Raw genomic sequence first — 57,671 nt, 5'->3', positions numbered from 1 at the left:
GAATAATCCGGCATTGTGGCCTCAGCAGAAGGAAAAGATCGCCGCGGTATTCCGGCAGAAGACACAGGCCCAGTGGTGTGAGCTGATGGAGGGAACCGATGTCTGTTTTGCCCCGGTGCTCAACCTGGTCGACGCCCCCGCGCACCCGGCCAACGTGGCACGCCAGACGTATATCGAAGTAGATGGTGTGACCCAGCCGGCGCCGGCGCCACGTTTCTCGCGCACGCCCTCGGCGGTGCGTAACGCCGGCTCCATCCCCGGCGAGGACACGCGCGCAGTGCTTCTGGAGATGGGTTTTGCGAGACAGGAGCTCGACGCCCTGAGCGAGGGGGGCGCCATTGCCAGTGGAGATAAAAATGACTGAGTACACGACGGTACAGCTGGAGCGCCACGGTGCGGTGGGCGTCATCACCATGGATCGTCCGCAGGCCATGAATGCGTTTGATGCGGCCCTGCGCCGGGACATGCTGCTGGCAGCGCGTGAACTGAATGCAGACGACGCCATTCGCGTTGTCGTGCTGACGGGAACCGGCCGTGGTTTCGGCGCCGGCGCGGACCTGACCGAGACCCCGATGTCGGATCCCACCTGGCGTGTGGATGACCAGCTCAACCTGGAATACAAACCGCTGATGCTGGAAATCTACCGTGCCCCCAAGCCCTGGATCAGTGCCGTGCACGGCCCCGCCGCGGGCGTATCCAGTGCCCTGGCGATGGTATGTGACCTGACCGTGATGGCGGAGAACGCCTATATCTACCAGGCTTTCACTGCCATTAGCCTGGTGCCGGATGGCGGTGCCACCTGGCACCTGGTGCAGACTATCGGTCGCAAGCGCGCCTATGAAATTATCGCCACCGGGGAAAAGCTGGCCGCACAGAAATGCCTCGACTGGGGGCTTTGCAACCGCGTGGTGGCCGACGATGCGCTGCTGCCGGAAACCCTGGCGTGGGCGGAAGAACTCGCCAACAGGGCGCCGCTGTCACTGCGCTATGCCAAGCAGGCGGTAGCCGAGGCCTGTGAGGCAGACCTGGGCCAGACCATCTCCGTTGAAGCCGACCTGCAGCGCATCTGTATTGCCAGTGAAGATGCGGGTGAAGGTGCCGCGGCTTTCCTGGAAAAGCGCGCGCCGGTGTGGAAGGGGCGCTGACAGGGCCTGAGGCCATGCTAACATCTGCGGCAGAACAGAATAACGAGAGATGTTATGCGACGTGCACTTGTACTGGCCGCGATGCTGGCCGCTTCACCTTCGGCGCTGGCCACAAAGCAACTGCTGTGGGGTGACACCCACCTGCACACCAACAACTCATTCGACGCGATTACGATTGGCAACGCGTCGATAGACCCGGCGGCGGCTTATCGTTATGCCAGGGGTCTGCCTGTTGTACATCCCTACCACGGCGCTCGCGTGCAGATCGGCACACCACTGGATTTCCTGGTGGTCTCTGACCATGCGGAATTCCTCGGTGTGATACGTCATGTCTACGAGGACTGGGTGCCTACCGAAGACCTCGGCATCGTGGATTCACTGTATGCCTGGTTTTCCGCGCTGGTCATCAAGGCCGGCGTCGGCTCCAGTTGGGGTCCGGTATTGTTCGGTTCGCGCCTGCCCACGGCGGAGGATCCGCGCGAGGCCGGCGAGCGCCTGCAGGATGAAGGCATCAAGATCGGTGGCATCCCGCCCCTGCCCGATGTGTCACGCGCGACCTGGGAACAGGCGGTAGCGGCGGCAGATGCCGCCAATGAACCGGGCAGCTTCAGTGCACTGATAGGCTGGGAGTGGAGCTCCAACAACGGCGGCGCCAACCTGCATCGTATTGTCATTACCGACTCCGGTGCCGAGCAGGCCCGGCAATACCTGCCCTTCAGTTTCCTTGATAGCTCCTTCCCCGAAGACCTCTGGGCCTGGCTGGATCGTACCAGCGCCGATACCGGGGCTGATTTCATTGCCATCCCGCACAATTCGAATATATCCAAGGGTTACATGTTTGACACCCAGACCCTGCGTGGCCAGCCCATCACCGCAGAGTATGCCGCCGCGCGCATGCGCTGGGAACAGGTGGTGGAAGTAACCCAGATCAAGGGCGACTCGGAAACGCATCCTGACCTGTCGCCGGATGATACCTTCGCCGATTTTGAAACTTTCCCGTTCTACATCCAGCGTGACCGCACACCCTACGTGGCATCGATATCGGACTATATTCGCCCTGCGCTGCGATTGGGGCTGGAAATTGAAGGTAATATCGGTATCAACCCCTACCAGTTCGGCATGATTGGCTCCAGTGATGCCCACTCCGGGCTGGCCGGTGCGGAGGAGGATAATTTTCACGGGAAATTTGCCGCTGACAGTATTCCCACCAACAAGGAAGGCCTGTTCAAGGTAGACGCGGAAGGTCGGCCGGTGGGCTGGAATATGTCTGCTTCCGGGCTGGCTGCGGTCTGGGCTGAGGACAATACGCGTGAAGCCATTGTTGCTGCACTCAAGCGGCGCGAGGTCTATGCCACCAGCGGCCCGCGTATCGCGGTGCGATTTTTTGCCGGGCGTGGCTACAGCGAGGCCATGCTCGACAGTGCCGGGCTCTACGCGCAGGCAATTGCCAGTGGTGTGCCCATGGGGGGGCAGTTGGCTGGCCCCTGGAGCACCTCACCGGAGTTCCTGGTGGTGGCAGAGAAAGAAGCGGATGGCGCCAACCTGGATCGTATCCAGATCATCAAGGGCTGGGTGGACAGTAACGGGCGCAGCCACGAGCGCGTCTTCGATGTGGCCTGGTCTGGTGCCAGGCAAGCCGATGATGGTGGTAAGGTGCCGCCTGTGGGTAATACCGTGGACGCGGACAACGCGCGCTACAGCAACACCATCGGTGCCGTCACCCTGGGCGCACGCTGGCAGGACCCGGAATTCGATCCCGCCGTCAGCGCTTTTTACTACGCGCGGGTGTTGCAGATACCCACACCACGGCACTCGCTTTACGACGCAGTCGCATTGCAGCGCGACATATCCGCCGGCTTTCCGGACAGTATCCAGGAACGGGCCTATACCTCGCCCATCTGGTACCAGCCCTGATCAGTCGGTGGTGCCGGCGGGCAGCTGCCGCACCTCCACCTGCAGCGGGGCGGCAGTGTCCAGGTGTACGTCGCGCTGCGGGAAGGAAATGCTGATGCCGGCGGCGTTAAACTTGTCATTGATGACGGTGCGCAGCTCGGTCCAGGCCCGCGGCCGGCTCTCGGAGACATAACAGCGCAGCCACAGCAGCAAGGCGTTGTCGCCAAAGTCCTCGAATGTCACCAGGGGTTCAGGGTCAGGCAGCACCAGTTCTACTTCGCCCGCGGCTTCGTACATCAGCGCCATGGCGTTGCGCACATCGGTGCCGTAGGCAACACCGACCGGGACAATGACCCGTACCGCGTTTTCACTCAGCGTCCAGTTGATGACCTGCCCGGTGATCAGTTCCTTGTTGGGGATCAGGTGCTCCTTGCGCTCAAATGTTTCGATGATGGTTGCCCTTGGGTTGATCTTTTTCACCACGCCCTCGGCGCCGCCGGCACTGATGACATCGCCCACGCGCACCGGCCGTTCAAACAGGATAATGATGCCGCTGATGAAGTTGGCCACGATTTCCTGCAGGCCGAATCCGATACCCACGCCGAGTGCCGCAACCAGCCACTGTACCTTGCTCCACTCCCAGCCGATGGTGCTGAGAAACAGCGCGCCGCCGATAGCGATTACCAGGTACTGCAGCAGTATGCTGGTGGCATAGCGCGCGCCCGCGCTCATGTTGAACCACTCACGCATGAATACCTCACTGATAGAGGGCAGGTTCCTGGTGACCAGTGCCGTGACGACCAGGATGACCACGCTCAGGGTGAGGTCGAACAGGGTGATGGCGCGCAGGCCTCCGGCGCCATCGCCCGCCTGCCACAAAGTCATTGAGTCGAGCAGCGTCAGCGCGGGGAGGCTGGGCGCCCAGATGACAAACAGCGCCACTGCCGCGGCCAGGAAGCGCACCATGGTAAGCAGCTTGGTATGTGCCTCCGAGAGGGATATGACGTCAATCATGGCCTCCTCGTCGTCGGGGGCCTCGCTGTCCTGCTCATGTGCGCGGTGCTCTTCCCGGGCCTGCTTCTGCAGACGGGCGCGCAGTATCAGCAGCCAGCGTTCGAGCACGTCCCCCGCCAGCTTGATGAGCCCCAGTGCGATAACCGAGCGCCCCAGTGCCATCAGATAGATATCGGCGGCGAAGAGCAGGCCGATAGCCTGCATCACTATCACGGCCGCGGCGGTGACCACGGTCAGGCGCAGGCCGAGCCGCGTGAGCGAGTCGTCGCAGAAAATCTCCCGGCGCAGCAGGCGCACACTGAAAGCGATAATGCTGCCAGCCACAATGGCAGTGGCAAGTGCCCCTAGCGGGCCGCCGCTGACCACCACGTCGAGATGAAATACGAACACGTCCAACAATACACCGAAGCAGATCGTGGGGCCCGCCCAGTTCAGCTCCTTGCGCAGCGCGTCGAGCATGCGGGCGTTCCACTTCAGGTAGCGGCGCCCCACACCGTGGCGGCTGGCGATCAACCGCGTCAGCAGCAACAGGTAGAGTATCCAGGCGGTGAACTTGAGTGCGGGTGCCAGGGCATCACCGAAATCCGAGGCCGGTATGCCTTCCTGCAGGAGCACGCCGGCACAGAAAAGCAGCAATGGCCACGGGGCGACCAGCAAGCAGGACAGGGCCAGCCCGGCGAGCATGTGCCACAGGGTCGCGCCGCTGATGAGTATGGGCTTGCTGAGCATCTGGTTATACACGGGACGCAGCTGACGGCGCAGCAGGATGGCGAGCAACAACAGGGCCAGCAGCGCACTTGACCATGGCAGCGCCTGGTAACCGGAGACCAACTGCGCAGGGAGCCGCGTCCAGCTTTCCGGGTTAAGCAGCACCGCGAGCTGGTGCTTCAGAGAAGCCAGTTCGAGATAGGAGAAATTGCGCACCCACAGCAGGTTGCCGAGGAGGAATTTGTGGAACTCGCTGGTGGTCGTGATCAGCGTGAACGTGGTTTCATTATTTTCCAGCAGCTGATGCAGTAGCAGGCCCATGCCCTGCAGGTTCCGCTCCAGCAGATCCCTGCGCTGGTCCACCAGGTCGTTAACCAACTGTTGCGAGGCGCTGTCCCAGTCCTGCAGGTCAGGCAACAGCGTACCGAGATAATCCTGGCGGTCATTGATGGCGCGGAATTCTTCTTCGACATCGATTTGCTCCATGGAAGTATCAGCGATCAATGCGTTGCGCTGGTTGATCTCCCGCCGCAGTTCCTCGGTTTCCGGCAGGCTGTTGAGGCGCGTGATCATGACCCTGCCGAGGACTTCCTTGCGGCCGGCCACTTCCAGGCGCCGCTGCATCAGCAGCGAATCCTGCTCAAGTCCTTCCAGCGTCGCCTTGAGCTGGTTGCCCTCCGTTCGCGCACTGTCGGTGGCGTGCGCAACTGACTGCAATTGTTCCGCCAGCGAGCGGTTTTCCTCGGCAAAGCGCTGCAGCACCGGGTCGTCTCGTTGCAGTTGCTGCTGCAGCTGCGCAGTGGTTTTCAGTTGCTCCTCGGTGGCGCTGCTGCGAGCCGCGTCCAGGGCCTGGTTCAGCGCCGCCAGCTTTGCTTCCGTCCGGTTGATAGCCGCGCCCAGCCAGGTGCGCTCCGCCGCATTCACGCGCGCGCTGGCAGGTTCGCTGAGAATTTCCACTTCCAGCGCCTGGCGCTCGGCTACCGCCGCCCGGTTTTCCGCAGCCGCTACGGCTGCTGCCACGCGCTGCTCGAGACTGGCATCGAGCGCGGTGGATACCGGCGTCCCGCCCTGGCTCTGCAGGGCAACGAGGCGTTGCTGTATCTCCGCCCGGCGCGCCGGAAGATTGTCTATTTCCTGCAACAGTTGCGTGCGCCGCTCACTCAGGGCCTGCCGCTCAGCGCCGACCAGCGTAATCTGGCTGCGCACCTGGTCAACCGTTGCGTCCGGCGGAAGCAGGTCCTCATTACTGGCCTTGTCAGTAGCTGATTTGACCTCTTGCAGGCGTTGGTTGAAAAGTTGCACCTGCTCGGAGGCGTTCTCCATAAGCTGCTGCAGCTGGTCGGCACGCGCCTTGAAGGCACGCGCGTTCTCCAGCTCAGCCTCGGCGCCGTCGAGCCGCTGCAGCAGTTCCTGTCGGCGCTCCTCGGCGAGCTCGCTGGTGTTATTGATCTCGTTGCGCAGGGCGTCCAGCGAGTCCGCGTCCAGTTCAGGCTGGGCCAGGCTGGCAAGGGAGAAGAATGCCAGGCACAACAGGGGCATCAGCGGCAGCAGTTTGAACAGGGATCGGCACGGCGAGGGAATCATTGCCGCGGCCGGTTCATTTCCAGGGGTGGCGTGGGTCATAATGGCTTGTCTTTAATCCGGGCTGCCGGGCAACTGATACAACGAGGAGGTTAACACATGAACCCGGCCGTTACGGAAGATGTAGGCTTTGGTATCACTCGCATTGATGCGAATTATATGGCTCCGGGCGTGGCCTGCTTTTACCTCGTCGAGGGCGACGGGGAGTGCGCCATCGTGGAAACCGGCACCCGCCACTCCGTGCCGGCACTGCAGGCGGCACTTGCCGAACGCGGGCTGTCAGCGCAACAGGTACGCTACGTCATACCCACGCATGTGCACCTTGATCACGCCGGCGGTGCGGGCGCCATGATGGCACTGTTTCCCGAGGCGGAACTGTTGGCGCATCCGCGCGGCGCGCGCCACCTGATCAATCCGCAAAAACTGATAGAGGGTTCGCGAGCGGTGTATGGCGATGAGGCATTCCGGGCCCTGTACGGCGAAATACTTCCGGTTGACGCGGCACGCGTGATTGAGGTGGCCGATGGCGATGTGGTCGAGTTTGGCGGGCGTGCACTGCGCATCCGGCATACCCCCGGGCATGCCGATCATCATTTCTGTGTCTGGGACGCGCGCAGCCGGGCCTGGTTCAGCGGTGATGTATTCGGTGTATGCTACAACTGGTTCCGTACCCCGGGTGGTAACTTTTCCATGATCTCAACGACACCGACGCAGTTCCGGCCAGAGGCGCTGAAAGCCTCATTGGCATTGTTGGCCGAGGCCGGGCCGGAGACGATCTACCTCACCCACTTTGGCCCGCTGCCTTACAGCGAGCAGACCCGGCAGGGCCTGTTGCAACAGGTAGACGAATACCTGGAGATCGCAGCACGCTGTGACGGAGACAGCAACGCCATGGCGGCAGAGATTATCGCCTGTTCGCAGCGACGCGTGCAGGCGATGAATGCGGGCGCAGAGATGAATGGCATGCGCGATCGCTTCATGCACGATGCGCAACTCAATGCCCAGGGCCTGGCAATATGGTGGCAGAGGGCGCAGCAGTGATACTCGAGCGATCTGATGGCCATCAGCTGGCCTATGAGCACACACCGGGATCAGGCCCGGGCATCCTCTTCCTCGGTGGCTTCAATTCCAATATGCAGGGAGAGAAAGCGCGCGCGCTGGAAGCCTGGTGTCAACAGAACGGCCGTCAATTTACCCGCTTTGACTACCTCGGGCATGGCCAGTCCAGCGGCGAGTTCCAGCAGGGGACCATCGGCCGCTGGATAGAGGACGCCCTGGCGGTAGTGGACGACGTTGCCGGCGGGCCGCTGCTGCTGGTGGGGTCGTCGATGGGTGGCTGGATCATGCTGCACGTCGCCCTGGCCCGTCCGCAGCGGGTGGCCGCGTTGGTTGGCATTGCCACGGCGACAGACTTCACCGAGAGCATGCGCGAGAGCGCCCTCTCGGCGGAGCACTTGTCCCGGTTGGAGCTGTCCGGCAGCTGCGCCATCGACAACTGCTACGACGACGGCGAGCCCTACATCATCACCAGGGAGCTGCTCGACGAAGGTCGCCGGCACTGTCTGTTGCAGCGCGAGACAGTGCCGCTGGAGCTGCCTGTGCGTTTGTTACATGGCCAGCGCGACGCGGACGTGCCCTGGCAGCACTCGCTGACCCTGGCAGAAAAGCTGCGCTCTGACGACGTGGAGGTTTGCCTGGTGAAGGACGGCGATCACCGTTTGTCCCGGCCTCAGGACCTGCTGCGACTTGAACGCTGTATCGCACAATTACTGGAGGACCTGGCGTGAGCGAAGCCGCCCCGTGGTACCTGCTTCACGACAGCTCCTTCGAGGCCGATCGCGCCGCAGACTGGGTCGAGGCATTTGCGCTGCGGGCGACGCCCTGGGTCGATCGCGAAGAGATTCCCGCGGACGCCACGGTGCTGCTGTGGCTGGGCGACGAACAGATCCGTGAACTGGCCGACCTGGCGCTGGACCGCAAGTGGGTGATTGCCCTGCTGGCACATCCCGAGGCGCGGCAGGCCTGCACCGCGCTGGGGGTAAAGGGCGACCCCAGGCAGCTCATCGAGCACTACCGGCAGGTTGACCCCATCGAGGGTGACGCCCTGACCTGTAACGGAGAGCTGGTGTTCTCCTCCGTGGTGGTGGGCTCAGTGCTGTCACTGCATCCCTATGACATCAATCGACCACAGTCCGACTGGAGCCTGTTGCGCAGCGCCCTCAGCGGGCTCGGTAAACTGACGCTCAATTCCTACAAGCTGACCACCGCCAAGGAACAGGTGATTAATATGGGGGTGCTGGGCCTGGTCGGCGTGGCCCCGACGCAGAGTTCCCTGGTTGGCCGTCGCTTCGATGAAAGCCTCAATATACCCGACGGGCGCGCAACCCTGCTGGTCATCGCCCCGCGCAGCGTGCTCGCCTATCTCTGGTTCCTGCTGCGCCTGCTGCTGCCCGGCAAGATCAGCCTGTCGCGACTACCCGAGTCGCTGGCGCTGATCCGCAGTGAAAGACTGTTGCTGGAGTCGCCGGAGGGCTTTGATTACCTGCTCGATGGCAGGCCGTCCCGGTCGAGCTCGGAACTGGCGCTTACGGTGCTGCCGGAGCGGTTCAGGCTGCTGCCGGGGCCGGCGCTGACGCCGCGGGAACGCGGCCATGGCAGTGGCGGCAAGGAGACCGTGCGCCTCAACCACGTGCCGCTCGATGGCACCGCTTCGGTGCTGAAAAACCAGCACCTGCCCATGTTCAACCACGCCTCTGAGGAGGAGTACCGGGACCTGTTCATCGCCCTGCGCGACAATGCCAGGCCATCCTCGTCGTTCCAGGTGCTGATGGTTCTCAGCGTCATGCTGGCACTGGCTGGGCTGTATGCCGATTCCGCGCCGGTGATCATTGGCGCCATGATTCTGGCCCCGCTGATGGCGCCGATCATGTCGTTTTCCATGGGCCTGACGCGCTCGGAAATCAATCTGCTGCGCGGCGCCGTGAAAACCCTGGCGGTGGGCATTGCCTGGGGCCTGGGATGCGCAGTCCTGCTGGCCTGGCTGATGCCCTTCGACCTGCCCACGGAGGAAATGCGGGCACGCATGTCGCCGACCCTGCTCGACCTCTTCATCGCGGTGATTTCCGGTGTGGCCGGTGCCTATGCGCACTCCAGGGAAGAGATCGCCAAGAGCCTGGCCGGCGTTGCCATCGCCGTGGCGCTGGTGCCACCGCTCAGCGTGGCCGGTATCGGCATTGGCTGGGGCGACTGGCAGATGGCCCGCGGCGCCCTGTTGTTATTGACCACCAACCTGGTGGGCATTTCCCTGGCTGCCAGCCTGTCTTTCCTGGTGCTGGGTTTTGCGCCGTTCTCGCGTGCGCGCAAGGGGCTGGCGGTATCGGTCGGGCTGGCGGCCATGATCAGCATTCCACTGTATGTTGCTTTTGACCACCTGGTAGAGCGAGCCCGGCTGGAAGAACGGGTGCCGGAAGGCGCGGTGCAGCTGCTGGATCAGGATGTTCATGTCAGCCATGTACGCGTGACCCTGGGCGAACCGCCTCTGGTGGCGGTGGTGGTCAGTTCCCCGGAGCGCCTGGAGAACGCGCATGTGGACGAACTCAAGCGGCTGATACGCGAACAGGTACAGCAGGACATCCAGTTGGAAGCGCAGCTGAATATTCGTCGCTAGCTTTGCTGTCATGCCGTGCTAACATGTTTGCGCGTGTTGCTGGACAGTTCTCATGCGTTGTAGCGTAGTATTCCTGCTGGTGTTGATTCTGACCGCGTGTGGCGGTTACGAGATCAAGAACCTGGCCAAATCCGACATCGACCTGGTCACGGACGAATTCATCGACGAGACGCGCCGGCTGGTGCGTGAGTTGACCATCAAGCTGTACAAGCGCAATCCCGGTGAACTGGCCAAGATCCCGGGCATGACCATTGAGATGCGCCAGGCGCAACTGCTGGCCAACCCCGGCAAGCTGGAGTTCGTGGAGCTCGCAGGGCGCCAGGAAACCGACGCCATGGAACTGGTGTTCAATCCCCATTACGAAGGTGACCGGGTGTTTGCCCTGGTGGTAGGGCTGGGCGGCATGTTGCGCCACGCCTACGGCTATGACGATGAACACTTCCTGTTTGATTCCCTGTCGCCGGAGCAGTTGTGGACCAGTGCCCATAACGTGGAGGTGCTGGCCTGGAGGCTGCGCAATAGTCGCCGCGACAACGGTGATCCATGGCTGGTTACCAGCGATTATCGCGGCGTCACTGACAACCTGAGCTTCGAGCGCCTGTTCGGCAAGCTGATTGTGCTGCAGGAGATGATGGCGCGTATCGCTGGCGATGCCGACAACCGGCGCGTTACCCGCGTGGTACATGCCGCCAGCAGCGTGTTTATCCCGCTGCCGATCTGAGCGCTGCGCGTCGCTTTGATGCGACTGTCGCGGTGTTTTGCTGATGCCTCAGGTGGTGATGATCAGCCGCAGCGCCTGCAACTGCAGGCTGGCGTGGCGTATGTGTACCGCGCATTCCTCGATGCGATGACGGAGGTGCTCCAGCTCGGCCTCGCGGATGGCGGGGTTGACCCGGCGCAAGGCCTCCAGGCGCTCGAGTTCAGCACCGAGGTCTGCGCGCATCTGCACTTCCGCGGACTCGAGCACGGTGCGCAACCTGGATTCCGCCTGGGCGTTGGCCAGGCGCATCTTGGCATCCACCTCCTCATGTACCTGCTTGATAATGGCCAGCGCAGTAGATTTCTTTACCCGCTCCACCAGCGTGTTCAGTCTCTCGTGCGGGACCAGTTCCGCCAGTTCCTTGCCGCGCGCATCGACCAGCAGGCGAATCGGCGATAACGGCAGGAAACGTTCCACCTGCAGATACTTCGGCGCCACGCAATTCACCGTGTAAATGGCTTCCAGCAACAGCGTGCCCGCCGGTACACCCTTGAGTTTGATGGTGCCCAGGGCAGCATTGCCCAGCTCGGTGGACAGCACCATATCCATCGACTCGATGATCATGGGGTGTTCCCAGGTCACGAAGTCAATGTCTTCGCGGGCCAGTCCCTTCTCGCGGCTGAAGGTCACGGTGGTGCCCTCATCCTTCACCCCGGGGAAATGGCCGGTCAGCATGTGTTCGGAGGGGCGTAGCACCAGGGTCTGCTCGGAGTGAAATTCCTGGTCCACGCCGAAAGCGTCGCAAAGCGTCTCCAGGTATCGCTCCAGGTCGTCGCCGGCCTCCAGTAGCGCGATCTCCTCGATCAGGCCCACGGCGATCTCGCGCTTGCAGGAATTGCGTTCCAGCAGGCGATCACGGCCCTCACGCAGTTCCTTGCGCGTGCGCAGTGTGAATTCCGCGGTATCGGTGAGTAGCTGCTCGAAGGCGGCGCTGCGCTGCGCCAACTCCGGCAGCAGGCGCTCCCGGAACGTCTGGAAAATCATATAGCCCGCGGAGCAGGCATCCCGGAACAGGTCCATGCCGCGATCGTACCAGTCCAGCAGTGTTTCCTGTGCGCTACCCTCCAGGTAGGGCACGTGAATCTCCACATCGTGTTGCTGGCCGATACGGTCAAGGCGGCCAATGCGCTGTTCCAGCAGGTCCGGGTTGAGCGGGAGGTCGAACAGGATCAGGTGATGGGCAAACTGGAAATTGCGTCCTTCACTGCCAATCTCCGAACACACCAGGGTTTGTGCACCACCGGCTTCATCGGCGAAGTAGGCGGCAGCGCGATCGCGTTCGAGTATGGACAGGCCTTCATAGAACGCCGCTGAGCGGATGCCGGCGCGCAGGTGCAGATGGTGCTCCAGCGCCACCGCCGTGCTGGCGTTGCCGCAAATTACCAGTACCTTTTGCGGGCGCAGGGCTTTCAGTGTTTTTTCCAGCCACGCCACCCGTGGATCGAAGTCGAGCCAGCTGTCGTCCTGGTAGGGCAGCTCCGGGTGCAGTGCATACTCCAGCTCCAACTGTGCGTGGGCATAGGCATCAGGCTGCTCCAGGGGGTAGCGGTGCAGGTGTCGCGCGGGAAAGCCCTCGACGGCGGCGCGGGTATTGCGGAACAGCACACGGCCGGTGCCGTGGCGGTCAAGCAGCTGCTCTATAAGCGTCTCGGCGTCCTGTGTCCTGTCCAGGTCGGCGGGCAGGTCCCCGGGGATGTCACCCTGCTCCAGCATATCGGCCATGGCGCTGAGCTGGCGGTACTGTTTTTCCTCTTCACGGAAGGCCTGCAGGTCGTGAAAGCGCGAGGGGTCAAGCAGGCGCAAGCGGGCGAAGTGACTGTCCTGGCCGATCTGTTCGGGGGTTGCGGTCAGCAGCAGCAGGCCCGCGCTGCGCGTGGACAGCTGTTCTACAAAGCGGTAGTCCTCCCCCGGAGACTGCTCGGACCAGTGCAGGTGGTGCGCCTCATCCACCACTACCAGGTCCCAGTCGGCGTCCAGCGCGCGCTGCTGCAGTGCAGGGTCGTCCGCAAACAGCTCAAGGCTGCACAGCACCAGTTGCTCTGCTTCGAAGGGGTTGCCAGCGGTGTCGTCCTCGGTGCCGGCTTCCGGATCGCCCTCGGCCATAGCCGCGATGCGATCGGCGTCAAACAGGGAGAAGTGCAGGTTGAAGCGGCGTAACATCTCCACCAGCCACTGGTGCAGAAGCGAAGGCGGCACCAGCACCAGTGCGCGGCTGGCGCGCCCGGTCATCAGCTGCTGGTGGATGATCATGCCGGCCTCGATGGTTTTGCCGAGGCCGACTTCGTCAGCGAGCAATACCCGCGGCGCGTGGCGTTGGCCCACTTCGTTGGCGATGTATAGCTGGTGCGGCAGCAGGCTGGTTCGCGAGCCCATCAGGCCGCGCGCAGGGCTGCGCTGCAGCCGATCGGTATGCTGCACAGTGGCCACACGCAGGGCGAAGTCCTCGTTGCGGTCAAAGTGGCCGTTGAGCAATCGCTGCTGCGGTGTGGTCAGCTGTACGAATGCGTCCAGCTCCAGTTCCGAAACGTGCTGTTCCTGTTCATGGTGATCAGTACCCGCGTACATGAGCAGTCCCTGGTGCTCGCTTACGCCAGTGACGATCAGTTCCAGGCCCTCCACCGTGCTGATATGGTCGCCTTCCTTGAAGCGCAGGCGCGTCAGCGGGGCATTGTCGATGGCGTAGGTACGCTCTTCACCGACCGCGGGAAAGCTCAGGGTAATGCGTCGCGGTTCCACGTCGACCACGACGCCAAGGCCCAGTTGCGCATCAGCATGACTCACCCAGCGCTGTCCAATAAGGTATTCCATTATGATTCAGTCCCGAAAAACAGTGTCTGGCTATTGCTATAGACCTGCCGGAGCAGTTCTTCCACATCCAGCTGCATGGTCGTTGCCACCTGCTCGGCTATGAACGGCAGGTAATAGGAGGCGTTGGGGCGGCCCCGGTAGGGTACGGGTGTGAGGTAGGGGGCGTCGGTTTCAAGCAGCGCCTGGCGCACCGGCGTGGCCGCGATTACCTCGCGCACGTTGTCGGCGCGGTTGAAGGTTGCGATGCCATTGAAGCCGAGCATGAATCCCTCCCCGAGGCAGAATTGCGCCAGGGCCATGCCGGAGGTGAAGCTGTGGATCACACCCTTGCGCGGTAGCAGCGAGGAGAAGTTGGCAAGAATTGCACGGGTGTCTTCATCGGCATCGCGCGTGTGAATCACCACTGGCAGTTGCGCGTCCACGGCAAGTTGCAGCTGCCGCTCGAACACCTCGCGTTGCACCGAGCGATCAGCGTGATCGTAGTAATAGTCCAGACCGATCTCGCCGACGGCGAGCATGCGGGGGTCCTGCAGGCCCTCGCGGACAAGCTGTTCCACATCCGGGGTGTAATGCGCAGCCTCGTGCGGGTGGATGCCCTGCGTACCCCATACCATCGCGTGCTGCTGCGCGAGGTGGCGCACGGTTGACAGGTTGTCCGGCGACACCGCGATGGTAATGATTTTCTCCACACCGACGTCGCGCGACTTGCCGAGGGTGTCTTCCAGTTCGTCCTCGCCCAGGTAATCCAGGTGGCAATGGGTTTCTATGATGGGAGTGCTGAAGCGCGGAATCTCGCGCCTTTTCTTCTTGCTCATCTGGCCGCCCGTAATCCTTGCCTATCTCCTCGCGGTGATGCGCTGGCGCAGCTTCTGCGGCTGGGCCGGGCGCAGGTCGCGGATGGTACAGGTGATCTGCTCCCATAGCCAGATATGCAGGGGCGAGTTTTCGGTGCGTTCATGGGCCACCAGCACATAGTCGAGGCTGGCGTTGTCTTCAGAGGGCAGGGGCAGGGCGGTGATACCCTGGCCCACGGCCTCATTCTGGATCAGGTAGGCGGGTGCCGGCATGTAGTAGTCGGTATTGCGCAGTACTTCCATCGCCGTCATCAGGTGGGAAATTTCCAGCGAGCCCTGCCCCGGCTGGCGCGACTGCTCAAAGAGCCCGGAAACGCTCTGGATTTCCAACTGCTCCCAGTCCGCGACGTAAAGCCGGATGACCGGGTAGTTGGCCAGGAGCGCCGGGTCTGTGGGTGCGCTGCACAGGGGGTGGCCCTCGCGCAGGAGTAGTGCGGGCGGGCTGCCGCCGAGCTCTTTTACCCGGAACTCACGGCCGTAGCGCGCCTGCTTGATATGTACAGCGAAGTCCAGCTTGCCCAGCGCGAGCTGCTCCAGCTGGTTTTCCACGCGGGTGATGATGCGCAGGTTGAGGTGCGGCGCCTGGGCCTGCAGGCGCCTGGCCAGCGCCGGCAGTAACGCCAGGCCGATATACTCAGACAGTGCAATGGTCACTTCGCCCTCTACAGCCGCCGGGTCGAATTCCCTGGCGGACACCAGCTGGCTGATGCCGCCCAGTACAGCGCTGAGACCCTGGGCCAGTTCCTGTGCCCGCGGTGTTGGCTGCATGCCGTGGCTGCAGCGTGTAAACAGCGGGTCGCCAAAGAGCTCGCGCAGGCGGGACAGGGTCTTGCTCATGGCTGGCTGGGTAATGTAGAGGCGTTCCGCTGCCCGGGAAACACTGTTTTCTTCCAGTAAAACCTGCAGCGATATCAACAGGTTAAGGTCGATTTTGGCCAGTTCGCGGGTGTCGGTCATCATGATATGAATTCAGTTCATGTTTTGCATAATATAAATACATTTCATGTATATCACAATCTGCCCTAGGATGGTCGCAACTCGAAACAAGAGCCCCTCATGCCGGGGCTGGCAGTTGGCCCATGGCCAATGTCGATGGCATCCCATCCAGGTCCAGCAGAGTTACTTTCAAACCCGCCCCATGGCGGGTTTTTTTATGTACAGGACGTACGGTATGTCGCGAGAGGCAGGAAGCCGGTAGCGACGCATGTACAGGACGTACGGTGTACTCGGTAAAGCGGGGCAGGCCCTGCCGCGAGAGCCCAGCCCGTGTCAGCGGGTGGGTTTGCCGCCAGTTGTGGGAGCGGCTACAGCTGCGATCGGCTAAAGCCATGGCTGACATGGTCTCAAGACACCTTCGCGGCTGTAGCCGCTCCTACAGGTGCAGAGATTGTCGCGCTTAGCTCAGCTTCGGTTTGACTTTGGCGCGCGGGGCAGGCCCTGTCGCGAGAGCCCAGCCCGTGTTAGCGGGTGGGTATGCCGCCAGTTGTGGGAGCGGCTACAGCCGCGATCAGTTAAACCCAGGGCTGATATGGTCTCAAGACACCTTCGCGGCAGCAGCCGCTCCTACAGGTGCAGAGATTGTCGCGCTTAGCTCAGCTTCGGTTTGACCTTGGCGCGCGTGCCAGTCTTGCGCCGGGCCGCTGCTTTGCGCTTGGCGGGCGCCTTGCCTTTGGTTGCAGGCCGTTTGCTGGCGGCGACCTTCTTTCTGGCGGTAGTCTTCGACTTGGCGGTAGTCTTCGACGCAGCCTTTGCCCTGGCCTTTCCGGCGCTGGCGGTTTTTGCCTTCGTGCTTTTGCCCGCTGCAGATTTCCTGGCCGCCGGTTTCTTCCCGGCCGCGGCTTTTTTCCGTGCCGGGGTTTGCTTTTTCGCCGGCTTTGACGGGCTGGCGGACTTGGCCCGTTTGCGTTTGGACGCATCGACCTTGGCGCGCGCCTGCGCGGCACGTGACGCGGGGAGATATTCCGTGGCGGCAGCGTAGAGTTCCTCGTAGGAGGCCACCAGGCAGTCGTGGTAGAACTCCGGGTCGGGCATGATCTGGCGGTCGCCCAGTACCGCCAGGGTGAGCTTGCCGGCGTAGCTGAATGCCGCATGGAACAGGCCCATGCCGGGTGTCAGCACACCGAGGCCGTAGTAATCGACCATTTCCGCCCCGGCGCAATACAGCGGGAAGTCCGGCCCCTGTACGTTGGTGACCACGGTTGAGATGTTCACCGGCAGGTACTTGGACAGCTCATTGCGTGACCACAGCCCGGCGACGGCGCGGGTCACTGCCGGGGAAAAGACCCCGGCGATCTTGAGTACATCCACCAGCGGGCTTTGCTCGCCGCTTTCCTTGGCTTCTGCGGTGGACTGGTGCACCGCCTGCAGGCGCTCCAGCGGGTTGTCTATGTCCGTGTGCAGTGAGGCGTAGACGCTGCCAACCTGGTTGTTATCGTCGGTGGTATCACGACGGGTGCGCATGTTCAGCGGGATGCCCGCTGCCAGTGAACCCGTCTCCGGTGCATCGCCCCTGGCTTCCAGGTAGCGCTTGAGGGCGCCGCCTACTACAGCGAGGGCAACATCGTTGATGGTGGTGCCGGCGGCATTCTTGATGTCCTTGAAACCCTCCAGGGGGAATTCGGCGGCGTCGAATACGCGGTGTGGTCCAACAGGGCGATTGAGTACGGTTTTCGGGGCATCGATATCCGGCGCCGGGATTTCCTTGCGCGCCACGTCCAGCGCATAGCGTCCAAGTGCCAGGGAGTTCCTGGCTGTGCCGCGCAATACGCCCAACGTATTTTTAGCGGTGTTGACCGAGGCCTTGGCCAGCAACTCGGTGACGCTGGGCTCTACATCTACCAGGCGCGGTTCTTCCATCGTGTCATCGTCCGGCCCGGGGTTGGGAACCAGGTCGTGTATCAGCGCCATGAAAGAAGAACCGCCGGCACCGTCTACCAGCGCGTGATGCATCTTGGTATAGATGGCGAAGCAGTCCTTGGGCAGGTTGGGGATATTGTCCAGGCCCTCTATGATGTAGGCCTCCCAGAGCGGGCGCGACATATCCAGGGGGCGTGAGTGCAGGCGTGCTACCTGTATGCACAGTTGTCGCCAGTCGCCCGGCTCGGGCAGGGCGATGTGCCGCAGGTGGAATTCAACATCGAAATTGGCGTCCTTCACCCAGTAGGGGCGATCCAGGCCCCCCGGCACTTCAATCAGGCGTGTGCGGAACAGGGGGTGTTTGTTCAGCCTGCGTTCAAAGCTTGAGATCACGTCCTTGAAGCGAACAAAACCGCCTGCAGCGGTGGACGGATCGTAGATGCCCAGCCCGCCCACGTGTTGCGGGGTGTTGCTCTGTTCCAGGTTGATGAATGCAGAGTCCAGAATGCCCAGTTGTTTCATAGTTTATCCACGCCATATGGCGGCTTTGCAGGGGTAATAAACGAGGCGCCGTTATATCATTGTTGCTTCATGCTTGCCATAAAGGTGGTCAAATTTTGTGCACGAACCTGAATCGCTATGCCGTGCGCCTGCTCGCGCTGCTGGCCATGTTGGCAGTGTCGCTGGCGACGCAGGCAGGGCGCGCCGGTTACGGCCAGGACTTTGTGCGCCTGGACGCGGCGGCAGTGAGCGTCGAGGAAGCGCAGGACAAGGCCGAACCTGCCCCGGGCGCTGTTGACCCTGGCGCCTATCAGCAGCGGCTGCTGGCACTTGAACTTCAGCAGGGTCCCTACGCAGATGCACTGGCTGAGCCGCTGGCTGCCATGGGTCGCCATTACCGGCAGCGGGGCGAGTACGATGAGGCGGTGAAACTGTATACCCGCGCCCTGCATGTGGTGCGGGTGAATGACGGGCTTTACAGTGAACGCCAGGCGCCACTGGTGCGCGACTTGCTGGGTATTTATCGCCAGGCGCAGGACTGGCAGGCGCTGGACGAGCGCTACCAGTATTTCTTCCGCCTCTTCGGCAATGGCCAGCCGCCACTGACCGGCTTGCGCTTGCGTGCCGCCGTGGAATACATGCGTTGGCAGCGCGAAGCCATAAGCCGCGGCCTGGGGAACGAGCAGCGCCGTATCGTCGAACTGGTCGAGCTCAACGATGCGCTGCTCGCGGCGGAGCGCAAGGGTGAGGCCGCGGGTTATCAATGGCGCCGGGTATTGACCTTCAGCCAGATGCGCAACCTGTACCTGTTGCAGCAGGAGTTTGAAATAAGCCAGACGCAGATGGTGCAGCGCGGGCCGGGGTATTACCCCGGCGCGCCGCCCGCGATCAGCGAGGATCTCGATACGCAAAGGCTGGACAACCTGTTGCGTAACGCCCCCGGCAAAGGCAGGCAGCTGCTGGCGCAGCTATTGCCGGAGGCGCGTTTGCGGGGTGCTCGCGAATCAGCCTCGGTGCAGCTGGCGTTGGCGGACTGGTATTTCTGGAACCGGCAACAGGGGCGCGCCGCCGAGGCCTATCAGCAGGTCATTGCCACCCTTACCGAGGCCGGAGAGCCGGCGCTGCTGCAGCAGTGGCTGGGAGAGCCGCAGGAGTTGCCGGCTGAGCATCTGTACGGCGATGTGCCCGGCGTACCCGAGCCGATTGTGGTCAGTGCCCGTTACGACGTGTCCGCGCGCGGCCGGCCAACAAATCTTGAGGTGGCGCTGCTATCGGGTGGGAATGAGCAGCATCTCGGGACCTTTCGCCGCCAGCTCAGCGCGACACTGTTCCGTCCGCGCTGGGCCGACGGCGAGGCTGAGGGTGTTAGCGGGCTGGCGCGCGATTACCGCCTGCTGGATTGAGTCAGGCGTTCTCCAGCACCATGATGGCCCCGGAGGCCTCTATGGAGCCCCGGGTGCTCCATTCGATAACTTCGGCACAGTGTTTGTCGGCGCAGCGCTCGGCAATCTCGAAGAAGGGCGAGCGCTCTGGATCGGCAATCAGGATGTGCTTGACGCCGGCTTTCACCGCGCGGTTCACCATGTTGGTGACCGGCTTTACCAGTTCATCCCAGAAGCAGATGTCTGCGGCAATGAGCATATCGAACTGTGACAACTGTTTGGTGCTGAGCTTCTCGAAACGTGAAACCAGCTCCCGTGTGCGCACGCCGTTGACCTCCGCGGTAGCGTGCAGAAAGGGAAACACGTCCGGGTCGGCATCCATGGAGGTAACGTCTGCGCCCAGGTATTTTGCGCACCAGATGCCACCGATACCCCAGCCGCAACCCACGTCGATTACCGAATTACAATGCTGTGGCGGGTTCTTCTTCAGGTAGTCGATCAGCAGGCAACTGGACTTCCACAGTTTGTTGCCATGGATCGAGGGTTCTATGCCCTGGCGTTTGAGCCGGCGAATGGCGGGATGCGACGCTGTGGGCATGATGGCGCCGCGAAAGCGGCGCTCGGTGCGATTCTTCTTGGCCAAAATTACTCCTTGTTGGCGCTGACCCAGATGGGCGAGGTCCACGCCCGTTCCTGGATGGTCGGTGAATAAAATGGTTCATCGTCGGGGTTCAGGCAGCAGCGACCAAATACATCGCCGATAGCGCCCGCGTCCTGCAGCGCCTGTGTCCGGGCCTCGGCCTGCTCGCTGCAGTTCTCGGCAAACGGGTTCACGCCCGCCGCCTGGCATTGCAGTGTACTCCATCTGCACGAGGGGTTTTCCAGCACCCGGGCATAATAGAATGCCGTTTCCGCACTATTGTACTGTGGATCCCGCCATACGGTGCACAGGTTCTGGTGGCCTTCGCCGACGGGGGCGCAGGTATCCGGGTCGACGCCGGCGTTGTTGCCCGCGGAGCCGGCCACGTTGAATACCTGCTCCCGGGGCTTGCCATCGGCATCTACCCAGCCTTTGATGATCTGTATGCGCTGCAGGTCAAGCCCGGGCGCCCGCGGTGTACCCGGGTCCTTGCCCGCGCTCACCAGAAATGCCGGCGACGTGTCCCCGGCGGGCAGTTCCCCGCCCATGGGTACCCCGCCGGCGTAAGCTTTATCGAGCATCTGTGGGTCATCGCACAGGGATTTCTCCAGCTCCGGGCCGGCGAAGAAACGCACCACCGGACGCGTGCCGCTGGTGGCATAGGTCTCCCTGCGCCGCATGCCCTCAAAGATGGCATCGCGTGAGTTCTCTTCAGCCCAGACCACGGCAAGGCCGCCGGGATTATCGAAGAAGTGATCCTGTACATTGCGGTAGCCCGCATCCCGGCGCCCGAGGTGGCCGGTGTAGTTGTGTTCCTCGGCGCCACCGGGCGAGGCGCTGTGCGTGTCGGTGCTGCCAATAAAGCCGAGTTTGAACGGGTTGATACCGGTCTGCTGTTGCAGCGCCAGGCCATCCTTGAGCACATTGCGCATCATGTTGCGGCGGCCAAACTCCGCCAGCGGCACCGGGCTGGCTTCGTCGGTTCTCACTTCACCGTACACCGTGCCCAGCATGGCCAGGTTGTCCGCCTCCACCTGCTCAAAGTCGCACAGTTCGTCCTCGGTATCGAGGCCCCTGCCGGCCAGGCGGTCATAGCGACACTCGCTGGCGGCCTTGTGCTGAACCAGCTCTACCAGGGGCTCGAAAAACAGCCTTTCCCGTGCCTCCTGCTCATTTGCCGGGTCCGGGAACATCAGCCCGCGGCTGAGGTTGGGGTTGTGTGGGATTGCCAGTACATCGCAACCCGGTATGCCCTCTATGCATTGTTGACGCAACTGGCGCCACAGTTCCGGCACGTTTTTGGAGCCGGTGTCGTAAGTGGAGATGGCGGTCCCGGTTACCCTGTCGTTGCGAAAAATTACGTTGCGGTGCAGGTTGGCGTAGTTGGGTGCGTCGGTGTACTCGTAGCCGATAAACGTGGTGAAGGAGCAGGTTTCACTGCGGTCGTAATGCGCCTCGGCTGCCGCCTGGATTCCCGCCCAGGCTTCTTTGTGTGCGGCGTTGCAGTCATCCAGCGTGCACACGAATGACTCACCTTTCTGCGCAGCGTCATTGACCACGCCAACTTTGGTCCAGTACTGCGCGGCCAGCAGTTGCACAATGTACCAGTTGCTGCGACCGGCAATGCAGGCGGGGAACCAGTAGGCCAGTCTGGACGAATCCTGGGTACACAGGTTGATGGGGCCGAGAAACTCCGCGTGATCGGTTACCGCGGTGAAGTCCAGCGGGCGCTCGATGCGGGCGCGCAGCGTCTGCTCGCCATCAGCGTCGGGCAGCATGATGGGCTCCCCTTTGGCGTAGCGGTAGGCGGCCGCAGGGTCATTGCGCTGGCTGGAAACATAGCTGTCAAAAGAATAACTGGTATGTACGTGCAGGTCGCCGAACAGCGGCTTACGTGTGGCGGAATAATCGGCGCAGGGCGCGCGCTGTTCCGTTCGCTCAAAGGCGCTGGCGTGTTGCATGCCCGCCAGTGCCAGCAGCGCAGCCACGGTGAGTGCAGGTCTGATTTTGTATCGCATTGTCATGGTGGTTCCGTCGCCAGTCTGGGGATGGGTCAACATCTTAGTCCATGGCCCTTTCTTTGCCACGTCGCGATGCGATCGTCCCTGCACTAGGACATGATATTGACCCTGATCAAGGCTGGCCAGTGAGTCGATGATGCAGAATGCGACTATGCTTCAGCAAGGGTGAGCGTGCTGTTTTGCTCCACGCCCGCACAATAAGCGAGTCAGCGCTTTCATTAAAATAAATTGCTGGTTCGAGGAGATGAATGATAATGAAGCGGTTTCCCGCCGTGAGAATGCTTGCACTCTTGTGCTGCCTGATGCCGCTGCATTCGCAGGTCGTTACGGCTGCCGACATCGATTACGCCATGCAGATACCCGGGGCCGAAACATCCATGCTGCTGGATGTTGCCGTTGCCGGCGCGCGTGTGGTGGCAGTTGGCGAGCGCGGCCATATCCTGGTTTCGGAAGACGCCGGCGCCAGTTGGCGCCAGGTGGAGGTGCCGACATCGGCCATGCTCACGCGGGTGTTCTTCCTCGATGATTCCCTTGGCTGGGCGGTTGGTCATGACGGCAATATCCTGCACAGCCAGGACGGCGGCCTGACCTGGGTGTTGCAGCGCGACGGCCTGGCAGACCAGGTGCAGATCAACGAGCAGCGTGCCGGGCGCGCCCAGTCCCGGGTGCAGGCATTACAGGCGCAACTGGCCGTTGCCAGTGAAGAGCTTGCCGCGGATCTGGAGGACGCCCTGGCGGACGCCGAGTGGGCGCTGGAAAACGCCCGTGAAACCATGGACAAGCCGATCTACGCCCCGCCATTGATGGATGTCTGGTTCGCCACCCCGGAGCAGGGCTGGGCTGCCGGTGCCTATGGCACCCTGCTGCGCACGGCCAACGGCGGTCGCGACTGGGCCGACTGGTCGCACCACCTGGACAACCCCGAGGAACTGCATCTCAACGGTGTCGCCGGGGACGGACGCGGCGCGCTGTACCTCGCTTCCGAGTGGGGCATGGTGTTTTTTTCCGACAACGCGGGCGGCAGCTGGCGCACGCTGGAAACCGGTTATGACGGCAGCTTTTTTGGCGTGGTGATCAATCCCGCAAGCGGTTCGGCATTCGTCTACGGGCTGCTGGGCACGATTTATCGCAGCCAGGATCAGGGCGAGACCTGGGAGTCGCTTGATTCAAGGGTTTCCGCCAGCCTGTTCGGGGCAACTGCAGCCGGCGACGCTGTCATCTTCGTGGGCCAGGGCGGTACTGCCGCAATCAGCGCGGATGACGGCGACAGCTTCACTCCCATGATCCAGCCCAATCGCGACGGACTGTTCGGTGTCGCTGCGCTGGAGGACGGTCACTATGTGGTTACCGGGGAGGGCGGCAGCAGGCGTCTACAGGGCCCCGGCACGGGAGGGCAGGGCGATGAATAATACCCCGCTGCACTATGCCGCCACCGAAGACGCCAGGCTGCCCGAACGCCTGATTTTCAGTAATCGTCCGGTGGTGCTGGTGCTGTTCCTGCTGGCCACCGTATTCCTGGCCTGGCAGGCCTACCATCTCAAGCCGGATGCCAGTTTTTCCAAGTTGATACCGCAGGGCCATCCCTTCGTGCAGAAAATGAACGCGCACATGAAGGACCTGCGTGCCAGCGGCGCCAGCCTGAAAGTGTCGGTGGCGGTAAAGGAAGGCGATATTTTCAATGATGAATACCTGACCACGCTGGGCCAGATCGCCGATGAGATTTTCTATATTCCCGGGGTCAACAAGAACGGGCTGAAAAGCCTGTGGAGCCCCGATGTGCGCTGGACCATGGTCACCGAAGAGGGCTTTGAAGCCGGTTCGGTGATCCCGCCGGAGTACGATGGTTCGCAAGCCTCGCTGGAAAGGCTGCGCCTCAACCTGACCCGTTCAGGCACCATCGGGCGCATGGTGGCGAACGATTTCAAATCCACCATTATCGAGGTCCCGGTGTACGACAGGGACCCGACCACGGGTGAGTACCTCAATTACCTGGAATTCTCCCGGGCGATGGAGAAACTGGTACGCCAGAGTTATGAAAACGACAATATCAGCATTCACATCATCGGCTTTCCGAAGATCATCGGTGACCTGCTGGAAGGCATCGGCGCGATCTTCCTGTTCGCCGTCGTTACCCTGGTGATTACGGCGGTACTGCTGTGGATATACACCCGCTGCATCCGGGCAACGCTGACGCCGCTGGCGACATCCATCATGGCGGTGATCTGGCAGCTGGGCCTGCTCAACCTGATGGGCTACGGCCTCAACGCCTATTCCATACTCGTGCCGTTCCTGATACTCGCTGTCGGCGTCAGCCACGGTGTCCAGGTTATCAACGGTATCGCGCTGAACATGCAGGCTGCCGGCGAACGGCTGCTGGCCGCGAGGCTGGCATTCCGCGCGCTGTATATCGCTGGCATGACAGCGCTGATCAGCGACGGTGTCGGCTTCCTCACCCTGCTGGTTATCGATATCGAGGTGATTCAGGAACTGGGTATTGCCGCCAGCGTAGGCGTGGCGGCCATTATTTTCACCAACCTGGTCCTGCTGCCGGTGTTCATGTCCTATATCGGTATCAGCCCCAAGGGGGTCAATCACATGAAGATCGACCCCGATCACCGGCATCGCCTCTGGTCGCTGGTGTCAAAGTGCGCCACCGGCAAGGTGGCCGCGGTGTCAATCCTGGTAGCGGCCATTGGCTATGCGATCGGCATTATCGGTGGCCAGAACCTGGCCATTGGTGACCTCGATGCCGGGGCCCCGGAACTGCGCCCGGATTCGCGCTACAACCTCGATAACGCGTTTATTACCGACAACTACGCTGTCAGCACCGATATCATGGTGGTGATGGTGGAAACACCGGTGCAGGCCTGTACCCGCTACGATGTGGCCAGCCTGATCGACAAGTTTGACTGGTACATGGAAAACGTACCCGGGGTACAGTCGGTCATATCACACACTGATGTGATGCGCCTGACCTCCATGGCGCTCAATGAAGGCAACCCGCGCTGGAGTGTGCTGTCGCGGAACCAGCGTGCCCTGGATGGCTCAGCCGCCCGGGTGCCGCGGGCGTTGATGAATCTCGATTGCAGCCTGGCGACGGTCGCCATCTACCTTGATGACCACAAGGCCGAGACGCTGTCCACCGTAGTCGATGCGGTGAAGCGTTTTGAACAGGATTATGGCAATGACCAGGTCAATTTCGGCCTGGCGGCCGGTAACGCCGGTATTGAGGCCGCGACCAATGAAGAAATAGCGGTTGCGCAGACACAGATCCTCGCCCTGGTATACACCGTGGTGGGCGCGCTGGTGTTCCTCAGTTTCCGCAGTATTGTGGCCGTGGTATGTATCCTGGTGCCACTTGGCCTGACCTCAGCGCTTTGCCAGGCACTGATGGCGCACCTGGGTATCGGTATCAAGGTGGCGACACTGCCCGTGGTAGCACTGGGCGTTGGCGTGGGCGTGGACTACGGCATCTATATTTACAACCGGCTGACCTACTACCTGAAACAGGGTCTGCCGATGCAGGAAGCCTATTACCAGACACTGTCCACCACCGGCCGGGCCGTCGCCTTCACCGGCATTGCCCTGGGCGTAGGCGTTATTACCTGGATCATGTCGCCAATCAAGTTCCAGGCTGACATGGGCATCCTGCTCACCTTCATGTTCCTGTGGAATATGGTCGGCGCCCTCTGGTTGTTGCCGGGCCTGGCCTATTTCCTGGTTCGCCCTGACAAGGGCAAAACGTCTGACCATCCTGCAGAGACTGGCGGGCGGTCGGCAGCTGCCGACGCAACTGAATCACAACCTGCTTAGGGGAATAACTATGTCTGCAACAAAGCGATCCGCACTGATTCCTGCCGCCGTGAGGGCAGCCCTGGTGGCGGCCGGTATGACCGCGGTGCCCACCCACGCGCTGGAGTACAACTGGGGCGAGTGGTTGTTCAACGTCGACACCACCCTGAGCGCGGGCGCCCAGTGGCGTACCGAGTCCATCGATAAGGAGATGGCCTTTGACGAGGGCGGCCTGAACTTCAATGACGGCAACAACAACTTTGACCCGGGACTGGTTTCCAACAACATGAAAGCCATTCTCGAGTTTGGCGGCGAGTACAAGGATTTTTCCTTCTTTGTACGTGGTGATGCCTCCTATGACTGGGTTTACACCGAGAACAAGACCGATCTCAGCGAAACCGCCTACCTTAGCTACAACAACGGGATTCCCGCCGGCGGCAACCTGCAGCGTGGGGAGTTGCCCCGTGACACCATCGCCGAGAACGGTCGTCGCACGCGGTTGCTGGATGCTTTCGCAACCTACAATTTCGATGTCGGCGAGCAGAGCGGCGCCGTACGTTTCGGCCGCCAGGTGATCGCCTGGGGTGGCTCTCGTTTTTACTCCGGCGTGAACGCGCTGCAGAACCCCATCGACGCCGTTGCGGCGCAGACTCCGGGGGTGGAGGTAAAGGAGATATTCCTGCCCACTTCTGCCGTTAACCTGAAGTGGGACTTCACCGGCACGATCAGCGCCGAGGCCTATTACAAACTCAACTGGGAGCGCTCCACGCTGCCCGGTGTGGGTAGTTTCCTCAGCACCAGTGACACCACCGGCGCCGGCGCTGAGCGGGTGCTGCTGGGGCCGCTGGGTGCCGCGCCCACGATCAGCCGCCTGACCCCCGAGGATGATGACCAGTGGGGCCTCGCCGCGCGCTACAGCACCTACAGCGGCTACACGTTTGAGCTGGCCTATACCACCTCCCACTCCAATATCCCCGGTGCCCAGATCAAACTGGACATCGGTGGTGGCGATTCTTTTTTCCGTGAGGTCTATACCGAGGACATCGACGTGTGGTCCGCCAGCTTCAGCGGCAACCTGAGTGAGGCCGAGGTCTATATAGACCTCGCCTACTCTGACAATATGCCCTTTGTTGACGTGACCTCGCAGTTTACCGACGACGGCTACTTCACGCGCAGTGACGTTATACGGGGACACTACTGGCAGGCCTCTGCGGGCTTCAGTGACGTGTATACGGCATTGCCCTGGTTGTCGCCATCGATCGCGGTGCTTGCCGAGGCGCATATCCAGGGCAACAACCTTGGCGAAAGTGAACTGATTCCGCCGCCTGCCGGCATCACGCCGCCCGGGGAACAGAATCTGAAAGTGACGGATACGGCGTGGGGCTACCAGGCGGTGGTCACCCTGCGTTATTTCTCGGTCATACAGGGTATGGACATGAATGTGATCGGTACCTTCAGGCACGACGTGGATGGCTACGGCAATGCCATCGGCCTTAACAACGGTTTGAAAGAAGACCTGATGACAGCGTCGATCGGTGCCACGGCCTACTACCTTACCAACTGGCAGTTCGATGCCAAGTACGCCTGGTATTTCGGCAATGACAATGCCGATGACCAGACCCTGGACGACCGGGACAACATATCCATCGGTATCAAATACCGCTTCTAACATTGTAGTATCGAAGGTATTAGCCTCGCAGGAGAGTGAAAAAATATGAATAAGCGAATTATTGCCACCGCAGTGGCTTCGGTGCTGCTTGCGGCTGGCCTGGCACAGGCGAAGGTCTCCGAGGAAGAGGCCGCCCGCCTCAACGGCAAGGACCTCAACCCCTATGGTGCCGAAGTGGCGGGTAACGCCGACGGTTCCATCCCGGCCTGGGAGCCCAAGTGGACGGACGTGCCCCCCGGTCTCGAATACGGCGGCCCGGGTAGCCCACGTCCCGATCCCTATGCCGATGAAAAACCGCTGGTAATCATCACCGCCGAAAACTACAAGGAGCATCTCGCCCACCTGTCCGAGGGCCAGGCGGCGCTGTTTGAACGCTATCCGGCGTTTCAATTGCACGTTTATCCCACCCATCGCGACTTTGGCTACCAGGAGCGGATGGCGAAGAAAACCAAGTGGAACGCACTGCACACCGAACTGGTGAACGATGGTGAAGGCCTGAAAAATTACAATGGCGGCGTCGCTTTCCCGATTCCGGCGAATGATCGCGAGGTGCTGTGGAATATGCGCACCTCAGGCTGCTATACCACCTACAACGTCGTTTATGATGGTTATGGTGTGTTCGCCAACGGCGAGCGGGCCCATGACGCCATAGATTTTACCCAGTCGCATCCGTTCAATAATCCGGAGGATCCCGACACCGGCGTCACCGAGGCGGAGCGGGGGGACCGTTCAGTCTGGACAGTGAGCCAGCGCCTGGCGCCGCAGCGCACCAAGGGCCAGATTACCGTGGTCACCGGCCCCATGGACTACAAGCGTGACAAGCGCAACGCCTGGCAGTACGACCCGGGTACCCGTCGCGTGCGCAAGGCGCCGGCTATCGGCTACGATAATCCCGACGGTCCTGGTGGCATGCAGACCATTGACGATCACAAAGGCTTCAATGGTCCTTTTGACCGCTTTACCTATACCTTGCTTGGGCGCAAGGAAATCTACGTGCCCTTCCACAACTTCAAGTTTAACGACAGCCGCATCGGCACGCTTGATGACCGCTTGACCCTGAATTTCCTCAACCCGGAGTTTGTGCGCTTCGAGAAACGCCGCGTCTGGGTCGTCGAGGGTAATCTGGCACCGGGCAAACGCCATGCGTACAAGAAACGGCGCTGGTATGTGGAAGAGGACAGCTGGATTCCCGTGATGTCGGAAAATTTCGATGGTCGCGACAACCTTTGGCGAGTGGGCTTTTTCCTCTCGGACTACGAGTACCAGATTGGTTGTTACGAGCGCAACACCCAGGTGTTCATGGACCTGCCTTCCGGTGGCTACGTGAGTAACTTCATCACCATCGATCGCAAGGAAGCCGTGCACAATCTGCCTTACCTGGACAAGGACTACTTCACCCCGGCTAACCTGCGTAAACTCGCCAAGCGCTAACTATGTCCCGGCCGTAAGGCCGGGCCCCGAAAGCCAGCGATATCGTGGTCCCCGCACAGGCTGTGGTCCGTGATCGCTGGATCCAAGCGCTGTAACGATTGCCAACCTTTCTTTCACACCGTCATCCCCGCCTGCGCGGGAATGACGGTTTCCTTATGCATCTGCGTCTACTGTGTGACTCCCGGGGCGGTGGGTTTTTACCCGTTTCGGCTTGCGGCATAGGCCAAACGAGCTATGCCCTGCGGTGGTGCCCAGGCTTCCGGTGGTATAGGATTGCAAAAAAGAACCGCCGGCGCAGATCGGCGGACATAAGGTAGGGCATACCATGGCAGCACCCAGAAGGCAGGTAGAACTGCTTGAAAAGAACCGTCCGCGCCAGGCGCGGGCCAAACGCACCTTCGAGGCGATACTTGAGGCAGCGGCCGAGTTGCTGATGGAAGTGGGGGTGGAACGCATCTCCACCAACCTGATCGCAGAGCGGGCCGGGATTACTGTGCCCGCGCTATACCGCTATTTCCCCAACAAGTACGCGGTGATCAACGCCCTGGGTGCTGATCTGATGGACAGGCAGAACCTGGCATTCCAGACCTGGCTGAACAAGTACTTGCCGGAGAACAAACCGCAGGTGCTGCTCGATCACGTCTACGAGGTACTGCAGTCAACCTACGACGTGACCCTGGAGCGTACCGGCGGTATTGAAATCGTGCAGGCACTGCGCGCTGTGGCACCGCTGCAGGAAGTGCGGCTGTCCTCGCATCGTGCGGTCGCAGAGCAATTCGCCGCTTTCCTGGGCCAGCTTTTAGGCCGGCCCGTGGATGAAGAGCTGCACATGCAGGCGAGGGTGACGATCGATATCAGCTACAGCGTGGTGGAAATGGCACTCGAAGACAGTTCACTGCCAGCAGAGCAGGTGCTGCGACAGGGCGCCACCATGCTGGAGATGTACTGGCGCAAAAGTGCCGGGCTGTCGGGGCTCTAGAGCGCTTCCACATCCTCGGCCTGGGGGCCTTTCTCCGTTACCGTCTCCACGAACGTAACCCGCTGACCCTCGCGCAGGGCACGGCGGCCTTCACCGCGTATCGAGCGGAAGTGAACGAAAATCTCGTCACCGTTGTCCTTGGTCACGAAGCCAAACCCCTTGGAAACGTTGAACCACTTCACCTGGCCCCCTTCTCGCGGCCCGTCGGCGGGTTCGCGCGCGGGGGCTGCCTGCTGTTGCTCTCCGTGGCTGGTGTCCTCCGGGGCGGTGACTGCAGCGCCCGCGGGCAGTGACACCAGCACGGCAGTGGCCAGGCAGGCGACGACCAGCATCGCCGCTTCCGGCACGGCGGGAAGGAAGTGTCGCAGTGCGACCGCAACGGCGGCGACGACCAGGGCGATAACGATTTTTCCGGCAAGCTTCATGAATACCTCAATTCTGTTGTGGTGAGAAGCGGGCGCGGCATGCTGCGCTCGCGGACAGTTCCTCACCAATAAATAAACGCGGCAGCGCCATAGGCACTGCCTTACTTGTGTGTTGACTGGTAAAACGGGGCCCGGTTGTCAGTACCCCGGTGGTGGACTACAGCTTGTGCACGTCTTCCGCCTGCAGGCCCTTGGGGCCTTCAATCAGATTGAACTCCACCTGCTGTCCCTCATTGAGGGTGCGATAGCCATCGCCCTGAATGGAGCGGAAGTGGACGAACACATCGGCATCCCCTTCCTCTCGTGTAATAAAACCAAATCCCTTTGCGTTATTGAACCACTTTACCGTGCCGCTTACACGATCACTCATACCACTATCCTCGGTTTTAGCGTTTTGCTTTTATTATGCTTCAGCGATCTCATGGGAACGCTGAAGACTTGAAACCTTGGGTGCCGAGGCCGTTACATATTGCTGACGCGTTGCGCCTGCTCCTGTAACTTGTGCAGTGCCTGTTCCAGTGCCTGCATTTTCTCGCGCTCTTTTTCCACTACCTGCGCGGGCGCTTTATCGACGAAGGCGCTGTTTTCCAGCTTGCCCTTGACCCGGTTGAGGTCTTTGTCCAGTTTTTCCATTTCACGGGCCAGCCGTGCGAGCTCTGCTTCCCTGTCGATCAGGTCGGCCATCGGTACGAGAATCTCCAGTTCTCCTACCAGCGCAGTGGCCGCCACGGGTGCTTCAGCTCCGGGCTCAAGCCAGGTCACTGTCTCCAGTTTTGCCAGCTTTTCCAGGAACGGGGCGTTCTCTGTCAGTCTTCTCTTATCTTCTGCGCCGCCATTCTGCATGAGTACGGTGAGCGCCTTGCCGGGAGGAATGTTCATCTCCCCGCGAATGTTGCGCACACCGACGATCACACCCTTCAGCCATTCTATATCTGCGTTTGCGGCACTGTCCATAGCCTGTTCGTCCGCCTGCGGGTACGGTTGCAGCATGATGGTAGCGCCGGACTTGCCTGCCAGCGGTGCTACCGTCTGCCAGATTTCCTCGGTAATAAACGGCATCATCGGGTGCAGCAGGCGCAGCCAGGTTTCCAGCACCCGAATCAATGTGCGGCGAGTGCCGCGCTTGGCCTCCGCGCTGGCATTCTCGTCCCAGAGCACAGGTTTGGACAGCTCCAGGTACCAGTCGCAGTATTCATTCCAGATAAACTCGTACAGGGACTGCGACGCCAGGTCGAAGCGGTAGGTGGCGATGGTGCGCGCAACCTCGGTCTCGGTTTCCTGCAGTTTGCTCACGATCCAGCGATCGGCAAGGCTGAGCTCTACCGGCAGCGATTCATCCTGGCCGCAGTCTTCACCCTCGCAGTTCATCAGCACATAGCGTGCTGCATTCCATATCTTGTTGCAGAAGTTGCGGTAACCCTCGATGCGCCCGATATCGAATTTGATGTCGCGGCCGGTAGAGGCCAGTGAATAGAAGGTGAAACGCAGCGCGTCGGTGCCGTAGGCGGCGATCCCTTCGGGGAATTGCTTGCGCGTGGCTTTTTCGATGCGGGATGCCATTTTGGGCTGCATCATACCGGCGGTGCGCTTGGAGACCAGCGTTTCCAGCTCGATACCGTCAATAAGGTCGATGGGATCCAGTACGTTGCCCTTGGACTTGGACATCTTCTGGCCTTCGGCGTCGCGCACCAGTCCGTGCACATACACCTGGCGGAAGGGGACTTCCTGGCGGAAGTGCAGGGTCATCATGATCATGCGCGCGACCCAGAAGAAGATGATGTCGAAGCCGGTGACCAACACCGAGCTGGGGTGGAAGGTTTTCAGTTCCGCTGTTTCCTCGGGCCAGCCCAGTGTAGAGAAAGTCCACAGGGCAGAGGAGAACCAGGTGTCGAGTACGTCGTCGTCCTGCTGGAGGTGCATTTCGTCGGCAAGCTGGTGTTCGGCGCGCACTGCCTGTTCGGACTCGCCGACATAGATGTTGCCCTTGTCGTCGTACCAGGCGGGAATACGGTGCCCCCACCACAGTTGGCGGCTGATGCACCAGTCCTGGATATCGCGCATCCAGGCAAAATAGGTGTTCTCCCACTGCTTGGGAACGAATTCGATGTCGCCGTTTTCCACTGCGGCAATTGCGGGCTTTGCCAGTTCGCGTGCGTCCACGTACCACTGGTCCGTGAGATAGGGCTCGATGACCACGCCCGAGCGATCGCCGCGCGGTACCTTGAGAGTGTGGTCCTCAATCTTGTTAAGTAGCCCGAGCGCATCCAGGTCGGCAACGATCCGTTCCCGTGCAGCAAAGCGATCCATGCCCACGTAGGCGGCGGGCGCCTCGCCACCGATGGCGGCGTTGTCGTCGAGAATGTTGATCAGCGGCAGGCCGTGGCGCTTGCCCATTTCGTAGTCGTTGAAGTCATGCGCCGGGGTGATCTTGACGCAGCCGGTGCCGAATTCGCGGTCCACGTAGTCATCCGCGATCACGGGTATCTGGCGTCCGGTCAGCGGCAGCTCCACCATGCGGCCTATCAGGTGCGCGTAGCGCTCATCCTGCGGGTGCACCGCTACGGCGGCATCACCCAGCATGGTTTCCGGGCGGGTGGTTGCCACGGTGAGATGGCCTTCCGCTCCCGCAAGCGGGTAATCGAAGTGCCACAGGTGTCCCTGCTCCTCTTCGGATATCACCTCGAGATCCGAGATGGCGGTGTGCAGCACCGGGTCCCAGTTGACCAGTCGCTTGCCGCGGTAGATAAGGCCCTCTTTATACAGGCGTATGAAGACTTCCTGCACCGCGTTGGACAGCCCTTCGTCCATGGTGAAGCGCTCTCGCGACCAGTCCAGTGAAGAGCCGAGGCGGCGCAACTGGCGGGTGATGGTGCCGCCGGACTGTTCTTTCCATTCCCAGACCTTGTCGATGAATTGCTCGCGGCCGAGGTCGTGGCGGCTTATACCCTGTGCTTCCAGCTGGCGCTCGACCACCATCTGGGTGGCGATGCCCGCGTGATCGGTGCCCACCTGCCAGAGGGTGTTGTAGCCGGCCATGCGGTGGTAGCGGATCAGGGCGTCCATGATCGCCTCCTGGAAGCCGTGACCCATGTGCAGGCTGCCGGTCACGTTCGGCGGCGGAATCATAATGCTGTAGGCCTTGTCACCGCCCTGTGGTGCGAAGTAGTTGTTCGCCTCCCATTCTTCATACCAACGGGTTTCAATAGCGGCGGGTTGGAACGTCTTTTCCATCGATCTGGGAATCCGGGTCACGAGCAGGGGGCGCGATTATACGTCATAGGGTCTCGCCTTTGTAGAAGCGCTTGGTCAAGTCGATTGAGATCAGGGTCCTCCCCGCGAGGGCGGTAATCCAGCATCCAGCGGCCTGAACGCGTAGAGAAATACACCGGGTCATCCCCGCGCAGGCGGGGATCCAGTGAGTTCATGGGACTCCTCCTGTGGGCGGCTATCGCCGCGAGCTCCAGCATTGTTGCCGGTACCCCGCGGCAGGGTTCAGAGGTCGTGCTTCTCCAGTTGATAGCCGCGCTCCTTGTAGAAGCGCCAGGCGTCACGCAGCGCAGACAGGCTGCCCTCATCCTGGGTGACGACCTCGGCCACCCTGGCGAAGCGCGAAAAGAATGCCGGAATTTCCAGCTGCAGGTTGATGAGCAGGTCAGAGTGCTTGCCCGGGTCCTGCCCCCAGCCGATGGCGACCTGCTCGGAGTGGGGTTCACCGGCCAGGGCATGCGGCAGGAAGCTGGCCGGGCGAAACGACCACAACAGCTCGTCCAGTTGTTGCGCCTGCGCCTTGTCCACCGCATTGATATAGATGCGGTGGCCGCGAGCGTGTGCCTTGTCAGCGAGCCGGGCGGCAACCTGCAGCCGCTGCTCGGCACCGCTGGCCTGGACCACGTAAAAGCCGACGCGTGTCATCGCGCTCTATTTGCCGGCGCGATCGATGAGGTAGCGCGTGAGCAGGCCGACGGGGCGGCCGGTAGCCCCTTTGGGCGAACTGTCCCAGGCGGTACCGGCGATATCCAGGTGCGCCCATTGGTAGTTGCCGGCGAATTCCTTGAGGAAGCAGGCTGCGGTCACGCTGCCGCCGCCGGGACCGCCGATATTGGCGAGGTCGGCGAAGTTGCTCTTGAGCTGCTTGCTGTAGTCATCCCACAGGGGCATGCGCCAGGCGCGATCATGGCTCTCTTCTCCCGCCTGCAGAAGTTGCTCTGCCAGCTGATCGGTGTTGGCGTAGAGCCCGGTAGCGTGCGCGCCGAGTGCAACCACGCAGGCGCCGGTGAGGGTGGCGATGTCGATGACTGCCGCCGGCTTGAAGCGCTCCACATAGGTCAGGGCATCGCACAGCACCAGTCGGCCCTCGGCATCGGTATTGAGCACCTCGATCGTTTTGCCCGCCATGCTGGTGACCACATCACCGGGCTTGGTCGCTTTCCCGCTGGGCATGTTTTCCGCCGCGGCGACCACGCCAATCACGTTGAGTGGCAGCTCCATCTCGGTGATCGCCTGCATGGTGCCAAAGACACTGGCGGCGCCACCCATGTCGTATTTCATCTCGTCCATTTTTGCGCCGGGCTTGAGCGAGATACCACCGCTGTCGAAGGTAATACCTTTACCCACCAGCACGTAGGGCTTGTCGGTTTTCTTGCCGCCGTTGTATTGCATCACGATGAGTTTGGCCGGTTCCTCCGTGCCCGCCGTTACCGACAGCAGGGAGTGCATGCCCAGTTCGCGCATCTTTTTCTCTTCCAGCACCTGCACGCTGAGCTTGTTGTTGCCGCGCCCAAGCTTGCGCGCCTCGCGGGCAAGATAGCCCGGGGTGCAGATGTTGCCGGGCAGGTTGGCCAGGTTGCGCGCTTCATTGATACCCAGGCCGGTAGCGGCGCCACGGTCCAGCGCTTTCTGGGCCGCTGACTTGCTCTGGCTGCTGACGACAACCCGGCCAAGTTTCAGCGGCGGCTTCGGCTCGGACAGCGTTTCCTTGTAGCGGTAGGCGCTGGCTTGCAAGGTGCGCGCCAGCATTTCCAGCAACCAGCTCTCGTCGGCGTCGTCGACTTTCAGGTGGTCGACCAGCAGCAGTGCATCGCGGGCACTGGTGGCGGCCAGGCTGGTTCCCACCAACTTGGCAAACTCACGCGCGGCGGCGCGATCAAATTTCTTGCGCTCCCCGCAACCTATCAGCAGTACACGCTTGGCCTTGCCGGCGCCGGGCAGGCTGGCGCTCTGGCCGCGCTTTGCCTCGAAGTCGCCGATGTCCAGGGTGGCCTTGATGGCGGCGCCGGCGCTGTTCAGCGCGTTGGCGGCGGCGGCTAATTTGCCGTCACTGAATAGTGGAACCACGGCGCACTGGGTCGCTGTGCTGCTGGCATCGCCAATCTTGCGGGCGGAAAATTTGATTGCGCTCATGTTGCATAACCTCGACTAATTTGCTCCGCGCTAGTGTATGATGTTGCGCAGTCAAACCCAACCGAAAACACAGCATCCGCTCCAGGCCAGGCATGAAAATTCTCGGCTATCTCGCTCGCGACGTACTCCTGCATACAGTGGCAGTGAGTTTTGTCTTGCTGGTGATCATCATCAGCGGGCGTTTCGTCAAGTACCTGGCCGAGGCTGCAGTCGGTGACCTGGCGGCGGATATCCTGCTGCCGGTCATGCTGTACCGCCTACCCGGCTTCCTTGAATTGATTGTGCCCCTGGGCCTGTTCATCGGCATTCTCATGTCCTATGGGCGCCTGTACGTGGAAAGCGAAATGGTGATTCTCACCGCTACCGGGCTGAGCCCCGGCCGCCTCGCCGCCTACACCCTGGCCCCGGCCGCGGTGGTGATGTTGCTGGTCGGCTTCCTCAGCCTGTGGATATCGCCGCTGGGCGCCGCGCGCTCCGATGCCCTGCTGCATGCGCCCGAGTCCTCGCAGGGCCTGAATGCGGTTGCGGCCGGGCGTTTCCAGACGCGACGCAGTAACAATACCGTGAGCTATGCGCAGACCATCACCTCAGACGGCGTGATGCGCTCGGTGTTCCTGTCCCAGGGGCAGCGTGACGATGACGGCAACCTGCGTATGCAGGTGACGGTGGCCGAGGAGGGGGAGGTCAAATTCGATACTGCCACCGCGGCGCGTTACCTCGAGTTGCGTAACGGCTACCGCTACGACGGCTACCCCGGTGACCTGGACTACCGCACGGTGCGATTCGAACGTTTCGGGGAGCTGATTCCCGAGCCCGAAGGGGGTATCCGCACAGCGGACCCGGTGGATGGGCGTTCCACGCAAAAGCTGCTGCTGTCGGACCTGCCGGAAGACAGGGCGGCACTGCACTGGCGGCTTTCCATACCGGTCATGGTGCCGATCGTGGCCCTGATTGCCATGTGCATGAGCCGCACTGATCACCGCCGCGGGCGTTATATCAAGATGGCCCCGGCGTTCCTGGTATACCTCGGTTACCTCATGCTGCTGGCCAATGCGCGCTCGGCGGTGGCCGAGGGCGAGGGCAGCGTACTGGGCATGTGGGGGGTGCACCTGCTGTTCCTGGTGGTTGCGCTGGCGATGCTTTACGGCCCGTCGGTACGCGGCCGACTCAAGCACAGGAGATACCTCAGTGCGCAAGCTTGACCGCTACGTGGGCTGGACCGTGTTCGCGGCTATCGCCCTGGTGCTGGTGGTCATCGTGGGCCTCGATGCCATCGCCGCATTCATTGATGAGGCCGACAACATTTCCGAGACCTACAGCTTCGTCCAGGTCAGCCTGTACATCCTGCTGACACTGCCGGGCCGGTTCTACGAGTACATACCTTTCGCCGGCCTGATCGGCTGTATGCTCGGCCTGGGGCAGCTAGCCAGCTCCAGTGAACTGGTGGTCATGCGCGCGGCGGGCGTGTCCATTGGCCGGCTGGTGTGGATGGCGATGAAACCCGCGTTATTGATAGCCGTGCTCGGTTTCCTGCTGGGCGAGTTCGTGGCCCCGAAAACAGACCAGTGGGCCGAAACCCAGCGCGCCCTGGCGCAGAACCCGGGGGAGAGCTTCGCCGGCCGCCACGGTCTGTGGAACCGCGAGGGTGATACTTTCCTGCATTTCAATGCCCTCGAGGCCGAGGGTGTGGTTCACGGCATCACCCTGCTGCAGTTTGATGCGAAGTTGCGCATGGTGTCGTCACTGCGCGCCCGGCGCGCCACTTTCGAGGGCGACTACTGGGTCATGGAAGAGGTGGTGCAGACCCGGTTCAGCAGCTGGCAGACGACCCGCGAAACCTACGAGACCATGCGCTGGGACACCGGCATTACGCCGGAACTGTTAACCCTCGAGGTAATGGAGCCGGACCAGCTGCGGCTGGCGGACCTGTATCGCTACAGTCGCTACCTGCAATTGCAGGGCCTTGACTCCGAGGACTACCAGCTGGCCCTCTGGCGCAAGGTGCTGCAACCCGCGGCGATCGGCGGCCTGGTGCTGGTGGCGATTTCCTTCATCTTCGGGCCCTTGCGTGAGGGCACCATGGGGTTCCGTATTTTCTCCGGCGTGATCGTGGGTATTGTCTTTCGCACCAGCCAGGACCTGCTGGGGCCGGCCAGTCTGGTGTTCGGGTTCCCGCCGATTTACGCGGCGCTGGTGCCCATACTGGTGTGCCTGTTGTTCGGTATGCTGTTGTTGGCGCGGGCGCGCTGAGCCACTATTTGTCGCGACTGCTCTTGGGCAGCAGGATCAGTTCAGTGCCGCTGAGGTAGTCATGCCAGTAGCGCTGGTTGCGGTCCACCAGCTTCCATAAATACCCCATACCCAGGCAGCCTGCGGAAAGGGCCGCTGCGGCGCAGCGGATGATGGCCTGGTGCCAGCGCAGCTTGCCGCCATCACTGGCCACCAGCTTGATGCGCCACGCCTGCATACCCAGCGTCTGGCCGTCTTTCATCCAGAATGCACTGTAGAAAGCCACCAGGCTGAATACTATCAGCGCCTGGCCCAGGTGCGGATTGAGCACTTCCTGTTCGCCCCCGCTGGCCTTCACCACAATACCCAGGGCGATGGCGTACACCACGAAAATCAGCGCGATGACCAGCAGGCCATCGTAAACCATGGAGATCAGGTGCCGCAGCAGGGACGGGGAGGGCAGTTTTTCTGGCGTTGTGTTCATGGTCGCGGAGTTTATCATCAAATGCCTGCTGATTAAGGATTGGTAATGAACCCGGGTATCGCCCTCAGGCGGCTTCTGCAGCGAGGGGGCACATGCTACATTGCCGCGTTATATGAGCCCTGCCATGAACATACTGCTGGTCGAGGATGACGACGCCGTTGCCGAGTTTATCGGCGCCGAGCTGGTGCGTGCAGGCTGTGGCCTTACGCGCTGCGACAACGGTGACCAGGGCTATGCGACTGCCTGCAATGAGACCTTTGACGTCTGGGTGGTGGATCGCATGTTGCCGGGCCGTGATGGCCTGACCCTGATCCGTGACCTGCGCCAGGCCGGCAAAACCACACCCGTGCTGGTGCTCAGCGCCCTCGGGGAGGTCGACGACAGGGTGCAGGGGCTGCACAGCGGCGCCGATGACTACCTGGCCAAACCCTTTTCCATGGACGAGTTGCTGGCGCGCCTGCAGGTATTGCACCGGCGCGCGACCAGCAGCAGCGAGGTGGCCACGTCGCTGCAGGTGGCGGATATGGTGATGGACCTGTTGCAGCAGCGGGTAGTGCGCGACGGGCAGCTGATACCGCTGCAGCCACGGGAGTACAAACTGCTGGAGTACCTGATGCGTCACGCCGGGCAGGTCGTGACCCGGGCCATGCTGCTGCAGCATGTCTGGGGTTACAACTTCGACCCGCAGACCAACGTGATTGATGTGCACATATCCCGCTTGCGCCAGAAGATCGACAAGGATTTCGCCACACCGTTGCTGGCCACCGTTCGCGGCGCCGGTTACCGCCTGGGTGCCGGGGAGGACTGAGTGCAGGCGCACAAGGTTATCAGCAGCCTTACCTTCCGTTACATCGCCCGCTACCTGCTGGTGCTCAGCGCCACAGTATTCCTGGTGGTGGTGGGTATGTACTCCATCTACAGCTACAACTATTTCTCCGAGCTGTCACAGAGCATCGTCGACGAGGAGGAGACACTGCAGCTTATCTACGATGGGCAGGGACTGCCCGGTGTGCGGCAGTACGTCGAAGACCAGGGCAAGATCAGTATCGCCGATCACTTCTACTACCTGGTCACCGATGTCGAGGGTACCAAGCTCGCCGGGGATTTGCCGCAGGCGTCGGCTTACCGGGAATTCGATGGCGGCTGGCTGGGGTTTGAGCTGGCCCTGCTGGAATGGGGTGAATCCGTAGATGTGGAATTCCTGGCCCGGGAGGTAGCCCTGGGAGAGGACTACCGCGTGGTGGTGGCACGCAGTTTTGAACAGGCGGTAGCCCAGGGACGGCTGGTGCTGCACACGCTGGTGCGCACCATGCTGGTCACCATTGTGCTTGGCCTGGTGGGGGGGTATTTCGCCGCTGCCCGCAGCCTGCAGCGCTTCGAGTGGCTGGGCAGGGAGATGTCGCGGATCGTGCGCGGCGACCCCTCACAGCGCATCGACGCTGACGCGGAAAAGGGGCAGGTGCGGGAACTGGCCGGGGTGATCAATCGCATGCTGGACCAGATTGAAGCCCTGATGCACGGCGTGCGCAGTGTCTCCGACAACATCGCCCACGACCTGCGTACACCACTGGCGCGGCTGCGGAACCAGCTTAGCCAGCTGGCGCACGATTTGTCCGAGCAGGATGCCAACCGGGTGGAGGACCTGATCGCCGATTGTGACGCCCTGCTGGCATCGTTCAATGCCGTGCTGCGGATCAGCGCACTGGAGGCGGGCAGCCGTTTCAGCGGTGAGACGGAGGTGGACCTGGGGCAGTTGCTCAGGGACGTGGTGGAACTGTATGAGCCCCTGGCCCAGGAAAAGTCCATTGACCTGCAGTTGGCAACCCTGCCCAGCGCCCACTGCCTCGGGGAGGCCGACCTGTTGTTCCAGCTGTTTGCCAACGTGCTGGACAATGCCATCAAGTACACCCCGGCTTCGGGTTTGGTGTCTGTCAGCCTCGAGCGCAACAGCGCGCGGGCGGGCCATCGCATCGTCATTGCCGATAGCGGCCCCGGCATATCTGCTGAGCACTGGAAGGATGTGTTTCGGCGCTTCTACCGTGTGGAACCAAGTCGTTCGGCCCTGCCCGGTCACGGCCTGGGCCTGAGCATGGCCCAGGCGATTGCACATTACCACGGCGGCACTGTGGACCTGGAAGACAACCAGCCGGGGTTGCGGGTGCTTATCGAGCTGGCTTGAGTGCAGTGCTGCCCGCGCTATTCCTGCAGCGAAATATGATCTGTTCCCGGGGCTGCGGGCGCCGGCTTGTTGCGGTACTTTTCTTCCAGCACATCGCTGCCTTCAGGCGCCAGGTCCATGCTCGACAGGTCTACCGGCGGTGGCGCCGGTTCGGGAGGCGCGCAGTCGGCGAAGTCGGTGCCCTCTGGGGACAGCGCGATTAAGCTGGTATCCGGTTGCAGTGGGGGCTGGTCAGAGGGCAGGGTAGGGATACTGTCGCCCACTGCGCCCATGCTCAGGTGATCTGTTGCCGGCGCCGCCGGCGCCGGTGGGCGCTCCGGAGCCAGGTTGCCGGTATCGGCTGCCAGGTCCAGTGCGGAGATGTCGATGGCGGCCACGATTGGCTGGCGCCGCTCCTCGGGCCGGAGAATATCCGCGCCCACCGGTTCCAGCTGCCAGCCGGTCTCTTCATCGATTTCCGGTTCTGCCGCCTGCGCCTGCTCCGCCGCGTTGAGGCCCACATCGGGTGCCGAGGCCAGTGCGGCCACGCGCTCGGCCATGGTCAGCTTGCGCTCTGGCGCCGGTTCAGGTGAGGGCGCTGCCGGCGCGGTGCTGTCATCGCGCACCACCTTGATCACCGGTTGCGCGCCGGCTTGCTCCATCGCCTGTTTGTATTTCAGCGCGGTGGTCTTGTCACACTCCCGCTTTACCAGCTGTTCGCTGCCACTGAACAGCTTGTCCAGCACCGCATCGCTGGCTTTGAACAGCTTGCGCAACTGTTCCCGCACTGTTGCCTGGTTGTGCCCTGGCAGTACCTCGCCCGCATAATAGATGTTATAGCGCGATCCCATGGCGTTTCTCCCATTTCGGCTCTGGGCCAGTATACGCTGAATGGCAGCGGTGGTCTTGTTTGCAGACCGGGTGAGTCTGTTACTATGCCCCGCTCAATTAACTGCCAGGTGAATGATGAGCGACCGTGTCCCCACCCGATTTATGCGCACCCTGCTGAAGATGGTAGGTGACCGGGGCTACGATTTTTCCGCTGTACTGGCCGAGGCGGGGCTGGATTTTGATCCCCTGGATGAGTCCGCACCCGGTTACCGCAGCGAGGTCAGTGCCATGCAGTACTCGCGCGTGTACCAGCACGTATTGAGCCTGTTGCAGGATAAGACCTTCGGCGTGACCGGCAGCGACCTGGTGGCACCGGGGGCGTTTCGCATGATGTGTTATTGCGTGATCTCCTGTGAGAACCTGGGGCAGGCTATCCGGCGCACATCCGAGTTCTATCGCACGTTTTTCGATGAGAAAAGCCAGCTGTACACCAATTTCAGTGAACAGTTTGCACGCGTTGGCTACCGCACCATGGACCGCACCAGTCGGCCGCAGGTTGACGTTGCCGATGCCTATGGCCTGTCGGTCTGGCACCGTTTCTTTGGCTGGCTCTGTGGCAGGCCGATTGAACTGCAGCGCGTGGATTTTACCGGGGAACCGCCGGATAAGCCCGAGAAATACGAGGCGCTGTTCCGCTGCCCGATATATTTCAATCAGTCCATGGATTTGCTGTACTTCGACAGTGAGTGCCTGGTATGGCCGATCGTACACACGCAGTATTCACTGGAAGCGTTTCTACGCACCGCGCCCTATCAGTTACTGCTGATGGACAACGACCCCGACAGCAACAACCTGTCGGCCCAGGTCAAGGCCATGATCGGGCATGACTTCAGCGAGGGCTTTCCCGGTTTTGAGGTGATCAGCAGCGCACTGAATATGTCTGCCCCGACCCTGCGCCGCCGACTCAAGCGCGAAGGCACCACCTTCCAGCAGCTAAAAGATCACGCTCGCTGCGAGGCCGCCAAGCTGTGCCTGAATCGCCGCGACCTGTCTATTAACGAGGTCGCCCTGCAGCTCGGTTTCACCGATCCCAGCGCCTTCCACCGCTCCTTCAAGAAGTGGACGGGGCAGACCCCCGGGCAGTTTCGCGCGGAATTACGCCGTGACTAGGCGTATAATCGCAGTGCACAACAGGAGGTAGATGAATGCAGGTGCAGCAGCAGATACAGCAGACACTCGAGCAGCAGTTTGACCCTGCACACCTTGAGGTCGTCAACGAGAGTCACATGCACAGCGTGCCGCCGAACTCGGAGACGCATTTCAAGGTGGTGCTGGTCAGTGCGGTATTCGATGGCAAGCGCAAGGTCGCCCGCCACCAGCTGGTTTATGCGGCGCTGGCCGAACAACTGGCCGGTCCGGTGCATGCACTGGCGTTGCATACCTATACCGGTGATGAGTGGTCCGCGCGGCAGCAGGGTGCTCCCGACTCCCCGGATTGCCTCGGCGGCTCGAAAGCGGAGGCCTGAGCTGGCATGTCTGAAATCGTTGTAGCCGCACTGTATCGCTTCGTCACCCTGGAGGATTATCGCGCCCTGCGCGAGCCGTTGCTGGACGTCTGCCGGGACGCCGGTGTCAAGGGCACCCTGCTGCTGGCGCAGGAGGGTATCAACGGCACCATAGCGGGCAGCAGGGAGGGGATCGACCGGGTGCTCGACTACCTGCGGGCCGACCCGCGGCTGGCGGCGCTGGAACACAAGGAATCCTTCGACGAATCCATGCCGTTTTACCGCATGAAAGTGAAACTCAAGCGGGAAATCGTCACCATGGGCGTGGAGGACATTGACCCCAACAAGGTGGTGGGCACCTACGTGGCACCGCAGGACTGGAATGCCCTCGTGAACGACCCCGATGTGCTGCTCATCGACACGCGCAACGATTATGAGTGCAGTATCGGCAGTTTCCGCGGCGCCGTGGACCCGCACACCACCAGCTTTCGCGATTTTCCCGGCTACGTGCGCGAGAATCTCGATCCCGCCAGGCAAAAAAAGGTCGCCATGTTCTGCACCGGCGGTATCCGCTGTGAAAAGGCCTCCGCTTTCATGTTGCAGGAGGGCTTCGAGGAGGTGTATCACCTGCAGGGCGGCATCCTCAAGTACCTGGAGGAAGTGCCCGAGAAGGACAGCACCTGGGAGGGTGAGTGCTTCGTGTTCGACAACCGGGTCGCGGTGAACCATCGCCTGGAGAAGGGACAGTACGACCAGTGCTATGGCTGTCGTATGCCGATCACGGAGGAAGACAAGCTGTCACCGCTGTATCGCAAGGGCGTGTGCTGCCCGCATTGCCACGACAGCTTGAGCGCGGAGCAGATCGAGCGTTTCAGCGAGCGCCAGAAGCAGATGGAACTGGCGGCAGCCCGGGGCGAGCGCCACGTGGGCGCGCCGGCGCCGGAACGCCAGCGCAAACCCGGGGCTAACTCAGTTAGTGTGAACAAGCCCTAGTTCAGAAACCGGTTGAGCGGGCCGCGAAAGCCCGAGACCGGCACAAACAGGCTGACGCGTTCGCCGTCGCCCCGCGAGATAACACCACTGAAGTAGGCCTCCCCCGTTGCCGAGACCTGTACCACGGCACCACCTGAAGCGCCTTTGTAGGCGCTGCAATCGCTCTCACTCTCGCCCCGCTGTTGACGGGTGATACGGCAACCGGCATGAAAGGTGAGTGCTTCACCATGCCGGCCCAGCCCGGGATCGCCAGAGTAGCCGGCCATGGTGACCGCGCGCGCTGGATCCGCGCGTGCAGGGTGCGGGATCAGGGCGGGGACATCGGCAACATCAACCGCACGTTGCAGGCGCAGCACCGCCCAGTCCGCATACATGCCGCCGCCGTCGGCCAGGCGGTGTGCCTCGCGGGCGATGCGCTCGCCGTCGGCCAGTAGCAGTGTGAAGGTGATGGGTCGCGACAGGTCGCGGTAGAACTCCAGGCAGTGCCAGGCGGTGATAACGGTGTCGGCGCGGTCGCTGCCGGCGCTGGACACCAGCGTGCCGCTGCAGTTTTCCTGCTGGTGCCTGCTGTAGCCATCGCGATAGGTGACGCCGGGAACATGCAACTTGCCCACGGCGCGCAACCATTGCGGCGCATCCCCATGGTAGGCCTGCCGGGGTTCAGCCCAGGTACTCCTGGCGGATAGTAAGCCCACAAGTGTGCACACTGCAGCCAGCAGGATTGCGCCGCGTCTCATACCGAAAAGTCCAACCTGGGTTAATTATGTGACCAGCACGCATGGTAATCGTGTTCGCGCGCGCCGTCATCAGCCCGTAGGATGTAAGGCCGGCAATCTGGAGGGAGCATAGCCATGGGCGAACACAACAGCAGGGTGGCCGTCGTCACCGGCGCCAGTCGCGGGGCCGGCAAGGGTATCGCGCTGGCGCTGGGTGCCGCGGGTGACACAGTGTATGTCACCGGCCGCAGTCGCAACGAGGGCGATGCGCCATTGCCGGGCACGGTTGCCGCGACCGCCGAGGCGGTGACTGCCGCCGGCGGCGTCGGCATTCCCCTGTACTGCGATCATGCAGACGATCAACAGGTGCAGGCGATTTTCCGGCAGATCCAGGAAGAACAGGGCAGGGTGGACATACTGGTCAATAACGCCACCAGCCTGCACGACGCCCTGACCCAGAAGGGCCCGTTCTGGGAAAAGCCCCTGGAACTTACCGATATCTGGAACGTGGGCATGCGATCACACTATGCCGCGACCTGGTACGCCGCGCCCCTGCTGCTGGCCAGTGAACAGGCGCTGGTGGTCAATACCTCATCGTTCGGCGGACGCATTTACATGCACGGCCCCGCGTACGGCGCCGGCAAGGCGGCGGTGGACAAGATGGCGCACGACATGGCCGTGGACTTCCGCCCCTATAACGTGGCTGTGGTTTCCATCTGGATGGGCCTCTTGCTCACTGAACGCACCCGCCTGGTGTTTGAGGCAGAACCGGAGATGTATGCAGACCTGGCTGAGACCTGCGAAAGCCCGCAATTCACCGGCCGCGTGATCGATGCGCTGCACCGTGACAGTGAGCGCATGGCGCGCAGCGGCAAGGTATGGGTCGGCGCGGAGCTGGCTGAAGCCTACGGAATTGTCGATGTGGACGGCCGCCAGCCGCCTTCGCACCGCGCCTTCTTCGGTGCCCCGACAACCTTTGGCGATGCCGTGGTTGAGTAGTACATAACCCAAATGAAGGATGATGCCAGCGCCCTTCCCGGTTTCAATAGAGCCTGGTCGCGCCAGGCGCGACATAACAACAATGACAGCAAGGCAACAGGTGATCACATGAATGAGTACGGTCTCGAATCCCCCAGAGCACAGGAATTGATAGCAGCGGCCCGCGCCATGGGGCCCGACCTGGTCGCGCGCAGGGCGCAATGCAAGGCAGAGCGCCGCGTACCCGAAGCTACGGTGGCTGATTTTCACAAGGCCGGGTTTTTCAAGATATTGCAGCCGGAGCAGTGGGGCGGCTACGCCATGGACCCGCAGGTCTTCTACATGGTCGGCTTCGAGGTCGCGCGCTTCTGTCCCTCCAGCGCCTGGATACTGGGCGTGATTGCCGTGCACAACTGGCAGTTGGCGGTATTCGATGACCAGGCGGCCCAGGACGTCTGGGCCGATGATCCCACGGTGTTGATTTCGTCTTCATACGCGCCGGTGGGCAAGGTCAAAGTCGTCGACGGCGGTTTCCGGCTCAGCGGTCGCTGGAGTTTCTCCAGCGGCTCCGAGCACTGTAAGTGGGCCTTCCTGGGTGCCGTGGTGCCGACCCCGGAAGCCCCCTTCGACATGGCCAACTACCGCACATTCCTGGTGCCGATAGAAGACTATGAAATCGTCGACAACTGGGACGTGGTCGGCCTGCAGGGAACCGGCAGCCATGACATTGTTGTCGATGACGTGTTCGTGCCGGAGCATCGCACCCACAAGTCCATGGACGGTTTCCTGTGCCAAAACCCCGGCAATGCCGTCAACGATGCGCCGCTCTACCACATGCCCTTTATGCAGGTGTTCGTGCGCGCCGTGTGCACCGCTTCGCTGGGTGCGTGTGAGGGTGCCCTGCAGGCCTATATCGACGTGGCCAAAACCCGCCAGGTGGGCCCGGCCAAGATGAAGGACGATCCTGCCGCGAGGCAACTGGCGGCCGAGGCGCGCTCTGAAATCGAGGAAATGAAGCTGACAATGGTGCGCAACTTCGATGCCATGATGGATAAATGCCGCGCCGGTGAGGAGATTCCCGTGCCCGATCGCGTGCGCTACCGCTACGACTCAGCCGTGGTGGCCGATCGCTGCCTGGCACTCACCAGCCGTATGCTCAAGGCATCTGGCAGCGGCGGCGTGCGCCATGGCAGTGAACTGCTGGACTATCACCTGGACATCCTCTGCAGCCAGGCGCACGTGGCCAACCACTCGGCGCCGTTTGCCAAGAATATGGGCGGCGTGATGTTCGGCGAGGAAAACGTGGACTACGCTATCTGAACGCGCATAAGCCCCGCGCACACAGCTCAGTGCGCGGGTCGCGGCGGTGCGGCGAAGGCCCGCCACCGCCATTGCAGTAAACCCTGGGCAACGCGGAATAAAGACAATGGGAATGATCGGCCTGTTACCCGAAGGCAACTATGCCAACTGCGCCAACGGCTACAAGATTCACTACCTGGATGAAGGCGAGGGCGAGGTGGTGGTGTTCCTGCACGGCTCCGGCCCGGGCGCCAGCGGTTACAGTAATTTCAAGGGCAACTACCCGGCGCTGGTGGAGGCGGGCTACCGTTGCATCATTCCCGACCACATCGGCTATGGCTTCTCCGACAAGCCCGACGATGTGGACCACCCGCTGTCCTTTTTCGTGGAGTGTATCAAGCAGACACTTGACTGCGCCGGCGTCGACCAGTGCACACTGGTAGGTAACTCCCTCGGCGGTGCTGTCGCACTGGGCCTGGCCCTGGATTATCCTGAACTGGTGGAGAAGATGGTGCTCATGGCCCCCGGTGGCCTGAGTGACCTGCCTGAGTACCAGGCCATGCCCGGTATGCAGAAAGTGTTCAAGGTGTTCGGTTCCGGTGAGCCGGTGACACCCGAGGTGATGAAGGATCTCTTCGCCACCGGCCTGATGTTTGATCCCGCCCACGCCACGGATGAACTGGTGGCGGAGCGCATGCAGGTCATGCAGATCATGAACGGTCACGTGATGGCGACCATGCAGGTGCCCAACCTCGTCGACCAGTTGCACAAAATCGCATGCCCCTGCCTCGGTTTCTGGGGTATGGACGAACAGATGATGCCGGAGAGCGGCCTGATGAAGATGGTCAAGGGCATTCCGCATTTGCGCACCATCCTGGTCAACGAGTGCGGTCACTGGGTGATGGTGGAGCACGAGGGCATGTTCAATCGCGCCTGCATCGATTTCCTCGAGCACGGTTAGCGCAGCGGGCTACCCGTCTGTGCCCTCACTGCCGGGCGTTGATTAATCCGCTGGCTGGCCAGCAGCATGGCGCCCGGCGCGCCGGCCGGTAAAAATACAGTCCGCCAGGGACAGGCCGCTGACATAGCTTGCCGACGCCACGCCTTCTGCGGCGCGTCCTGCCGCATACAGCCCGGCGATGGCCTCAGCGTTGTCATCCAGCACCGCGCCGGTCGATTCATCCACTCGCAGGCCACCCAGCGTAATGGACGGGTTGCGCACCGCGCCGGCCACGCGACAGTCAAGGGCGTACCAGGGACCCCGCTGCAACACGGCGAGATGATCCGCGGGTTTGCCCAGAGGGTCCGCCGTGCCCTCGTGGGAAAGCGCGTTGTATTCCTGCACCGTCTGCGCCAGCGTCTCCGCGGGCATGCCCAGTTTGCCCGCCAGTTCCTCCAGCGTGGATGCGCGTTTGCGGGCGATAAACAGGTACAGCAAGGCGCTGGCGGCCTGGAACCACATCGCGCGGCGCGGGCCGATTTGGCGCAGGGCCCGCTTGGCCAGTGACTTGTCCAGTATCAGCCAGGCCTCGCCCCCGGCCTTTTCCATGATCTGCTGGTTGAGTTGGGCCCCGTAGTACATCTCGTTGCAGAATCGCCTGCCCTGGCTATCCACCAGCACACCGCGCACGAAAGATTCTGGTGGGTTGATAAAACGCCACTGGCTGACGTTGCCCATTCGCGTCGTCGCGGCGTTCACGCTGGTGCCAAGCAGGATGCCGCTGCCGTCGTCACCTATCGTGCCCAGGGGCATGCCCGGCAAGTGCTCCGGCGCATATTGCGCGACCATGTCGCGGTTGTAGAAGAACCCCCCGGTGCTGATGACGATGCCGCGCCTGGCGCGCAGGAAAAATTCTTTGCCGTATCGCACTTCCAGTTTCTCCAGCATTGCGCGCAGGACAACGGTGATTGCAGGCAGATACATCGCGCCGTAGCGACCGAAGATCAGCAGCGAGTAGAGGTGGCGGTGCAGCCAGCCTGCGAGAGAACCTGTGGCAAAGCGGCGCAGCCGCACACCGACCGCGCGCCCATCGCTGTCGGTAACCAGGCCCGTGGCCCGATGCTGGGTCATGATGTGGATACCGCGGGCGCGGGCGGCTGTTGCCAGTGGCCCGAAAAACACGGCCCCGGATACGCCCTTGCCGTGGGCGCGGTGGCCGCGCGGGGCGGGTGAGGCATCTTCGCTATAGGGCGCGAAAGCCTCGTTGCCGGAGTAGTACAGGTAGTAGCTGTTGGAGGGGTAGGAGGTCTTGAAAGGGCACAGGCTGGCGTCAAAGGGCACCCCCTGCTGCATCAGCCAGTAGAGGTTGCGCGGGCTGTCATCACAGAACCTGCGCAGGGTGTCGGCACTGACGGCGCCCCCGGTCTCGTGGCGCAGGTAGCGGAACATATTGTCCGGGCTGTCCTCGACACCGGCCTGTTGCTGGATGCCGGTGCCGCCCCCGGCGTAGTAGATGCCACCGGAAATTCTGGTCGAACCGCCCCCGTTGAAGCGATCTATCACCGCTACCTCGGCACCCTGGTCCCGCGCCTCGATGGCCGCCGCAGCGCCAGCTCCGCCGAAACCGATGACGGCAACATCAACGGTTTTGTCCCAGTGCTGGCTGTCCAGCGATTCGATGGCGAGCGGCGGCTCGATCGCGGCCGCACCAGTTGCCAGCTTGCGCCAGGCGGACTGTATTTTGCTGAACATCGGCTACCCTCCTTGGGAAACTTACCTCGTACGCCAATGTTATGCTGATTGACACGTAGACGGGCTGTTCCAGATCAAGGGGAAGCGCGGGGTTTTGTCTTCAGGGTCGAGTGGGTGTAACGTGTTCTATCTGAGAAAGTCTTCGCGCCCTTCGGGTCGTGCGGGCAATAACCGTAAGTAGAAAGATAATAAAACAGTATGAGCCAGAAACTACCTGAACTGCCGGCAATAGATGACCTGCAAAAATTGCTGCGTTTCGAACCAGAGGAAGGGCGTATCTGGTTGGAGGAGGAGCGCATGGTGCTTCTGCGCAGCAGCGAAATGCAGGCGCTGCGCAAGGAGTTGATTGAGTCACTGGGTGTTGACCGTGCCAAGGGACTGCTTATACGTATAGGCTATGTCGCAGGAATGCGGGACGCGGATACTGCCAGGCGTCTGCGCCCCGACGCTACGATGTTCGAAGCATTTTCCGTCGGTCCGCAGTCGCATATGGTCACGGGGCAAGTAAAGGTTGTGCCGGTAAGCCTGGAAGCCGATGAAGAAAGCGATTATTTCCGGGGCGTCTTTGAATGGCAGCACTCTTTTGAGGCTGAAATTTTTCTTGCCGAGTACGGTGTCAGTTTTGAACCGGTGTGCTGGTCCCAGATCGGCTATGCCAGCGGCTTTACTACCCGATTTACCGGTACGCAGATATTGTTCCGGGAGCTGGGTTGTGTGGGCTGCGGCGAAAAAGTCTGCCGCATCGAAGGTCGCCCCGCTGAGCAGTGGGACGACGCTGAGGAGTTGCTTAGATACTATCGCCCGGATCGCATCGCTGACCAGTTGTTTACCCTGCAGTCGCAGGTTACTGCGTTGCGTGACAATCTTACTGCCGAGCAGAGTTTTGGGGATCTGGTGGGTTGCTCGGCCAAGTTCCTGCATGTACGCCAGTTGTTGGCTCGTGCGGCGGAGAGCAAGGTCACCGTGCTGTTGCTGGGCGAGACGGGTGTCGGCAAGGATATGTTTGCCAAGGCTCTGCACGAGGGTTCCCCGCGCCGTGACAAGCCATTCATCGCCGTTAACTGTGCCGCAATTCCGAGGGACCTGATCGAGGCAGAACTCTTCGGTGTCGAAAAAGGCGCCTATACGGGGGCGGATCAGTCTCGCCCGGGGCGCTTTGAACGCGCGCATGGTGGCACTCTGTTTCTCGACGAGGTGGGTGAACTGTCGCCTCAGGCGCAGGCCGCGCTGCTACGAGTCTTGCAGGAGAATGAGCTGGAGCGAGTGGGTGACACCCGAACACGCAAGGTCGATGTGCGCCTTGTTGCAGCGACCAACGAAGACCTCGAGGACGCAGTGAAACAGGGGCGCTTCCGCGCAGACCTGCTTTATCGGCTCAATGTTTATTCCGTAACCGTGCCTCCGTTACGCGAGCGTATAGATGACGTGCCCGAGTTGGCGAGACATTTCGTCGAGAAGTACTCAAGCTTGCACGGCAAACTGCTGCAGGGTGTCACTGACCGGGCCATGGCCATGCTGCGCGAGTATCATTGGCCGGGCAATATCCGCGAACTGGGTAATATCATCGAGCGGGGTATTATCCTGGCTGATAACGGTGGGCAGATCGAAGCTTCCCACCTCTTCCCCAACGTGGTCGCAGAGACTGAAGGCAATGCGACGATGGATTCCAGTCTGGATAAACTGGTAGGGCAATTACTCGAGCAGGGCTGTGAGTTGCCAATCCTGGAAGATGCTCTGATCAATCAGGCATTGAAAAAAGCCGACGGTAATGTCAGTCGTGCTGCAAAATTACTCGGCCTGTCACGGGCTACGCTGGACTACCGGTTGAAGAAGCGCAGGTCATCCTGAAATTACCCCCCCATTCACTATTTGGTGAATTTCCAGGTCGCCGGCATTGATCAAATGATGAATCCATAGCCCGGCCTCTCCCGGAAGTTTTCTTCGAATATCCATAACCTCCTGAAATATAGATAAATATTTTATCTGGCCTGGCCCTTGCATTTCTGTTCGTTGGCAAATAACGAAAAAGAGCCGCAGGAGCCATTTCATGGTACCGATAAACAAACATCCGGCAGCGAATGATGTCGCAGCCAATTTCGATTCGCTAAAGCGTTACGTCCGTATTCGCGACGTGCTCGACGACAAGTTTGTCGAGTTCGATTTCGCTATTGGCGACCCATCACTTTATGTCGAACTGGTCCTTCCCAAAGCCGCCTTTGATGCCTTCTGTAAGCACAACAGGGTCGAAATCATGACCCAGGAGCAGGCTGATGCTGTGGATGCAGATATGGAGAAGTGGCGATACGGCGAAGATCATCAGCGTCAGGAATAGTAACCCTAACCAAAGGTAGTCCAATGAGCATAGAGATAAAGACAGCAACACTGGAACCAATCAGGCATACCTTCGAACACACCAAGCGCCGCTTTGGTGATAAACCTGCCTCGAGGTATCAGGAAGCCAGCTACGATATTGCGCCGGAGCAAAACTTTCACTACAGGCCACTTTGGCAGCCTGAAAAAGAGCTGTTCGATCAGAGTCGCACTGCCGTCAGGATGGAGGATTGGAACGTACATAAGGATCCTCGCCAATACTACTACGGCACCTATGTACAGGCGCGAGCAAAGCTGCAGGAAGTCACTGAAAGTAACTATGCATTTTTTGAGAAGCGCGGCCTGGCCGATAGGATGAATGATGAAGTGAAGGCCAAGATCATCCGTTGCCTCGTGCCTCTGCGTCACGCTGAGTTGGGTGCCAACATGAATAATATGTTCGCGTTTTCCTACGGCACCGCGACGGTGCTTAACCAGGGCTTCTTATACCAGAGCATGGATCGCCTTGGCATCGCTCAGTACCTGTCGCGCATCGGCTTGTTGTTGGGCGGAAACAGCACCGAGAACCTGGTCGCCGCCAAAGAGTTCTGGATGAGTGACCCAGCATGGCAGGGCATTCGTCGCTACATTGAAAACGCGCTTTGCCTGAAAGACTGGTTCGAAGTCTTTATAGCCCAGGACGTTGTGCTCGATACGCTGCTCTATGACCTCATGTACCGGCAATTCGACGAAGCGATCACGGAGCAGGGCGGTTCAGACCTGGCGATGCTGACAGAGTTCATGCAGGAGTGGCACAAGGACAGCTCCCGTTGGGTGGACGCGACCCTCAAGACCACTGTTGGCGAGTCTGAGCACAACCGCGAAACGATAGCTGGCTGGATTACTGATTGGCAAGAAAAAGCAGTTGCCGATTTGGCACCTCTGGCTGAAATCGCCGTGGGCGATGGCGCAATTAACGCGAGTGTGGATGTTTTGAATAAGCGTCTGGCAAAGGCCGGGCTATAAGGGAGTAAGAAACAATGTCGAAAGCCTATATAGCATTGCAGGACAACGAGGAATCGCACTACATCGTGGAAGCCATCGAGGAAGACAATCCGTCAGCTACGGTGATCTACCAGCCCGCGATGATTCGAATTGAAAATGAAGGGCAACTGATTATCAACCGTGAAACCGTGGAAGAGAAAATGGGCAGGGATTGGGAGATCCAGGCGCTGCATGTAAACCTGATCACGTTGGGCGGGAACGTAGATGAAGATGACGACCAGTTTTCCCTGACCTGGAAGCAATAAGGAGAAGCCAAGATGAGCAATCGCAAGATCAATATGAAAGAAAAGTATCGTTTGCTGACGCGCGATCTTGAATGGGAATACAGCTATCGTGATTACAAGGAAATCTTCCCCATGGAAGAATTCGAGGGGATCAAGATCACTGACTGGAGCAAGTGGGAAGACCCTTTCCGTTTGACCATGGACGCCTACTGGAAATATCAGGCGGAGAAAGAGAAAAAGCTTTACGCCATCCTTGACGCGTTTGCCCAGAACAATGGCCAGCAGAACGTCACTGACGCGCGTTACGTCAACGCAATCAAGCTTTTCCTGACGGGTATCTCACCCGGGGAGCACCAGGCGGCGATGGGTTTCGGTCACGTGGGTCGGCAACTCGGGGGGGTCGGTGCGCGGGTTGCCTGCCAGATGCAGGCCATAGATGAATTGCGTCATGTTCAGACTCAGATCCACGCGATGAGCCACTACAACAAGTTTTTCGATGGCTTTCAGGACTTTTCCCACATGCACGACAGGGTTTGGTACCTCTCCGTGCCCAAGTCGTTCTTCGACGATGCCCGTACTGCGGGGCCCTTCGAATACATGGTGGCTATTGGCTTCTCATTTGAGTATGTGCTGACGAACCTGCTGTTTGTGCCGTTTATGTCAGGCGCTGCCTATAACGGTGATATGGCAACCGTGACCTTTGGTTTCTCGGCACAGTCGGACGAGGCGCGCCACATGACCCTGGGTCTGGAAATCATCAAGTTCCTTCTCGAGCAGCATCCGGATAACGTGCCAATCGTACAGCGCTGGATCAACAAGTGGTTCTGGCGCGGCACACGCATGCTGGCTTTGGTGGCCATGATGATGGACTACATGCTTCCAAACAAAGTGATGTCCTGGAAGGAGGCGTGGGAAGTCTATTTTGAGGAAGCCGGCGGCGCTCTATTCAAAGACCTGGCGCGCTACGGTATTGAAATGCCTGCCTATGCGAAAACCGCCATTGCCGAGAAGGAACACATTTCTCATCAGGCGTGGAGCATCTTCTACAACTATGGACACGCGGCGGCCTTCCATACCTGGATGCCAACCGAGGAGGAAATGGACTGGCTCTCCGAAAAGTACCCCGATACCTTCGACAAATACTATCGTCCGCGTTTCGAAAAGTGGCGTGAAATGGAGGCGGCGGGAGAGCGCTTCTATAACCCGACCCTGCCCATGCTTTGTCAGACCTGTCAGATACCCATGGGCTTTACGGACATGGAGGACCCAACATCGACCTTCTACCGTCAATCCGAATACGACGGTGAGCGTTACAACTTCTGTTCTGATGGCTGTAAGGACATTTTCGACTACGAGCCAGAGAAGTACGTGCAATCCTGGCTGCCAGTGCATCAGATTTATCAGGGCAACTGCGGTGGTGCAGAAATGGAAGAGGTCCTGGGGGAATATTACAAAATCAACCTCGGGGTCGACAACATGGACTTTCACGGCTCTCCGGACGAGCAGCGCTGGAATGCCTGGCATAACCTGTCGTCTGCAGAAGACAAATTGAAGCAGGCAAGCTGAGAGGAGTATTGAACAATGACAGTAGCAGCAATCGTTCCTGATTATGTTGGTGAACGCCGGGACCGCGTGGAAAATTTTCATGGCAACCAGGTTGTCTATGTGGGCTGGGACCGACACCTGATGTTCTGCTCCCCTGTGGCTTTCGCACTGCCTCCGGAGACACCGTTCTCCAAGCTGGTGGATGAGGTTCTCGTTGGAGCGTTTAGCCAGCATCCTGACTTCGCGAAAATCGAATGGGACCGCGTCCAGTGGCATCTGAACGGCAAGCCGTTCGCCCCTGACCGGGACAAGAACCTGATTGAACAGGGCGTGGATCACAAGTCCATTCTCCGCATGACCACGCCGGGGCTTAACGGCATCAAAGGCTCGGGTAGCTGAACAGGGGTAGAACATGTATCAAGTAACCGTAGAACCCACTGGCGATGTGGTAGAAGTCGAAGAGGGGCAAACCATTCTTGACGCCAGTCTACGCCAGGGTGTCTGGTTGCCCTTCGCGTGTGGGCATGGCACATGCGGTACCTGTAAGGTGCAGGTGCTTGAAGGTGATGTTGATATAGGTGACGCCTCGCCGTTCGCGCTGATGGACATGGAGCGTGACGAGGGCAAGGTGCTGGCCTGTTGTGCTATCCCCGAGGGCGACGTGGTGATCGAGGCGGATATTGATGTGGATCCTGATTTTCTGGGTTACCCCATCGAGGATTTCGAGGCCACTGTCGTGGCGATCGAGGATCTTTCGCCGACAATCAAGGGCGTCCGCTTTGAGTTGGACCACCCGATACAGTTCCAGGCCGGGCAGTACATAAACCTCAACCTGCCCGGCGTGGAAGGTGCCAGGGCATTCTCGATTGCCAACAAGCCTTCTGAAAATACCGTATTGGACCTGCATGTGCGTCGCGTCCCGGAAGGCGCTGGTACGGGCTATATCCATGAGCAACTTCAGGTTGGCGAGAAACTGTCTGTGTCTGGTCCGTACGGCCAGTTCTTTACGCGCAAGTCAGCACCCGAAGACCTGATTTTTATTGCCGGGGGTTCCGGGCTTTCCAGCCCCCAGTCCATGGTGCTGGATCTTCTCGAGCAGGGGGATGCACGTAAGATCACCTTGCTCCAGGGCGCGCGCAATCTGGCCGAGTTGTACAACCGCGAACTGTTTGAACAACTGGCTCAGGAATATGAAAACTTTACCTATGTGCCGGCATTGGACAACCCGCTACCCGAAGACAACTGGCAAGGCTTCGCCGGTTATGTCCACGAAGCCGCTATCGAGCATTTCAGTGGGCACTTTGCCGGGCACAAGGCTTATCTGTGCGGGCCTCCGCCGATGATCGACGCGGCCATTACCGCCTTGATGCAGGGGCGGTTGTTTGAACGCGATATCTATATGGAACGTTTTCTTACCGCAGCGGACGGAGCGGAGGGTAACACCAAAAGCGCGTTGTTCAAGAAGATATAGCGGCCCGGCATGAAATATTCCATCAGTGTGCTTGGCGAGGATGAGCGTTTTTCCTGTAATGCCGATCAGCATCTGCTACAGGGTATGCAGGCCTATCGTATCGGCATGCCGATGCTGAGACTGATCCCGGTGGGTTGCCGGGGCGGAGGCTGTGGTGTCTGCCGTGTACGCATTGTTTCGGGTGACTACGAGGCCAGCAAGATGAGCCGAAAACATGTCACGGAGCAGGAGCAGGCAGAGGGTATTGCGCTGGCCTGTCGTGTGTATCCATCCAGTGACCTCGAGATTGAGCTCGCACCGCGAGTTCAAGTTGAAAAAAATAGCGAATAAAATCGAATTAGAAGCGAGAGATACCCATGAGAAAAGGCGTAATGCGACCCGGCCATGTCCAAATAAGGGTGCTGGATCTGGAAGAGGCATTGGTTCACTACCGCGATCGGCTGGGCTTGATCGAGGTGGGCCGGGACGACCACAACAGGGCATACCTGAAAGCGTGGACTGAAATCGACCGCTTCTCCGTGGTCCTGCGACAGGCGGAAGAGCCCGGCATGGACTTCATGGGCTTCAAGGTCACCGGGCCCGATGTACTGCAGCAACGCAAGCAGGAACTGATTGACTATGGTTGTGTTGTGGAGACTATACCCGCGGGCGAGTTGGACGGTTGTGGTGAGCGGGTGCGGTTCGACTCCCCAACTGGCCACTTTTTCGAACTGTACGCGGAGAAGGAGCAGACGGGTAAATGGGGTATTAGTGAACGCAATCCTGAAGCGTGGCCGGAAGCGCTCAAGGGTATGCGCGCAACCCGTTTCGACCACTGTCTACTTTACGGGGAAGATATAGATGGCACCTCTGCGCTGTTACAGCAAGTCCTGGGCTTCCAGCTTTCAGAGCAGGTTCTGGACCGCGACAACGGAGACCTGAGGGTTGCAGCATTCCTGGCGTGCTCAATGAAAGCGCATGATGTGGCACTGGTGCGTCACCCTGAGAATGGCAAGTTTCATCACGCCTCTTTCTATCTGGAGACCTGGAGCGACGTGTTGAGAGCAGCCGACCTGATCTCGATGCACGATATTCCCCTGGATATCGGTCCCACGCGGCACGGGTTAACGCACGGCCAGACCATCTACTTTTTCGACCCATCCGGTAACCGCAACGAAGTATTCACCGGTGGCGACTACACCTATCCCGATCATCCTGTTGTAACCTGGGATGCTGAACAGTTGGGCAAGGCGATTTTCTATCACCATCGTCAGTTGAATGAGAATTTTCTCGGTGTTGTGACCTGAACGCTATCGGGATAGCGGTGCAGTCCGCTTGGTGAGGTGACTATGAACAGCGCAGAGGCAGAAGCCATTCTGGATCGTGCGGTAGCTTATGCCGACGAGCTTGGTGTGGCGGTCTGTGTCGCCGTTGTCGATGCCGCGGCCCACTTGCTCGCGTTCAGGCGCATGGATAGCGCAATTCTCGGTGCGATCGATGTGGCTCAGCGCAAGGCGCGTACGGCAGTGCTGTTTCCAATGGAGACCGGGAATTTCGGCGATTTGATCAGCGCAGAAAAACTTGTCGGTATGGAACTGTCCAATCACGGGCTGGCGGCCTTCCCCGGGGGACTGACTATTCTGTGTGGCGGAGTAGCGGTCGGCGC

49 protein-coding genes (2 of these 49 cut by a window edge) are annotated in these 57,671 nt (G+C 60.8%); 33 read left to right on the top strand and 16 right to left on the bottom strand.

The features are described 5' to 3' along the window. The 3 genes in view from F0M18_RS02000 to F0M18_RS01990 are tightly spaced (at most 54 nt apart) and all read left to right on the top strand, a layout consistent with a single transcriptional unit that may run on beyond the window. A protein-coding gene (locus F0M18_RS02000; protein ID WP_149609699.1) for a CaiB/BaiF CoA transferase family protein crosses the window boundary here: on the top strand, window positions 1-364 show its 3' end. 788 nt of this gene lie to the left of the window's left edge; the window shows 364 of its 1,152 coding nt (coding positions 789-1,152); its start codon lies beyond the left edge, outside the window; its stop codon occupies window positions 362-364. Continuing rightward, window positions 357-1,145 carry an enoyl-CoA hydratase/isomerase family protein gene (locus tag F0M18_RS01995; protein ID WP_149609698.1) on the top strand — a complete coding sequence of 263 codons (789 nt, stop codon included), beginning with the start codon at window positions 357-359 and terminating at the stop codon, window positions 1,143-1,145. The genes F0M18_RS02000 and F0M18_RS01995 overlap by 8 nt, the downstream gene beginning before the upstream one ends. A gap of 54 nt (window positions 1,146-1,199) precedes the next feature. Then, entirely contained in the window at window positions 1,200-3,059 is a 1,860-nt protein-coding gene (locus tag F0M18_RS01990; RefSeq protein WP_149609697.1) for a DUF3604 domain-containing protein, read from the top strand. Here F0M18_RS01990 and F0M18_RS01985 read toward each other — a convergent pair whose 3' ends face one another. Beyond that, window positions 3,060-6,383: a mechanosensitive ion channel domain-containing protein gene (locus tag F0M18_RS01985; RefSeq protein WP_149609696.1), complete on the bottom strand. Its 3,324-nt coding sequence runs from the start codon at window positions 6,381-6,383 to the stop codon at window positions 3,060-3,062. A gap of 57 nt (window positions 6,384-6,440) precedes the next feature. Here F0M18_RS01985 and F0M18_RS01980 point away from each other — a divergent pair, with 57 nt between their 5' ends. From F0M18_RS01980 to F0M18_RS01965, 4 genes are read left to right on the top strand one after another with little or no spacing between them, the layout of a single operon-like run. After that, complete coding sequence (locus F0M18_RS01980) at window positions 6,441-7,382, top strand: MBL fold metallo-hydrolase (protein ID WP_149609695.1); 942 nt, start codon at window positions 6,441-6,443, stop codon at window positions 7,380-7,382. Continuing rightward, window positions 7,379-8,128 carry an alpha/beta fold hydrolase gene (locus F0M18_RS01975; RefSeq protein WP_149609694.1) on the top strand — a complete coding sequence of 250 codons (750 nt, stop codon included), beginning with the start codon at window positions 7,379-7,381 and terminating at the stop codon, window positions 8,126-8,128. The genes F0M18_RS01980 and F0M18_RS01975 overlap by 4 nt, the downstream gene beginning before the upstream one ends. Further along, on the top strand, window positions 8,125-10,008 hold the full coding sequence (locus F0M18_RS01970; RefSeq protein ID WP_149609693.1) for a TIGR00341 family protein: 1,884 nt from the start codon (window positions 8,125-8,127) through the stop codon (window positions 10,006-10,008). The genes F0M18_RS01975 and F0M18_RS01970 overlap by 4 nt, the downstream gene beginning before the upstream one ends. Window positions 10,009-10,060: 52 nt before the next feature. Further along, a complete protein-coding gene (locus F0M18_RS01965; protein WP_149609692.1) occupies window positions 10,061-10,729 on the top strand; it encodes a hypothetical protein in 669 nt (222 codons plus the stop codon). 48 nt (window positions 10,730-10,777) lie between these two features. On the opposite strand, the gene rapA is transcribed toward F0M18_RS01965, so the two are convergent. The 4 genes from rapA to F0M18_RS01945 form a co-directional block, all read right to left on the bottom strand. Further along, window positions 10,778-13,576, bottom strand: coding sequence for an RNA polymerase-associated protein RapA (gene rapA, locus F0M18_RS01960; RefSeq protein WP_149609691.1), 2,799 nt, complete (start codon window positions 13,574-13,576; stop codon window positions 10,778-10,780). Further along, window positions 13,576-14,391 carry a TatD family hydrolase gene (locus F0M18_RS01955; RefSeq protein ID WP_149609690.1) on the bottom strand — a complete coding sequence of 272 codons (816 nt, stop codon included), beginning with the start codon at window positions 14,389-14,391 and terminating at the stop codon, window positions 13,576-13,578. Before F0M18_RS01955 ends, rapA begins: the two co-directional genes overlap by 1 nt. Before the next feature lie 21 nt (window positions 14,392-14,412). Next, entirely contained in the window at window positions 14,413-15,390 is a 978-nt protein-coding gene (locus F0M18_RS01950; protein WP_262500799.1) for a LysR family transcriptional regulator, read from the bottom strand. Window positions 15,391-16,017: 627 nt separating this feature from the next. Next, complete coding sequence (locus F0M18_RS01945) at window positions 16,018-17,808, bottom strand: wax ester/triacylglycerol synthase family O-acyltransferase (RefSeq protein ID WP_149609689.1); 1,791 nt, start codon at window positions 17,806-17,808, stop codon at window positions 16,018-16,020. A 95-nt stretch (window positions 17,809-17,903) separates the two neighbouring features. Here F0M18_RS01945 and F0M18_RS01940 point away from each other — a divergent pair, with 95 nt between their 5' ends. Beyond that, the gene (locus tag F0M18_RS01940) at window positions 17,904-19,190 is read left to right on the top strand and encodes a tetratricopeptide repeat protein (RefSeq protein ID WP_149609688.1); all 1,287 of its coding nucleotides are present in this window, start codon (window positions 17,904-17,906) and stop codon (window positions 19,188-19,190) included. 1 nt (window position 19,191) lies between these two features. On the opposite strand, the gene F0M18_RS01935 is transcribed toward F0M18_RS01940, so the two are convergent. Further along, window positions 19,192-19,812, bottom strand: a complete 621-nt coding sequence (locus tag F0M18_RS01935) for a class I SAM-dependent methyltransferase (RefSeq protein WP_262500798.1) — start codon at window positions 19,810-19,812, stop codon at window positions 19,192-19,194. Window positions 19,813-19,814: 2 nt separating this feature from the next. Then, window positions 19,815-21,827, bottom strand: a complete 2,013-nt coding sequence (locus tag F0M18_RS01930; RefSeq protein WP_188109551.1) for a DUF3604 domain-containing protein — start codon at window positions 21,825-21,827, stop codon at window positions 19,815-19,817. 257 nt (window positions 21,828-22,084) lie between these two features. Here F0M18_RS01930 and F0M18_RS01925 point away from each other — a divergent pair, with 257 nt between their 5' ends. The 5 genes from F0M18_RS01925 to F0M18_RS01905 all read left to right on the top strand — a co-directional run bounded on the left by F0M18_RS01925 (window position 22,085) and on the right by F0M18_RS01905 (window position 29,701). Beyond that, window positions 22,085-23,239: a YCF48-related protein gene (locus F0M18_RS01925; RefSeq protein WP_188109550.1), complete on the top strand. Its 1,155-nt coding sequence runs from the start codon at window positions 22,085-22,087 to the stop codon at window positions 23,237-23,239. Continuing rightward, the gene (locus F0M18_RS01920) at window positions 23,232-25,643 is read left to right on the top strand and encodes an efflux RND transporter permease subunit (RefSeq protein WP_149609686.1); all 2,412 of its coding nucleotides are present in this window, start codon (window positions 23,232-23,234) and stop codon (window positions 25,641-25,643) included. Before F0M18_RS01925 ends, F0M18_RS01920 begins: the two co-directional genes overlap by 8 nt. 10 nt (window positions 25,644-25,653) lie before the next feature. Continuing rightward, complete coding sequence (locus F0M18_RS01915) at window positions 25,654-27,291, top strand: DUF1302 domain-containing protein (RefSeq protein WP_149609685.1); 1,638 nt, start codon at window positions 25,654-25,656, stop codon at window positions 27,289-27,291. A 45-nt stretch (window positions 27,292-27,336) separates the two neighbouring features. After that, window positions 27,337-28,722 carry a DUF1329 domain-containing protein gene (locus F0M18_RS01910; RefSeq protein WP_149609684.1) on the top strand — a complete coding sequence of 462 codons (1,386 nt, stop codon included), beginning with the start codon at window positions 27,337-27,339 and terminating at the stop codon, window positions 28,720-28,722. Between the two features lie 325 nt (window positions 28,723-29,047). Continuing rightward, on the top strand, window positions 29,048-29,701 hold the full coding sequence (locus tag F0M18_RS01905; protein WP_149609683.1) for a TetR/AcrR family transcriptional regulator: 654 nt from the start codon (window positions 29,048-29,050) through the stop codon (window positions 29,699-29,701). On the opposite strand, the gene F0M18_RS20075 is transcribed toward F0M18_RS01905, so the two are convergent. From F0M18_RS20075 to F0M18_RS01880, 5 genes are all read right to left on the bottom strand, one after another. Next, window positions 29,698-29,883 carry a cold-shock protein gene (locus F0M18_RS20075; RefSeq protein WP_262500811.1) on the bottom strand — a complete coding sequence of 62 codons (186 nt, stop codon included), beginning with the start codon at window positions 29,881-29,883 and terminating at the stop codon, window positions 29,698-29,700. The genes F0M18_RS01905 and F0M18_RS20075 overlap by 4 nt on opposite strands. 400 nt (window positions 29,884-30,283) lie before the next feature. Beyond that, on the bottom strand, window positions 30,284-30,496 hold the full coding sequence (locus tag F0M18_RS01895; RefSeq protein ID WP_149609681.1) for a cold-shock protein: 213 nt from the start codon (window positions 30,494-30,496) through the stop codon (window positions 30,284-30,286). Between the two features lie 92 nt (window positions 30,497-30,588). Continuing rightward, the gene (locus F0M18_RS01890; RefSeq protein ID WP_149609680.1) at window positions 30,589-33,357 is read right to left on the bottom strand and encodes a valine--tRNA ligase; all 2,769 of its coding nucleotides are present in this window, start codon (window positions 33,355-33,357) and stop codon (window positions 30,589-30,591) included. 261 nt (window positions 33,358-33,618) lie between these two features. Next, a complete protein-coding gene (locus F0M18_RS01885; protein WP_149609679.1) occupies window positions 33,619-34,038 on the bottom strand; it encodes a DNA polymerase III subunit chi in 420 nt (139 codons plus the stop codon). Window positions 34,039-34,044: 6 nt separating this feature from the next. Then, window positions 34,045-35,526, bottom strand: coding sequence for a leucyl aminopeptidase (locus tag F0M18_RS01880; RefSeq protein ID WP_316838184.1), 1,482 nt, complete (start codon window positions 35,524-35,526; stop codon window positions 34,045-34,047). A gap of 92 nt (window positions 35,527-35,618) precedes the next feature. Here F0M18_RS01880 and lptF point away from each other — a divergent pair, with 92 nt between their 5' ends. Beyond that, a complete protein-coding gene (gene lptF, locus F0M18_RS01875; protein WP_149609678.1) occupies window positions 35,619-36,728 on the top strand; it encodes an LPS export ABC transporter permease LptF in 1,110 nt (369 codons plus the stop codon). Next, the gene (lptG, locus tag F0M18_RS01870; RefSeq protein ID WP_149609677.1) at window positions 36,715-37,776 is read left to right on the top strand and encodes an LPS export ABC transporter permease LptG; all 1,062 of its coding nucleotides are present in this window, start codon (window positions 36,715-36,717) and stop codon (window positions 37,774-37,776) included. Before lptF ends, lptG begins: the two co-directional genes overlap by 14 nt. Before the next feature lie 4 nt (window positions 37,777-37,780). Here lptG and F0M18_RS01865 read toward each other — a convergent pair whose 3' ends face one another. Further along, a complete protein-coding gene (locus F0M18_RS01865) occupies window positions 37,781-38,239 on the bottom strand; it encodes an RDD family protein (RefSeq protein ID WP_149609676.1) in 459 nt (152 codons plus the stop codon). 124 nt (window positions 38,240-38,363) lie between these two features. Here F0M18_RS01865 and F0M18_RS01860 point away from each other — a divergent pair, with 124 nt between their 5' ends. Together F0M18_RS01860 and F0M18_RS01855 are read left to right on the top strand one after the other, a co-directional pair. After that, entirely contained in the window at window positions 38,364-39,047 is a 684-nt protein-coding gene (locus tag F0M18_RS01860) for a response regulator transcription factor (protein ID WP_149609675.1), read from the top strand. Continuing rightward, on the top strand, window positions 39,048-40,418 hold the full coding sequence (locus F0M18_RS01855) for a sensor histidine kinase (RefSeq protein ID WP_149609674.1): 1,371 nt from the start codon (window positions 39,048-39,050) through the stop codon (window positions 40,416-40,418). It abuts the gene before it with no gap. Window positions 40,419-40,435: 17 nt separating this feature from the next. Here F0M18_RS01855 and F0M18_RS01850 read toward each other — a convergent pair whose 3' ends face one another. Beyond that, entirely contained in the window at window positions 40,436-41,248 is an 813-nt protein-coding gene (locus tag F0M18_RS01850) for a hypothetical protein (RefSeq protein WP_149609673.1), read from the bottom strand. Window positions 41,249-41,363: 115 nt separating this feature from the next. Here F0M18_RS01850 and F0M18_RS01845 point away from each other — a divergent pair, with 115 nt between their 5' ends. From F0M18_RS01845 to trhO, 3 genes are read left to right on the top strand one after another with little or no spacing between them, the layout of a single operon-like run. Beyond that, window positions 41,364-42,398 (top strand): AraC family transcriptional regulator, encoded by a 1,035-nt coding sequence (locus tag F0M18_RS01845; protein ID WP_262500797.1) that lies wholly within the window; start codon window positions 41,364-41,366, stop codon window positions 42,396-42,398. A gap of 35 nt (window positions 42,399-42,433) precedes the next feature. Continuing rightward, complete coding sequence (locus tag F0M18_RS01840) at window positions 42,434-42,754, top strand: BolA family protein (RefSeq protein WP_149609672.1); 321 nt, start codon at window positions 42,434-42,436, stop codon at window positions 42,752-42,754. A gap of 6 nt (window positions 42,755-42,760) precedes the next feature. After that, window positions 42,761-43,726 carry an oxygen-dependent tRNA uridine(34) hydroxylase TrhO gene (gene trhO, locus F0M18_RS01835; protein ID WP_149609671.1) on the top strand — a complete coding sequence of 322 codons (966 nt, stop codon included), beginning with the start codon at window positions 42,761-42,763 and terminating at the stop codon, window positions 43,724-43,726. Here the strand turns inward: trhO and F0M18_RS01830 are convergent. After that, complete coding sequence (locus tag F0M18_RS01830; protein WP_149609670.1) at window positions 43,723-44,463, bottom strand: trypsin-like serine peptidase; 741 nt, start codon at window positions 44,461-44,463, stop codon at window positions 43,723-43,725. The two genes, trhO and F0M18_RS01830, sit on opposite strands and share 4 nt — an antisense overlap. A gap of 114 nt (window positions 44,464-44,577) precedes the next feature. Here F0M18_RS01830 and F0M18_RS01825 point away from each other — a divergent pair, with 114 nt between their 5' ends. From F0M18_RS01825 to F0M18_RS01815, 3 genes are all read left to right on the top strand, one after another. Further along, entirely contained in the window at window positions 44,578-45,441 is an 864-nt protein-coding gene (locus tag F0M18_RS01825; protein WP_149609669.1) for an SDR family NAD(P)-dependent oxidoreductase, read from the top strand. 108 nt (window positions 45,442-45,549) lie between these two features. Then, window positions 45,550-46,740, top strand: a complete 1,191-nt coding sequence (locus tag F0M18_RS01820) for an acyl-CoA dehydrogenase family protein (RefSeq protein WP_149609668.1) — start codon at window positions 45,550-45,552, stop codon at window positions 46,738-46,740. 106 nt (window positions 46,741-46,846) lie between these two features. Then, window positions 46,847-47,680, top strand: a complete 834-nt coding sequence (locus tag F0M18_RS01815) for an alpha/beta fold hydrolase (protein WP_149609667.1) — start codon at window positions 46,847-46,849, stop codon at window positions 47,678-47,680. A 42-nt stretch (window positions 47,681-47,722) separates the two neighbouring features. Here F0M18_RS01815 and F0M18_RS01810 read toward each other — a convergent pair whose 3' ends face one another. Then, window positions 47,723-49,411 carry an FAD-binding protein gene (locus F0M18_RS01810; protein ID WP_149609666.1) on the bottom strand — a complete coding sequence of 563 codons (1,689 nt, stop codon included), beginning with the start codon at window positions 49,409-49,411 and terminating at the stop codon, window positions 47,723-47,725. A 198-nt stretch (window positions 49,412-49,609) separates the two neighbouring features. Here F0M18_RS01810 and F0M18_RS01805 point away from each other — a divergent pair, with 198 nt between their 5' ends. The 10 genes from F0M18_RS01805 to F0M18_RS01760 all read left to right on the top strand — a co-directional run. After that, window positions 49,610-51,259 (top strand): sigma-54-dependent Fis family transcriptional regulator, encoded by a 1,650-nt coding sequence (locus tag F0M18_RS01805; protein WP_149609665.1) that lies wholly within the window; start codon window positions 49,610-49,612, stop codon window positions 51,257-51,259. Between the two features lie 199 nt (window positions 51,260-51,458). Then, complete coding sequence (locus tag F0M18_RS01800) at window positions 51,459-51,743, top strand: phenol hydroxylase subunit (RefSeq protein WP_149609664.1); 285 nt, start codon at window positions 51,459-51,461, stop codon at window positions 51,741-51,743. A gap of 23 nt (window positions 51,744-51,766) precedes the next feature. Beyond that, window positions 51,767-52,747 (top strand): aromatic/alkene monooxygenase hydroxylase subunit beta, encoded by a 981-nt coding sequence (locus F0M18_RS01795; protein WP_149609663.1) that lies wholly within the window; start codon window positions 51,767-51,769, stop codon window positions 52,745-52,747. 14 nt (window positions 52,748-52,761) lie between these two features. Further along, on the top strand, window positions 52,762-53,031 hold the full coding sequence (locus tag F0M18_RS01790) for an MmoB/DmpM family protein (RefSeq protein ID WP_149609662.1): 270 nt from the start codon (window positions 52,762-52,764) through the stop codon (window positions 53,029-53,031). A gap of 12 nt (window positions 53,032-53,043) precedes the next feature. After that, on the top strand, window positions 53,044-54,576 hold the full coding sequence (locus F0M18_RS01785) for an aromatic/alkene/methane monooxygenase hydroxylase/oxygenase subunit alpha (protein ID WP_149609661.1): 1,533 nt from the start codon (window positions 53,044-53,046) through the stop codon (window positions 54,574-54,576). A gap of 15 nt (window positions 54,577-54,591) precedes the next feature. Continuing rightward, a complete protein-coding gene (locus tag F0M18_RS01780; RefSeq protein WP_149609660.1) occupies window positions 54,592-54,954 on the top strand; it encodes a phenol hydroxylase subunit P4 in 363 nt (120 codons plus the stop codon). Between the two features lie 13 nt (window positions 54,955-54,967). Then, the gene (locus F0M18_RS01775; protein WP_149609659.1) at window positions 54,968-56,026 is read left to right on the top strand and encodes an NADH:ubiquinone reductase (Na(+)-transporting) subunit F; all 1,059 of its coding nucleotides are present in this window, start codon (window positions 54,968-54,970) and stop codon (window positions 56,024-56,026) included. Window positions 56,027-56,035: 9 nt separating this feature from the next. Then, window positions 56,036-56,356, top strand: coding sequence for a 2Fe-2S iron-sulfur cluster binding domain-containing protein (locus F0M18_RS01770; protein WP_149609658.1), 321 nt, complete (start codon window positions 56,036-56,038; stop codon window positions 56,354-56,356). A 26-nt stretch (window positions 56,357-56,382) separates the two neighbouring features. Next, complete coding sequence (locus tag F0M18_RS01765) at window positions 56,383-57,312, top strand: catechol 2,3-dioxygenase (protein ID WP_149609657.1); 930 nt, start codon at window positions 56,383-56,385, stop codon at window positions 57,310-57,312. A 42-nt stretch (window positions 57,313-57,354) separates the two neighbouring features. Next, window positions 57,355-57,671, top strand: partial view of a GlcG/HbpS family heme-binding protein gene (locus F0M18_RS01760; RefSeq protein WP_149609656.1) — the 5' portion only. Its footprint extends 79 nt past the window's final position; the window shows 317 of its 396 coding nt (coding positions 1-317); the start codon lies at window positions 57,355-57,357; its stop codon lies off the right edge, out of view.

This window comes from Pseudohalioglobus sediminis (genome assembly GCF_008370495.1).
Taxonomy (GTDB): domain Bacteria; phylum Pseudomonadota; class Gammaproteobacteria; order Pseudomonadales; family Halieaceae; genus Halioglobus.
This window is presented reverse-complemented; position numbering and strand designations above follow the sequence as displayed.

Coding starts and splice junctions, on each gene's coding strand:
- F0M18_RS01995 (WP_149609698.1), top strand. CDS start 357: ATGACTGAGTACACGACGGTACAGCTGGAGCGCCACGGTGCGGTGGGC.
- F0M18_RS01990 (WP_149609697.1), top strand. CDS start 1,200: ATGCGACGTGCACTTGTACTGGCCGCGATGCTGGCCGCTTCACCTTCG.
- F0M18_RS01985 (WP_149609696.1), bottom strand. CDS start 6,383: ATGACCCACGCCACCCCTGGAAATGAACCGGCCGCGGCAATGATTCCC.
- F0M18_RS01980 (WP_149609695.1), top strand. CDS start 6,441: ATGAACCCGGCCGTTACGGAAGATGTAGGCTTTGGTATCACTCGCATT.
- F0M18_RS01965 (WP_149609692.1), top strand. CDS start 10,061: ATGCGTTGTAGCGTAGTATTCCTGCTGGTGTTGATTCTGACCGCGTGT.
- rapA (WP_149609691.1), bottom strand. CDS start 13,576: ATGGAATACCTTATTGGACAGCGCTGGGTGAGTCATGCTGATGCGCAA.
- F0M18_RS01955 (WP_149609690.1), bottom strand. CDS start 14,391: ATGAGCAAGAAGAAAAGGCGCGAGATTCCGCGCTTCAGCACTCCCATC.
- F0M18_RS01950 (WP_262500799.1), bottom strand. CDS start 15,390: ATGATGACCGACACCCGCGAACTGGCCAAAATCGACCTTAACCTGTTG.
- F0M18_RS01945 (WP_149609689.1), bottom strand. CDS start 17,808: ATGAAACAACTGGGCATTCTGGACTCTGCATTCATCAACCTGGAACAG.
- F0M18_RS01930 (WP_188109551.1), bottom strand. CDS start 21,827: ATGCGATACAAAATCAGACCTGCACTCACCGTGGCTGCGCTGCTGGCA.
- F0M18_RS01925 (WP_188109550.1), top strand. CDS start 22,085: ATGAAGCGGTTTCCCGCCGTGAGAATGCTTGCACTCTTGTGCTGCCTG.
- F0M18_RS01920 (WP_149609686.1), top strand. CDS start 23,232: ATGAATAATACCCCGCTGCACTATGCCGCCACCGAAGACGCCAGGCTG.
- F0M18_RS01915 (WP_149609685.1), top strand. CDS start 25,654: ATGTCTGCAACAAAGCGATCCGCACTGATTCCTGCCGCCGTGAGGGCA.
- F0M18_RS01910 (WP_149609684.1), top strand. CDS start 27,337: ATGAATAAGCGAATTATTGCCACCGCAGTGGCTTCGGTGCTGCTTGCG.
- F0M18_RS01905 (WP_149609683.1), top strand. CDS start 29,048: ATGGCAGCACCCAGAAGGCAGGTAGAACTGCTTGAAAAGAACCGTCCG.
- F0M18_RS01895 (WP_149609681.1), bottom strand. CDS start 30,496: ATGAGTGATCGTGTAAGCGGCACGGTAAAGTGGTTCAATAACGCAAAG.
- F0M18_RS01890 (WP_149609680.1), bottom strand. CDS start 33,357: ATGGAAAAGACGTTCCAACCCGCCGCTATTGAAACCCGTTGGTATGAA.
- F0M18_RS01885 (WP_149609679.1), bottom strand. CDS start 34,038: ATGACACGCGTCGGCTTTTACGTGGTCCAGGCCAGCGGTGCCGAGCAG.
- F0M18_RS01880 (WP_316838184.1), bottom strand. CDS start 35,526: ATGAGCGCAATCAAATTTTCCGCCCGCAAGATTGGCGATGCCAGCAGC.
- lptF (WP_149609678.1), top strand. CDS start 35,619: ATGAAAATTCTCGGCTATCTCGCTCGCGACGTACTCCTGCATACAGTG.
- F0M18_RS01865 (WP_149609676.1), bottom strand. CDS start 38,239: ATGAACACAACGCCAGAAAAACTGCCCTCCCCGTCCCTGCTGCGGCAC.
- F0M18_RS01860 (WP_149609675.1), top strand. CDS start 38,364: ATGAACATACTGCTGGTCGAGGATGACGACGCCGTTGCCGAGTTTATC.
- F0M18_RS01850 (WP_149609673.1), bottom strand. CDS start 41,248: ATGGGATCGCGCTATAACATCTATTATGCGGGCGAGGTACTGCCAGGG.
- F0M18_RS01845 (WP_262500797.1), top strand. CDS start 41,364: ATGAGCGACCGTGTCCCCACCCGATTTATGCGCACCCTGCTGAAGATG.
- F0M18_RS01840 (WP_149609672.1), top strand. CDS start 42,434: ATGCAGGTGCAGCAGCAGATACAGCAGACACTCGAGCAGCAGTTTGAC.
- trhO (WP_149609671.1), top strand. CDS start 42,761: ATGTCTGAAATCGTTGTAGCCGCACTGTATCGCTTCGTCACCCTGGAG.
- F0M18_RS01830 (WP_149609670.1), bottom strand. CDS start 44,463: ATGAGACGCGGCGCAATCCTGCTGGCTGCAGTGTGCACACTTGTGGGC.
- F0M18_RS01825 (WP_149609669.1), top strand. CDS start 44,578: ATGGGCGAACACAACAGCAGGGTGGCCGTCGTCACCGGCGCCAGTCGC.
- F0M18_RS01820 (WP_149609668.1), top strand. CDS start 45,550: ATGAATGAGTACGGTCTCGAATCCCCCAGAGCACAGGAATTGATAGCA.
- F0M18_RS01815 (WP_149609667.1), top strand. CDS start 46,847: ATGGGAATGATCGGCCTGTTACCCGAAGGCAACTATGCCAACTGCGCC.
- F0M18_RS01810 (WP_149609666.1), bottom strand. CDS start 49,411: ATGTTCAGCAAAATACAGTCCGCCTGGCGCAAGCTGGCAACTGGTGCG.
- F0M18_RS01805 (WP_149609665.1), top strand. CDS start 49,610: ATGAGCCAGAAACTACCTGAACTGCCGGCAATAGATGACCTGCAAAAA.
- F0M18_RS01800 (WP_149609664.1), top strand. CDS start 51,459: ATGGTACCGATAAACAAACATCCGGCAGCGAATGATGTCGCAGCCAAT.
- F0M18_RS01795 (WP_149609663.1), top strand. CDS start 51,767: ATGAGCATAGAGATAAAGACAGCAACACTGGAACCAATCAGGCATACC.
- F0M18_RS01790 (WP_149609662.1), top strand. CDS start 52,762: ATGTCGAAAGCCTATATAGCATTGCAGGACAACGAGGAATCGCACTAC.
- F0M18_RS01785 (WP_149609661.1), top strand. CDS start 53,044: ATGAGCAATCGCAAGATCAATATGAAAGAAAAGTATCGTTTGCTGACG.
- F0M18_RS01780 (WP_149609660.1), top strand. CDS start 54,592: ATGACAGTAGCAGCAATCGTTCCTGATTATGTTGGTGAACGCCGGGAC.
- F0M18_RS01775 (WP_149609659.1), top strand. CDS start 54,968: ATGTATCAAGTAACCGTAGAACCCACTGGCGATGTGGTAGAAGTCGAA.
- F0M18_RS01770 (WP_149609658.1), top strand. CDS start 56,036: ATGAAATATTCCATCAGTGTGCTTGGCGAGGATGAGCGTTTTTCCTGT.
- F0M18_RS01765 (WP_149609657.1), top strand. CDS start 56,383: ATGAGAAAAGGCGTAATGCGACCCGGCCATGTCCAAATAAGGGTGCTG.